The following is a 57671-nucleotide window of genomic DNA, read 5'->3' on the forward strand; positions in this document are numbered from 1 at the left end:
AAGATCCGCGAGCATGATGGCGCCACCATGGGCGCGACGCTCGCCGTGCTGCTCGCCCATGACCGCCATTTCGCCTGCGTCTGGTGTGGCGACAGCCGGGTCTATCTCGTCCGCAGCGGGCAGATCACGCAGGTCACCCGCGACCACACCGAAGCCCAGGACATGATCGAGCGCGGCCTGCTTACAATCGAAGAAGCGCGGACCTGGCCGCGGCGCCATGTCATCACCCGCGCCATCGGCGTGCATGACCGGCCCGAGCTCGATATCGACCATGGCGAACTCGAAGGCGGCGACATCTTCGTGCTCTGCTCGGACGGGCTCACCGACCATGTCCGCGACGAGGAGATCCTGCGCGCGACGGCGGCGACCGGCGCCCAGGCCGCCTGCGACGCCCTGCTCGCGCTGACGCTGGAGCGCGGCGCCACCGACAATGTCACCGTGATCGTGGTGCGCTATCATCACGACGGCGGAAGCGAAAAGACGCGCTGGGTGCCGAACATGCGCCAGCGCAGGAGCGATGCGCCATGAGCGATTCCGACCGCACCGTCTTCCTGCCGCGCACGGGGCTGGCGCCCGGCGTGCGGCTGAACGGCATCTACGAGATCGAGCGCCTGATCGCCACCGGCGGCATGGGCGAGGTCTATCAGGGCCGCGCCATCCAGACCGGCGATGCCGTCGCGATCAAGATCGTGCGCTCCGACATGGCGCAGGACGCCAACGTCATCGCTCTCTTTCGCAACGAGGCGTCGGCGCTGCACAACCTCTACAACGAGGCGATCGTCCGCTATTACGTCTTCACCGTCGACCCGGCGACGCAGGCGACCTATCTCGCCATGGAGTTCGTCGACGGCAAGTCGCTGTCCGACCTGTTGAAGCAGGGACCGCTGCCCTTCGAGCAGGTCGACCTGCTGCGCCGGCGCATCGCGTCTGGCCTGCATGCCGCTCATATGCTGGGCATCACACATCGCGACGTCTCGCCCGACAACATCATCCTGCCCGGCGGCCAGGTCACGCGCGCCAAGATCATCGATTTCGGCATCGCCAAGTCGAAGCTGGCCGAGAAGACGGTGATCGGCTCCGGCTTTGCCGGCAAATACAATTATGTCTCGCCCGAACAGCTCGGCCTCTACGGCGCCGAGGTCACCGGCAAGTCCGACATCTACAGCCTCGGCCTGGTGCTCGCCGAAGCGCTCGGCGGCCGCCCGCTCGACATGGGCGGCACCCAGATGCAGATACTCGAGAAGCGCCGCCGCGTTCCCGATCTCTCCGCCATCGACAAGCGCATCCGCCCGCTGCTGGCGCGCATGCTCGCGCCCGATCCGAAGGACCGCCCCGCCGACATGGCCGAGGTGGCCTCCTGGCAGGCGAAAGGCGGCGCGAGCTCGGCTGGAAGCGGCGGACGCGCCTTTCCCTGGCCGCTGGTCGCGGGCGTTGCGGCAATCGCCCTCCTCGCAGGCGGTGGGTTCTTCGCCTGGAAAATGCTGGGCGGCGGCACTCCGGTCCAGCAGGCGCTGAACAGCCCGCCGCCCGCCTTGAGCGACGATCGCCCAGCGCCCTCGCCTAGCGCGGGATCGAGCGCCCCCGTGCCGGAGCTTACGCCCGTGGCACCGCCTCCGCCGGCCAACCCGGCACCGTCGCCACAGCCGGCGACCCAGACCGAGCCGCCCGCGCTGCAATCTCCGCCGCCTTCCATCCCGGCGGCGCCGACGCAGCCGGCCCCGTCTTCGCAATCCCCTGCGCCCGTGACACCGGAATTGAAGCCGGCGCCGACACCGCCGCCGGCCACCCCAACCTCGACGACCGGCCCGAAATCGACCCCGGTCGCTCCGCCGCCAGCCTCAACGGCACCTGAGCCCGAGCCGCGCACCGCCGCCGAGCGGACGGCACGCTACATCGCCGACTATGACGGCGGCGCCTGCTTCTTCCTGTGGCCGACGGCGATCGCCGACAAACGCACCACGGTCGAGGGCTTCGGCAGCACGGCCGAGCCCTTCGTCGGCTTCGATGCCGCCTTCAAGAAGGCGCAGGGCTACGAGGCGCAGATCAGCCTGCGCACCGTCACCACGGCGCAATGCCCGATGGTCGACTTCCTGCGCCAGCTCGGCCGCGGCATCGACCGCAGCCCGGTCATGCAGATCGGCGCCTTCACCATGCGGAGCGGCGACACGCTGTCCGGCACGGTCGAAAGCGACCCGAGCAAGAATCTCGACATCCTGCTGATCGGCGATGACGGACTGGTCTACAATCTCGCCAACTACACCCGCCGCGAAGGCGGCAAGGCGAGCTTCAATCTCAAGCTTGAATCGACGGCGGCTTCAGGCGCGCCCGTGCGGCCGCAGACCGTGCTGGCCTTGGTGAGCCCGGCACCGCTGCCGAGCCTTTCCGGCCCAAACCCGGCCCCGGCCGGCGATGTCTTCCCCGGGCTGCACCAGGACCTCGCCCGCGCCGGCGGCAAGGTCGGCATCGGCATCAAGTATTTCCGGATCGAGTGATTGTCGGACGCGTCACGCTCGGGCGCATCGAAGCGCAGAGCCGAGAACGACGACAGCCATCAGTCCTCGCGGTAGAGCTCGCCCCAGTCGTCCTGCCAGAGGCCGTCTGTGTCCTCGACGACGATCGGTGCCTTGATCTCGTTGGCGAGGCGCACCGCCGAGCGAAAGCCCTCGACCGGTTCGAGCTCGTCGCTGACGAAATCATTGACGAGATGGCCTCCCGCCAGCTCCGCCGGGCAGGCGATGCGAGCGAAAGTCTTGCCGTCGCGCTGGCCAAGGCTCAGCGTGATGGCGTCGGGTTGCGGCTCATCGACCTGCTCGAACCGGTTCTTCGCCATCGTCGTCTCCTCGCCCTCGGGATCACTGGATCATGGGCCATCGCTGCCATCGCGGCAAATGCGCTGCACCCGTGGTCGCTTTGGCCGGGCCTGGCCGGTATTCGCCTTGAGCACCTACTTCTGCGGCTGCCGCGCCGGAGCCGTAGCCGGCCCGCCGCGCACCACCTTGTAGCGGTCGAGCCTGACCTTGATCATCTCGTCGAACTTCTTGTGCACCTCGGAGACCGAGAGCGTCTTGGTCTCGCCGCCGGCCTGGGCGTAGAAGATCGGCCGGTTGGCTTCGGCCGGCTTCGGCAGCAGGGCTGCGGCGCTCGCGCCGGGCGTCTCCTCCATCGTCTCGATGAAGGTCTGCGCTGCATCCGGCCCGAGGAAATGGATCAGGTAGATCTCGCCGCCGGTGAGATGGCGCCCCATCGCCTTTTCCAGCCTCAGCGTATCGCGCTTCAGCATCTCGCCGGCCAGCAGGGCCGAAAGATAGGGCTCGCGCCGAAGATCGAGGATGCGCTGGCGTTCGTTGGCGTCGGCGATGACGAACTGTCGGCCGCTGCGGGAAATCAGCGCCGCCTCGGCGACGAGTCCATGCTTGCGGCCGAACTCGAAGATCACGCCGAACCAGGTTTGCTCGATGAACTGGTAAAGCCCGGTCGCCGAAGAGGTCTTCGCCTTCACCTCCGTCGCGAACGAGGACTCCTTGTCGGCAACCGCCATCAGCAGGGTCGGGTCGGCGCCGACGACGCGCCCTGCCCTGACGATCATCTCGACCAGATGCCGGCGGATCTTGATCGGCCCGAAGGTCAGGATCTGATTGGGGTCGCCGGTATAGTTGATCGGCGCCTGCGGCAGCTGGCTGCGCGGTGCCGCCGCCGGTGCGCCCGGCTTGCCCGGCAAGGTCGGCGGCACCAGGATGATGTTCGACGGCGGCATCACCGGGATCGGCAGCCCCGGCTGGTTCGGCATCTCCGCCGCGACCTGCTCCTTGATCGCCGCGAGCGAGGGATCGGCGTTCAGCGCGAACTGCGTCGCCTGCCTGGCAGCCTCGAGATCGCCCTCGACCGAGGACAGGATCAGCGATGGCCGGGTCGGCGCCTTCAGCGCTGGCGCCTCGACGCTCTCGATCGGCTCGAAGCCGCCGGTCACCTCGGTGGAACCGGGCTTCAGCGTCGCAACCGCGACACCGCCGGCGATCGCCAATACCAGCGCGCCGCCGCCGATCAGGGAGACGAGCCGCAGCCGCGAACCGTCATCGGCAACCGCGAAGGGCACTCCGGCGGCAACATTGGTCGCGCTGGCGCCACCGGCCACAGCCCTTTGCGCCAGCACCAGCCAGTCCGGCGGCTTGCCGTCCTTGCTGGCGGCCTCCTGCAATTCGGAGACCATCCGGCGCGCCTGCTGGGCCGGGACATCAGCATCGCGCTCCAGCGTCGTGGCCGCACTGCGCGCGCCCTGTTCGGTCAACGCCTTGAGCGCGAAAAACCAGAGCTGCAGCGAGATGCGCCGGCTCTCCAGCGGCGTGCCCTGGCAGGGCGAGACCAGGAAATTGCAATGCGGGCAGGCATACGCGCGCAGCTTCACCCGCGGCGCGAAGGCCGAGGTCTTGCCGCAGGCCGAGCAGGCGAGCGTCGTGCCGCCCCGCCGCGCCCGCATCATGGTTTCGAGGCAGGCATCCTCCTGGAATGCGGCCTGAAACTGCTTGAAGCGCTGCCCCATCCTTCGCTACCGCTGCTGCCGTGCCCCGCCATACGCAGCCGGCGCGGCCTCGACAAGCCTTGCTCTCAACCTGCCAGCAGAGCCAGCCGTGCGACATCCCTCAAATGCATGTCGACTTCCGCCGCCGTCGCCTGCTTCGGCAGAGCCGGGCCGCCGTGCCCCGATGCATGCGCTTCGGCCAGGAAGGCATTGAGCGCGTCGAGCAGCATTGCCGGCGTGCGAGTGCCGTCGAGCAGGCTGACGAATTTGCGAACCACCACGCCATCCAGCGCAACGGCCCGATGGCGCAGATCGGTGACCTCGTGGCTGGCGAGCGCCTGGCGCCGCGCCAGGAGGCTTGCGACCGGCCGCTCGCTGATCCCAGTCGCCAGCCGATGCGGCTCCAGGCTGACCTCGATGAGGCCGGCCCGGTAGATCGCGGTCAGCGCCTCGTTCAGGCGCTCGATCTCATGCTCGTGGTCGGGACCGGCCTCCTGCAGCGCCAGGGTGACCAGCTCGTCATGGTGGATATTGCCAGGCCACGTCCGCCCGAGCGCCCGCAGTGCCGCCTTGGCCGCCGGCAGGTCGACGGCGAGGCGAACGCCGTCGGCGAACAGGAAGCTCGCTGCGCCGGGGCGCTTCTCATCCACCTTGTCCGCCTCTTCCTGGACATTGGCGGCGAGACGATAGGGCGCGAAGCTGAAGCCGGCGAGGCCGCGATGCAGCGCGATATCGGCGCGGCAGAGCAGGGTCTGGCGGAAGCAGCGGCCGATCAGCAGGTCGAGCGCCTGCTCCTGCCGCAGCGGCTCGGAGACCGGGATCGCATTCAACACCTGCTGGGCCGGCCCGCGCGCCCCGCCGAAATTGTTCGGGAAAGAGGTCTCGGACAGGAATTGCAGCCCATGCGGCTCGGCCGCCGCCAGCACCTCGTGCAGGGCGAAGGCGCGCGCCCCGGGGTTGAGGTCGTCATGGTAGAGGACATTGTCGGGGATATCATCGATCTGCTTGGCCCGCTCGCGCAGCGCAACGCCGTAGAAGGTCTCCGCATCGGTCGCCTCGGCGAAGCGCCTGATCGCCGCCCGCGCCACCCTGACCTTCTCGATGGGATCGTCGATCTCGCGCGTCTCGAACAGCATGACGTCGCGGGCGAGGTCGCGCAGGCGGCAGCCCGGCAGCGCGTTGTAGCTGACATAGGCGATGCCCTGCGGAGCCAGCAGCTCGCCGAAGAGCGCCAGGATCCGCTCGCGCACCGGCTGCGGCACCCAGGAATAGACGCCGTGGACGATGATGTAGTCGAACTGGCCGAGCCCCGTGGTCACCGCCATGATGTCGCGCTGCTCGAAGCTGACATTGCCCAGCCCCAGCTCCGCCGCCTCCGCCTTGGCGTGCGCGATCGCCCGGCCGCTCAGGTCGATGCCGACGAGCTGCGCTCCCGGGCATTGCAGCGCCATCGGGATCAGGTTGCCACCGCTGCCGCAGCCGAGCTCCAGCACCCGCATCGTCGCGGTCGGCGCGGGGGTCATGCCGTGGATATGCGCGATCGTCGCCAGATGCGCCGGATGCGTCTGCGAGAAGGCGTGACCAGGATAGGCGACCGCGTCATAGGGGTTCGTCGCCAAGTCTTTCATCGCCAAGTCTTGCATGGCCATGTCGTTCATCGAGGAATTCCGTCTATCCCGTTCGTATCGTTGTAGATTGTGAGGCGCGCTCAGCAGCCGATCACCTTGAACTCGACCCGGCGGTCGAGCGCGTCGCTGGCATCGTCCTTGCCGGTTCCGACCAGGTTCTCGTTGTAGCCGCGCCCGCTCGCGATCATCCGGCCACGGCTGTCGGGCGCCCCCGCCTGGAGCAGGTCCATCACATATTGCGCCCGCAGCACAGAGAGCCGCTCGTTGACCTGCGGCAGGCCGGTGCGGGAGGTGTGGCCGACGATCTCGATGCAGGCGCCCTTCTGCTGGGCGCGGGTCGCGATCTGGCTCAACCACATCGGATAGGGCTCGGTGATCTCAGGGTTGGCGATGAACTGCGTCGAGCCCGGCTGGAACAGCAGCTTGACCATCAGCTGGTTGCCGGCAAGGCCGCTATCGACGAGATCGCCGAAGGCTTCGACAGCATCGTCCTTGCGCCCGAGCTTGCTGCTGGCGAGGTAGGCGCCGATGCGGACTCGGTGCTGGTCGCCGCCCGGCAGCGCCCGCGCCGTCCGGTAGAAGGCGAGCGCCTCGCGATAGTGCCGCGCCTCGTATTCGAGGATGCCGTCATTGATCAGCGCCGCGACGTTGAGGCGCTCGGCATAGAGCGGATCGATCGCGTCGCCGAGCTTCGTGCCCTGGCAGGTCTTGATATAGACTTCGGTCGCCGGGTCCTTCGACCACATCGGCGAATCCCGGTAATAGGTCGTCGGCGTGGCGTCGATGCCATCCGGCTTCGCCCGAGCGACGCCCTTCGACACCACTCGCTTCGATTTCATGTCCAGCAGCGTCAGGCAGATCCGGTAGGCGTCGCGCGCGCCCTTCGCGTCCCCGGCATTGTTGACCGCGGTGAAGGTCCCGACCAGCACCGCCGGATTGCGCGCCAGCGCCTCGGCCGAGAACGGCTGCACCTGGAAGCGCGGATAGGATTTGCCGACCAGCTCGATCAGGCTCTGCTGCATCGAGCGGGTCGAGGTCGATTGCGCGCCGGAGATGCCGTCGATCAACGGGTCGATCACCAGCGTGATGCGTTCTCCCTCGATCTGCGCCTTGGAGAAGAGATCGTTGGCAGCCCGCTCCAGCGCCTGCGGAAACGGGATCGGCGTCGGGGCTGCAGCCGGGGGCGGGCTCGGGGCCGGCTGCGTCTGGGCCAGGGCCGGAAAGGCCAGCAGCCCCAGCAAGGCCATGCAGGCGAGCGGAGAACGACGCATCGAAGCCCCCAATTGCATCATGTCCGAGGCGATGTCTGGCCTTCGCCGACGGCGAAGGCCGCTTCGCACCTGTGTCAGCGGCAGTTCTTCGGGACGCTGCCGCCATCGCCGAGCTGGGCCCGCATCAGCGCGTCGGTGCAGTCCGTCGCTGCGCCACCAGCCGGACGGCGCTTGCTGTTGCGCGGTTCCGGAGCGGCTTCGACGCCGCCGGTCAGGATGCCGGTCGACTTGCGGTCGAGGACAACGCGCGGCTGCTGGACCTCGCGCGGCTCCTGCCGCTGCGGGCGCGTGCTGGGAACCGCCGGCAGCAGCGGCTTCTGCGGGGCCGGCAATTCGGTCACGCCACCGGAATTCATCCGCGTCGCCACCGCCTTCTCGCGCTCCTCGCGCTCCTGCGAGAGCTTGGCCTTCTCGGCTTCGAGCGCAGCGAGCTCCTGCTCCTTCTTGGCCAGTTCCTTGGCGAGCCGCTCGCGCTCGTTCGCATCCGTCTGCTTCGTCGGCGGCACCTCGCCCGGCTTCGGCACGGCGCGCTCGGTGTCGGCGGTCTTGCCGGCATCGCGACCGGCGAGATCCGTCGCCGCCTTGGAACGGTCCTTCTCGGCCTGCTGGACGCGATCCAGCAGCGCCTTCTCCCTCGCCGCGAATTCCTGCTCGAGCTTCTCGCGCTCGCCAGCCCCGAGGCCACGGCGCTCGATCAGGTCTAGCCTCGTCTTGGCGTCGACGGCGAAGAAGCTGGTCGGGAAGCGCTGGATGAAGGCCTTGATCTCGGCGGCGTTGTCGCTGCTGCGCAGGCGCTTCCAGATGTCGGCGTCGGTCTCCTCGCGGTTGAGGTAGAAGTCGCCGAGCAGCGAGAGCGAGAGTTCTGGCGTCTGCTTGCCACCGGTGGAATCGTAGACGGCCTTCTGGACGCGGCGGAACATGGTCGCGATCTCGAGGCCGGGTTGCTGGATCTCCTGCACCAGCGCCGCCGTGAACGGGCTGTTGCGGCCGGCGCCATCGGCGGCGACGTCGTTGGCCTGCGTCGCATAGGCGGTGACCATGCCCTGCGCCTTGGCGATCGGCGCGAGGCCCGTGCCGATCGACATGCTGCGGGTCGCCGACTTCTTCGACAATTGGGCGAGGAAGGGATTGTTGCGGCAGGCGTCGAGCACCATGATCTTGACGCCCTTGGCGAAGCCGAGCGCGGTCGTGACTTCGCTGAGCTTGACCGTCTCGTACTGGACCGAGACCTCGTCGTCGATCTTGGCTTCGACCGGAACCAGGAAGTTCTCGCCGTTGAACTGGAAGCCGTGGCCGGCATAGTAGAACATCACCGCGTCGGCATCCTGCGCCAGCCGCGCAAAGCGCGAGACGGCGGCATCCATGCCGCGCTTGTCGAGATCGATGCCGTCGACCACCTCGAAACCGACCTTGCGCAGCGCTTCGGCGGTGTCGCGGGCATCGTTCGGCGTATTGGGCAAGGGAGGCGCGTTCTTGTAGGCGGAATTGCCGATCACCAGGGCGACGCGGCGATCCTGCGTCTGCGCAAGCGCCGGCATGGCGACAAGCTGCGCAAGAAGAGCGATCAGTGCACAAAATCTGACGGCTACGATCATGGCACCATTCCCTGCGTCACCCTAAAGAAAGTGACCGTGAAAATCCAGATTTATCCGCCTGTCATGACAGGCGGTTTGCTTGCTCCCCACCCAACCCGCTGCTAACTTTACGGCGGTCACGCGCCGCAAGGAAGAGCGTCGATGCGGGGACTTCGACTTAAGCTCATTGTCGGGGTTACGGCCGTTTTCGCCGCGACCATTTCCATGGGCGTCGCGCAGGAGCGCGCCCGGGCGCGCAGCCCTGCCCCCGCCGGCGCGAAACTCTCCTTCATCGATCTGCAGAACAATGCCCGCATTCCCGGCAAGGCGACGATCCGCTTCGCGATATCGGGCATGGAGATCGCGCCCGCCGGAACGGCGCGACGGAACACCGGACATCACCATCTGCTGATCGACACCGAATTGCCGCCGCTCGGGCAGCCGATCCCGAGCGATTTCAACCATCTGCATTTCGGCGGTGGCCAGAGCGAGGCCGAGATCCTGCTTTCGCCCGGCCGCCACACGCTGCAACTTCTCTTCGCCGATCACGATCATGTGCCCCACGATCCACCGGTGATCTCGGAGAAGATCACCGTCGAGGTCATGGCCGCTCCGGAGGAGAAGCCGCGAACGGTCGCCGCTCCAAATGCCCGGGTGTTCTTCGTCGGCCTGCAGGACGGCGCCGTCATCCCGCCACGCTCGGTCGTCCGCTTCGGCCAGGAGAACATCGGGCTCGTCCCCGCCGGCACCAGGCAGGACAATGCCGGCCATCACCATCTCCTCGTCGACACCGACCTGCCGCCGCTCGACCGCGAGATCCCCAGCGATTTCAACCATCTGCATTTCGGCCGCGGCCAGACGGAAACCGAGCTCACCTTGCCGCCCGGCGAGCACACGCTCCAGCTCCTCTTCGCCGACCATGAGCATGTCCCGCACGATCCGCCGGTCATGTCCCAGAAGATCAGGGTGCGCGTGCAGCAGGCCTCGGCCGCGAGCTCGCCGCCGGCTGCGCCACCGCCTGCCCGCACAGCTTCCGGCCGGACGCCGGCGCCCAACGACGCGGCGGTCTATTTCATCTATCCGCGCGACGGCACGCGCATCTTCGCGACCTCGACGATTCGCTTCGGCCTGCGCAATATGGGCGTCGCCCCGGCCGGGGTCGTCAGGCCCAATACCGGCCATCACCATCTCCTGGTCGACGTGCCGACGCCGCCGCTCGATGCTGCGATCCCCGCCGATCTCAACCACATCCATCTCGGCAACGGCCAGACCGAACGCAAGATCACGCTGCCGCCGGGCGAGCATACGCTGCAGCTCATCCTTGGCGACGATCAGCATGTCCCGCACGACCCGCCGATCATGTCCGAGCGCATCACCGTCTATATCGGCGCTCCCGCCAAGCGGAGGGCACGCCGATGACTGCCGGCACGAAGCGACTGGCCGCTGTTCGGCCCGGGCTCGCACTGCTCGCCGCGCTTCTTCTCACGCCTTCGACGCTCTGGGCCCAGACCGCCAGCCCGCGCCAGCCGGCACCGCGCAACGCCCTCGTCTATTTCCACTACCCGCTAGACGGCCTGCGCGTGCCCGAGCGCTTCACCGTGCGGATCGGGCTGAAGGAGATGGGCGTCGCCCCGGCCGGCATCGACAGGCCAGGAACGGGGCACCATCATCTGCTGATCGACACCGATCCTGGCCCGCCGGACCAGCCGATCCCGTCGGACTACAACAATATCCATCTCGGCAACGGCCAGACCGAGGTGGTGGTCACGCTACCGAAGGGGACGCATACGCTGCAATTGCTGCTCGGCGATCACACCCACACGCCGCACCGGCCGCCGGTTATGTCTCAGAAGATCACAGTCTACGTCAGATGAGGGATCGATGCGGCTCGGCCGCATCGCCAAGCGAAAGGCCGCAGCGAAGGATGAACGCCATGTCCTGGTATCGGTGCCTCGCCGCGGCCGTGCTGGCCCTGCTCGCGCCGTTCGCTTCAGCCCTCGCCCAGGGCAGCAGCGGCCAGCCGCCGCGCATCGCGCTGGTCGTCGGCAACGCCGCCTATCGCACGGCGCCTCTGGCCAACGCTGCTGTCGATGCCCGCGCCGTCGCCGATGTGCTGCGCCAGGGCGAGTTCGATCTCGTCAGCATCGAGAACGCCGACCGGCCCGCCCTGGACAGCGCGATCGCGACCTTCCGCGGCAAGCTTACGCGCGGCGCCCAGATCATCGTCTTCTATGCCGGGCATGCGGTGCAGTCGCGTGGCCGCAACTTCCTCGTTCCGGTCGATGCCACGCCGCGCGGCCCGGCCGAGGTTGCACGCGACGCCATCGATCTCGACCAGCTCCTCGATGCTCTGATCGTCAGCCGGCCCGCCAGCGCTGTGGTCGTGCTCGACGCTGCGCGCGACAATCCCTGGCAGGCCGGGCTCGGCGGCGGCAAGGGACTCGCCCATATCGAGCCGATCGAGACGATCGCGATCATGGCTCCGGCGGCGCCTGGAAGGACCGTGGCCGAGACGCAAGGTCGCACCGATCCGGCGATCGACGAATGGCTGAAGGCGATCCGCACGCCAGGGCTCGACATGACAACGGCTCTGACCCGCACGCGCGACGCCGTCAGCCGCGCGACACGGCGCTCGCAGCAGCTCTGGTTGTCCTCAATGCCTCCGGCCGGGCTCGTCGTCACGCCGCCGGGCCGACCAGTCGCGACCGCCCTGAACACCACTCGCGCCATCATCAGCGCGCCGCCCGCCCCGGGTCCGCAATCCGACCAGCTCGGCCCTTACGAGCTTTCCTTCTGGGAGACCATCAAGGACAGCCGGAATCCGGACGAGTACCGCGCCTATCTCGAGGCCTATCCGAACGGCCGCTTCGCCGGGCTCGCCCGCACCCGCGAGCAATCCCTCAGGGCCCAGCGGGCAGCAGCGACGCAGCCGCCCGCGCCGTCTCCAACGCCGGTCCCCGCGAGCGCCACGCAAGCCCGGACCGTGCGCGATTGCGACGATTGCCCTGAGCTCAGCCTGATTCCGGCCGGCAGCTTCGAGATGGGCTCGAACGAGATGTTCGAGTTCGAGAAGCCGGTCCATGCCGTCACCATCGGCCGGCCGTTCTATATCGGCACCGACGAGGTCACCTTTGCGCAATGGGACGCCTGCGTCGCCGAGGGCGGCTGCAGCCACCGGCCGAGTGACCGCAATCTCGGCCGCGGCAAGCGCCCGGTGACTGACATCCACTGGAACGACGCCAACGCCTATCTGGTCTGGCTGTCCTACAAGACCGGGCGCAAATACCGGCTGCCGACCGAGGCGGAATGGGAATATGCCGCCAGGGCCGGCACGACGACCAGCTATCCCTGGGGCAATGCGGCCGACAAGGAGATGGCCAACTGCCTCGGCTGCAATGCTCAGCCGCGCCGGCAGGCCAGCGAGGTCGGGCAGTTCCCGCCGAACCGCTTCGGCCTGCGCGACATGGCCGGGAATGCTGCCGAATGGGTCGCAGATTGCTGGAGCGAGAACTATCGCTCCGCCCCCCGCGACGGCAGCGCCTACGCGCCCGCCGGCTGCCGCGAACGCGTGCTGCGCGGCGGCTCCTTCAACAACGATCCGCGCTATCTGCGCTCGGCGGCGCGTTTCAAATACGAGAGCGATGTGCGCTTCTACACCAACGGCTTCCGCGTCGTGCGCGAGCCCTGACCCGCGCGGCGAAGCGGGCCGAGCGCTGAGCCAGGTGGCAATTTGCACACAGATGCGGAACGAAGGCCGCCAGGCGGCAATTTGTTGTTCTCTTCATGGCTGCGCCGCCGCTAATCTCTGCCTTGCTAAGGGTAAGCGTAAGAGACGAATCAGCAGCGGCCGAGCTTCGGGCCAGGCCGCCGAGGAGGCGCCATGCGGACCGGCCTGCGGCTACCCATCTGCATCCTGCTGGCGCTCACCGCCTTCGCAAGCGCCCTCGCTCTCGCCATAACCCCTGCCATGGCCCAGCAACGGCGCTTCGCCTTCGTCATGGGCAACGGCGCCTACCAGAACATCGCCAGGCTGCCGAACGCCCTCAGCGACGCCAATGCGACACGCGCCATGCTCCGAGAGGCCGGCTTCGACGTCACCGCCGCGACCGATCTCTCGCTAGCCGGCCTGCGCAGCGCGCTCGACGTGTTCGTCGAGAAGGTGAAGCAGAGCGGCACCGGTGCGACCGCCCTCGTCTACTATGCCGGCCACGCGGTGCAGCTCGACGGCGCCAATTACATCCTGCCGACGGATGTCCGCGTCGAAACCTCGGCCAACATCCCGAACCAGTCGCTCTCCCTGACCGAGATCCTGCGCAAGCTCGACGCAGCCGGCGCCAGATCGAAGATCGCGATCCTCGACGCCTGCCGCAACAACCCCTTTGCCGGGCGTGAACTGTCGCGCGGGCTGGCGCTGCAGATGGTCGACGGCGCCAACGAAGGCATTCGCAGCGAAGCGGGCCTCGCCCGCGTCGATTCCAGTAGCGGCACCTTCGTCGCCTTCGCGACCTCGCCCGGCTCGACCGCGGCCGACGGCACCGGCCCCAACAGCCCGTTCACCACCGCCTTCCTGCGCGAGGCGCGCGAGCCGGGGCTGCCGATCGAGCAGGTCTTCCGCCGCATCCGGCTTGCCGTCTACGACGCCACCAGCGGCATCCAGGTCCCCTGGGACACCTCTTCGCTGATCACCGATGTCAGCTTCTTCCCGCGCCCCGCCGGCGCAGCCCCTGCACAGCCCACGGGCACTCCCCCCGCTGCCGGCGCTGTCCCGCTCGCGGCTCGCCCGACCGCAGCGGCGTTGCGCGCCATGTCGCCAGCTGACGCCTATCGCACGGCCATCGCCTGGGATCGCCGCGACATCTACCGCAGCGCCCTCGCCAGCAACCCGGACGACCAGAGCGCCCTGAGGCTGCATCGCATCCTGTCACAGCGGACCGAGGAGACTGCCTGGGCCGAGACCGTTCTCGCCGGCGACGCGGAATCACTCAAGCTCTTCGCCCGCCTTTATCCCGGCTCGCAGCATGAGAACGAGGCGCTGCGCCTGGCGGCAAGCGCCCCGAGCCGCAATCGTGTCCAGGTCGCCCAGACCTGTCCGATCTGCCCGGCCATCGAGCCGCGCGTCCGGCGGGCCTACTACACGCCGCGTTCGCCGGGCCAGCCGGGCGCACCGCGGCAGCCGCGCCCGGTCCAGTCCGCGCCGGCCGTTTATGCCCCACCGCTTCCGGTCATCCTGCCCAGCCAGCCGCGCTGGACCGGCTTCTATGTCGGCGGCTCGCTCGGCGGCGGCCGCCAGAGCAGCAGCACGAGCGTACAGGGGCCCTATGGCACCCCAACGATCACGCCAAGCACCACCACGACCAACAGCACGACCACCACAACGACCGGTGTCGCGAACACCACGACCACTACGACGAACACGTCTACGACGACCGAGGATTCGATCCCGGTGACGACGACCGTGACGTCGACGACCAACACGACGACGACCACCACCAACACCACGACGAACTCGTCGAGCACCACCGTCCCCGGCACGCCCACCGCCGCCTCCTGGGCGATCGACCCATCCGCCGTGCCGCGCAGCCTGACGCCGGAAGGAAACGGCGCGGTCGGCGGCGCCCAGTTCGGCTTCAACTACCAGATGGGCGCGATCGTGATCGGCGCCGAGGCCGACCTCTCCGCGACCCGCCTCGGCGGCAGCAAGAGCACTTCCATCAATCCCGGCACGCAGTTCACGACCCGCTCCAGCAATGAACTCTCGATGCTCGGCACGGTGCGGGTGCGCGCCGGCGTCGTGCTCGGCAATTTCCTGATCTACGGCTCGGGCGGCTATGCCTATGGCCTCGTCGAGCAGAAGGGCTCGATCACGCCCGCCAACATCCAGACCACCTCGGCCGCCAGCGGCTCGCGCTCGGGCCTCATCGGCGGCTGGGCCGTGGGTGGAGGTGTCGAGTATGCGATCGCCCCCGGCATGACGGTACGGCTCGACTACACCCATTACGAGCTCGGCCAGAAGCGCCTGCTCCTGCAAGACTATACCGGGCTGGCGCCGGACCAGTATGCCGCGATGCGGCTCCGCACTGCCGGCGACATCGTCAAGGCCGGCTTCAACTTCGGCTTCTGACGGACATCGCGACAACGAAAAAGGCCGCTGCATCGCAGCGGCCTTTTCTATTCTGCAAGGATGGTGAGGCTCCCGCACTCACCACATGTCGAGCGCGACCCGGGCCTCGTCCGACATGCGCGACTGGTCCCAGGGCGGATCGAATGTCATGTTGACCGTCACACCAGAGACGCCCGGCACGGCGCCGACCGCATTCTCGACCCAGCCCGGCATCTCGCCCGCCACCGGGCACCCTGGCGCGGTCAGCGTCATGTCGATCGCCACCTGCCGGTCGTCGGCGATGTCGACACGGTAGATCAGGCCGAGTTCATAGATGTCGGACGGGATCTCCGGGTCGTAGACGGTCTTCAGCGCCGCGACGATGTCGTCGGTCAGCCTGTCGATCTCCTCCGGCGGCAGGCCGGAGCTTGCGCCCATGGTCGGTGCGTTCGGCTTGAACTCTTCGGCAACGGTCTCGGTCATCGCAAAACTTCCATTCGGCGCAAGGCTGGCTTGGCAGCCCGGCGGAGCATCATGAGAACAGCTCTTCCGCCTTGCGCAGGGCTTCCACCAATATATCGACTTCCTCCAGCGTATTGTAGAGGCCGAAGGACGCACGGCAGGTCGAGGTCACGCCATAGCGCGCGAGCAGCGGCATGGCGCAATGCGTGCCGGCCCGAACCGCGACGCCGGCCCGGTCGATCACCGTGGCCACGTCATGAGCATGGGCGCCGGCGAGCTCGAAGGCGATGATCGCGCCCTTCTCCTTCGCCTTGCCGAAGATGCGGATCGAGTTCATCTGCCCGAGCCGCTCCATCGCATAGGCGTTGAGCCTGGCCTCATGCGCGGCGATGTTCTCGCGTCCCAGCGCCATCATGTAATCGAGCGCCGCGCCCAGGCCGACCGCCTCGACGATCGCCGGCGTGCCCGCCTCGAAACGATGCGGCGGATCGTTATAGGTGATCGCATCCTCGCTCACGGTCGCGATCATCTCGCCGCCGCCTTCATAGGGCGGCAGCTTTTCCAGCCATTCGCGCTTGCCCCAGAGAATGCCCGAGCCGGTCGGCCCATAGGTCTTGTGGCCGGTGAAGGCGTAGAAGTCGCAGCCGAGCGCCTGCACGTCGACCGGCAGGTGAACCGCGCCCTGCGAGCCATCGACGACCAGCGGGATGCGATAGGCTTGGCAGATCTTCGCGACCTCGGCGATCGGGACGATGGTGCCGATCGCGTTCGACATATGCGTCAGCGACACCACCTTGGTGCGCGGCGTGATCAGCTTCTCGAATTCCTCGATGAGGAAATTGCCGTCCTCGTCGACCGGCGCCCACTTGATCACGGCGCCGTGGCGCTCGCGCCAATAGTGCCAGGGCACGATGTTGGAATGGTGCTCCAGGATCGAGAGGATGATCTCGTCGCCATCCTGGATCTTGAGATATTGCCCGAGCGAGGAGGCGACCGTGTTCAGCGCCCCGGTCGAGGAGCGGGTGAACAGCACCTCCTCGATATGGGCGGCGTTGAGGAAGCGCCGAGCGCTCTCGCGCGCCGCCTCATAGGCCTCGGTCGAAGCGTTCGCGAGATAGTGCAGGCCGCGATGGACGTTGGAGTAATCCTCGCGCATCAGCCGCGTCATCTCCTCGATCACCGCTTCGGGCTTCTGCGCCGAGGCGGCATTGTCGAGATAGACCAGCTTCTTGCCATAGACCTCGCGCGAGAGGATCGCGAAGTCCTTGCGGATCGTCTCGACGTCGTAGGGCTTCGCGATCGCGTTCATCTCAGGCCTTTCCGGCGGGCTCTGTGGGCCGATCGGCAACAAGGATCCCGGCATGGCCCCAGTCCTCGCGCTCGATCTCCTGGATCACGATATGGGTGGCCTGCGGGTTCTTGCCGAGCACGCGGACCAGCGTCTGCGTGAACTCCTTGACGATCTCGGCCTTTTGCGCGCGGGTCGCGCCCTTGGTCATCTGCAGGTTGACGTAAGGCATCAGGCGGCTCCGGACTTGGGTGCACCTTCGCGCTGGCCGAGCCAGCAATCGATCTCGCGGCCGACGATCTCGCGAACGCCCTCGTCGCCGACCATGTCGGAGACCTCGCCGACGAAGGCGGCAAGCACCAGCGCCTCGGCCTGCGGCCGCGGCAGGCCGCGCGCCATCAGGTAGAAGAGCTGCTCCGCGTCGACCTGCGCCACGGTCGCGCCATGGCCGCAGACCACGTCATCTGCGAAGATCTCGAGCTCCGGCTTGTTGAACATGGTGGCGCCGTCGTTCAGCAGCAGCGCATGGCTCTTCATGCTGCCGTCGACCTTCTGCGAATGCTGACGGACGATGACCTTGCCCTGGAAGACGCCGGTGCCTTCGCCCTCGGCAATGGTCTTGAACAGCTCGCGGCTCTCGCCATGGGCCGCCGCATGGTCCATCACCAGCGTGACGTCGGAGTGCTCCTGCTTGCGCAGCAGGTTGATGCCGCGCAGCGCCGCGCGGCTGTGCTCGCCGCCATAGCGCAGGAAGCTCTGCTGGCGCAGCACGCCGCAGTTCACGGCGACCGCGACGGAATCGAAAGCGGCATGGCCACCGAGCTCGACCAGCAACGACTGCACCTGCACGGTCTCGGCGCGCTGGCGCGAGACCATGCGCACATGCTCGACCTCTGCGCCCTCGCCGATGACGAAGGAGGTCGCATGGTTGACCTGGACCGGCGCCGGGCCGACGCTTTCCTGCAGCTCGACCACGGTGACCTTGGCGCCGGCGCCGATCCTGACCAGCGAGCGCGAGACGATCGAGGCTTCGCTCGCACCGGTACCGAGCGCCAGGAGAACGATCGGCTGATCGAGCTCGGTGCCATCGGCCACGTCGATCACGACGCCGTCCTGGGCGAAAGCGGCGTTCAGCATCAGGGCGCTGTCGTCGCGTGCCACCTCCGGCGCCGTGAAGGCCGCGGCAATCTCCTCCGGGCTCTCGGTCAGCGCCTCGGCAAGGCTGCGCGCCGTGATGCCGGCAGGCAGGCCCTGCAGATCGGAATCGGCAGCGCTGAACACGCCGTCGATGGTGACGAAGCGCCGGCCGGCGATGGTCTGCAGCGCCAGCCGGTCGGCGATCGCCTGCGGCCGGGTCGGGCGGCGCGCCAGCGGCTTCGCCTCGCGCCAGAGCGCGCGCAGATCGGTATAGCGCCAGGATTCGAGCCGGCGATGCGGCAGGCCCTTGGCCTCGAAGCCGGCGAAGGCATCCTCACGCACCTTGCGCATCGCGCCGGCGCCCGGCAGCTCGGCCTTGACGCTGGCGAACTGCTCGACGAGCTGCTGCTCGGCCGCGGTCTTGAGTGGGGTGATGATCGCCATCACGCCGCCTCGCCATAAGCGGCATAGCCGCTCTTCTCGAGCTCGAGCGCCAGCTCCTTGCCGCCGGTCCTGACGATCCGGCCCTTCGACATCACGTGGACGGTGTCGGGCACGATATGGTCGAGCAGGCGCTGGTAGTGGGTGATGACCAGGAAGCCGCGGTTCTGGGCGCGCAGCGCGTTCACCCCGTCGGCGACGATGCGCAGCGCGTCGATGTCGAGGCCGGAATCGGTCTCGTCGAGGATGCACATCGACGGCGCCAGCAGCGCCATCTGCAGGATCTCCATGCGCTTCTTCTCGCCACCGGAGAAGCCGACATTGAGCGGCCGGCGCAGCATGTCCCGGTTGATGCCGAGCTTGTCGGCGGCAGCGTTCACCTGCTTGATGAAGTCCGGCGTCAGCAGCTCGGCCTCGCCGCGCGCCTTGCGCTGCGCGTTCATCGCAGCCTTGAGGAAAGTCATGGTGGCGACGCCGGGGATCTCCAGCGGGTACTGGAAGGCCAGGAAGATGCCGGCGGCGGCGCGGGCATCGGCCTCCATCTCCAGCAGGTTCTCGCCATTGAGCAGGATTTCGCCGTCGAGGACCTCGTAGTCCTCCTTGCCGGCGATGACATAGCTCAGCGTCGACTTGCCGGAGCCGTTCGGCCCCATGATCGCGGCGACCTCGCCGGCGTTCACGGTCAGGTTGAGACCGTTGAGGATCTGCTTGTCCTCGTCGGCGATCTTGACGGTGAGATTGCGAATTTCGAGCATCGTTCAGTTCCGATTTCCTGCCACGTCAGGCTCGGCCTTGTGCCGAGCGTCCGCGACGCGCGCATTGCAAACAAAAGGCGTGGATGGTCGGGACAAGCCCGACCATGACGGGCTCAGCCGACCGAGCCTTCCAGCGAGATCGTGATCAGCTTCTGCGCCTCGACGGCGAACTCCATCGGGAGCTGCTGCAGCACCTCCTTGACGAAGCCGTTGACGATCAGCGCCACCGCCTCCTCCTCGGAGAGGCCGCGCTGCTGGCAGTAGAACATCTGGTCCTCGCCGATCTTCGACGTGGTCGCCTCATGCTCGAAGATCGCGGTCGCGGTCTTGGCCTCGATGTAGGGGATGGTGTGGGCGCCGCACTGGTCGCCGATCAGCAGCGAGTCGCAATTGGTGAAGTTGCGCGCGCCGGTCGCCTTGCGATGGGCCGAGACCATGCCGCGATAGGTCGAGTCGGACTTGCCCGCCGCAATGCCCTTGGCGATGATCTTCGAGGTGGTGTTCTTGCCGAGATGCAGCATCTTGGTGCCGCTATCAACCTGCTGAGCGCCATTCGACACCGCGATCGAGTAGAACTCGCCGCGCGAGCCGTCGCCGCGCAGGATGCAGGACGGGTACTTCCAGGTGATCGCCGAGCCGGTCTCGACCTGCGTCCATGAGATTTTCGAGTTCCTGCCGCGGCAATCGCCGCGCTTGGTCACGAAGTTGTAGATGCCACCCTTGCCCTCGGCATCGCCGGGGTACCAGTTCTGGACGGTCGAGTACTTGATCTCGGCATCGTCGAGCGCGATCAGCTCGACCACCGCCGCATGCAGCTGGTTCTCGTCGCGCTTGGGCGCCGTGCAGCCTTCGAGATAGCTCACATAGGAGCCCTCGTCGGCGATGATCAACGTGCGCTCGAACTGTCCGGTGTTCTGCTCGTTGATGCGAAAGTAGGTCGACAGCTCCATCGGGCAGCGCACGCCCTTGGGGATGTAGACGAAGGAGCCGTCGGTGAAGACCGCGCAGTTCAGCGTGGCAAAGTAATTATCTGTCACCGGCACGACGGTGGCGAGGTACTTCTTCACCAGCTCGGGATGCTCCTTGATCGCATCCGAGATCGAACAGAAGATCACGCCGGCCTCCGCCAGCTCCTTCTTGAAGGTCGTGACGACCGAAACCGAGTCGAACACGGCATCGACCGCGACGCGGTTCTCCGGCGCGACGCCGGCCAGGATCTCCTGCTCGCGCAGCGGGATACCGAGCTTCTTGTAGGTCTCCAGGATCGCCGGATCGACCTCGTCGAGCGACTTCGGATCGGCACCCTTCTTCGGCGCGGCGTAATAATAGATGTCCTGGTAGTTGATCGGCGGATAGTTGACGCGCGACCAGGTCGGCTCGGTCATGGTCTTCCAGCGACGGAAGGCGTCGAGCCGCCATTCCAGCATCCATTCCGGCTCGCCCTTGCGGGCCGAGATGTAGCGGACGGTGTCCTCGGTCAGGCCTTTGGCCGGCTTGTCGACCTCGATCTCGGTGACGAAGCCGTATTTGTACTCGGTCACGTCGATCGACTTGACCTGATCGATGGTCTCCTGGACCGCTGCCATGTCTACACTCCTGTCGCGGGTTCAAGGCCCGCCGGTTCGGTCTTGGTCTTGCGCAAGGCCTCAGGCGGCTGCCTGAACCTTCCGGTTCGGGTTCGCGGTCAGCGCCTTGGCATAGGCCGCGATGAATTGGTCGATGTCCGCCTCGCAGGTGGTCCATCCGAGCGAGGCGCGCAAGGCCCCTTCGCTCATGACAGGGTCGACGCCCATGGCCGTCAGGACATGCGAGCGCCTGACCTTGCCGGAGGAACAGGCCGAGCCCGAGGACAGGGCGACGCCGGACAGATCGAGCATGATCAGCGCCGTTTCGGCCTTGATGCCGGGCGTGGCGAAGGCGGACGTGTTGGGCAGGCGCGGAGCCTTGGCGCCGAAGATGGCCGTATCGGGCGCGAGCAGTATCAGCCGTGCCTCCAGCTGGTCACGCAGCGCCGTCAGACGTGCCGCTTCCCCGGCGAGCGCCTTGCCCGCCTCTTCCGCCGCGACGCCAAAGCCGACGATGCCCGGCATGTTCTCGGTGCCGGCGCGCCAGCCGCGCTCCTGGCCGCCGCCGCGCAGGGGCTTGTCGACGAGTTCGAGCGCGCCCGTGCGGAACACGATCGCGCCGACGCCCTTGGGGCCACCGATCTTGTGGGCAGACAGCGTCAGGGCATCGACGCCCAAGTCATTGATATCGATCGCGATCTTGCCGGCGGCCTGCACGGCATCGGAATGCACCAGCGCGTCGTAGCGCCTGGCGATGGCGACGATCTCGGTGATCGGCTGCAGCACGCCCGTCTCGTTGTTGGCGAGATGGACGGAGACCAGCGCGCGCTCGTCCGGCCGCTCCGCCGCGAAAAGTGACAGCCGCTCATCCAGCCAGCCGAGATCGACGAGCCCATCGCCACCGACCGGGATCGTCTCGGCCTGGCCGATCGGGAAACGATGGCCGTCCCGCACGCAAGGATGCTCGCTGGCGCTGGAGAGCAGCAGCGTCACCGGCGCCCGCACGCAATCGCGCGCGCCGCTGCAATCGCTGAGACCGGGCGACAGGATCGTCGCGTTGGCCTCGGTGCCGCCGCTGGTGAAGACGACATTGCTCGCCTTGGCGCTGCAAAGCGCCGCAACCTGTTCGCGCGCCTTTTCGATCGCGCCGCGGGCCGCCCGGCCCTCATTGTGGACGGAAGACGGGTTGCCCGGCATCTGCAAGGCCCGCAGCATCGCCTCGGCCACGACGGGGCGAACCGGCGTCGTGGCGTTGTGGTCGAGATAGCTGCGGGTCGTCGCGAACACCTGCGCTCATGCTCCGCTCTGGCGGGTTTGCCCGAACACGCGGCACGAAATGCTTGAAATCGCACCCCTGCGCCGTGCTATAGCCGCCCGTCCGAGCCGCGATGAACCGGAACCGCAAGCAGATCTTGCTCGCACGTTCCGGTTCTGTTCACGGCTGTTAGAACCATTCTAAGCGCTTGATGTAGGGCGCGAGCGGCGGGGTCGTCAAGGGTAGGCAGGCTTTTCGGCGGCAGCAAAGCCGCTTTTCAGCCCGCCGCCTGCGTGCCTCGCCCGACAAAAGGCGAGATGTGATGCCAGAGGTGATTTTCAACGGACCGGCCGGCCGGATCGAGGGGCGGTACCAGCCCGCCAAGAAGCGCGGCGCGCCGCTGGCGATCATCCTGCATCCGCACCCGCAATTCGGCGGGACGATGAACAACCAGATCGTCTACAACCTGTTCTACACTTTCGTGAACCGCGGCTTCTCGGCGCTGCGCTTCAATTTCCGCGGCGTCGGCCGCAGCCAGGGCCAGTTCGACCACGGCGCCGGCGAGCTTTCGGATGCCGCAGCCGCGCTGGACTGGATGCAGGCCCTGAACCCCGAGGCCAAGAGCTGCTGGATCACCGGCGTCTCCTTCGGCGCCTGGATCGGCATGCAGCTCCTGATGCGCCGCCCTGAGATCGAGGGCTTCCTCTCGATCGCCGCGATGGCCAACCGCTACGACTTCTCCTTCCTCGCGCCCTGCCCGTCCTCCGGCCTGTTTGTGCATGGTTCGGAAGATCGCGTCGCCCCTGTGAAGGAGGTGATGGCGGTGATCGAGAAGGTGAAGACCCAGAAGGGCATCCAGATCGAGCATGCCGTGGTCGAGGGCGCCAACCACTTCTTCGACGGCCGCGTCGACCAACTGATGGAGCAGGTCGGCGTCTATCTCGACCGCAAGGTCGGCCCCGAGATCCTCAAGAGCGAGCAAGAAAAGGCCTGAGCGCCAGCGCCGTCATGCTCGCCCTCGCGGCGAGCATCCATGTCTTGAACACTGCCTGCGACCAGAGAAGACGTGGATGGTCGGGACAAGCCCGACCATGACGCGAGAACCGTCAAACCATCGAGTCCCGTCATGACCGCCTTCAAGTCCGATTTCCTGCGCGTGCTCGACGAGCGCGGCCTGATCCACCAGATCTCCAACCCTGAGGAGCTGGACAAGCTCTGCCTGCAGGGGCCGCAGACGGCCTATGTCGGCTATGACGCGACCGCGACCAGCCTGCATATCGGCAACCTGATCTCGGTCACCATGCTCTACTGGTTCCAGGAGACCGGGCATCGGCCGATCACGCTGATGGGCGGCGGCACCTCGATGGTCGGCGACCCCTCCTTCCGCGACGACCAGCGCAAGCTGCTCTCGATCGAGGAGATCAACGCCAATATCGAAAGCATCAAGAAGGTCTACTCGCGCATCCTGCGCTATGGCGACGGCCCGACCGACGCGCTGATGGTCAACAACGCCGACTGGCTGCTCAAGCTCAACTATGTCGAGTTCCTGCGCGATGTCGGCCGGCACTTCTCGGTCAACCGCATGCTCTCCTTCGACTCGGTGAAGCTGCGGCTCGATCGCGAGCAGTCGCTCTCCTTCCTCGAATTCAACTACATGATCATGCAGGGCTACGACTTCGTCGAGCTCAGCCGCCGCTATGATTGCCGCCTGCAGATGGGCGGGTCCGACCAGTGGGGCAACATCATCAACGGCGTCGACCTCTCGCACCGCATGGAGGGCAAGCAGCTCTTCGCGCTGACGACGCCGCTGCTGACGACCTCGTCGGGCGCCAAGATGGGCAAGACCGCCAGCGGCGCCGTCTGGCTCAATGGCGACCTCTTCAGCCCCTATGAGTTCTGGCAGTATTTCCGCAACACCGAGGACGCCGATGTCGGCCGCTTCCTCAAGGTGTTCACACGCCTGCCGCTGTCCGAGATCGCCAGGCTTGCCGCGCTCGGCGGCTCGGAGATCAACGAGGCCAAGAAGGTGCTGGCGACCGAGGCCACCGCGCTGCTGCACGGCCGCGAGGCGGCCGAGGCGGCGGCCGAGACCGCCCGCAAGACCTTCGAGGAAGGCGGCGCCGCCCAGGACCTGCCGAGCGTCCAGGTACCGGCTGCCGAGCTGCAGGCCGGCCTCGGCGTGCTCAGCGCTTTCGTCAGCGCCGGTCTCGTACCCTCGACCGGCGAGGCTCGCCGCCAGATCAAGGCCGGCGGCCTGCGCGTCAACGATGCCCAGGTCTCGGACGAGCGCGCGACGCTGACGCCGGCCGATCTGGTCGACGGCGCGGTCAAGCTCTCCTTCGGCAAGAAAAAGCACGTCCTGCTGCGGCCGGTGTGACGGCTACACTCGGCAAATACGAGCTTGAGCTCTCGGTTCACATCGCGAACCGAGCGCCTGTTCTAGCGCTCCGGAGTTCCTGGCACGGGAGCATTGCCGCCGGGCCGCCCTTGCCCCACCGGTCCGCCGCCGAGCGGGTCGACGAAGCGGCGCAGAATACCGGGCGCAATGGCCGAGAGCGGGTTCACCGTCATGGTCGGCTGGCTGGCAGAGCCCGAGACGCGGAAGTTGACCGCGAATAGCCCGCCATATTGCCCACCACCAAGGATCATGCCGACCACAGGCACCTGAGCGAAGGCGTTGTTGAAAGCATAGCCGGGCACGAAAGTGCCGCCGATGTCGACGCGGTCGCGGCCATAATCGACATTGCCCTGGATCGTGAAGCCGACCTGCTGGCCCCAGAGCACCGCGTCGTTGATGTCGATCCGGCTGGCGCTGCGCACGAACTCGGCGCGCAATTTGGTGAAGGCGACATCGCTCGCATCGATGCGCGGGGCTGGCGCGCCGGTGCTGTCGAGCGCGCCCGGCGCCTGAGAGCCCGGCGGGCCGACGACGCGGCGCAGGGCCGGCTCGTCCCGCACCGTGAAATTGCGCAGGAGCAGCTCGCCCGGCTGGCGCCCCTCGGCGGCCCCGATCTGCAGCACGAGGTCGCCGCCATAGGCACGACGATAGAGGTCGAGGAAGCGCAAGGTGGCGCCGCCGTTCTCCGACTGCACCACGATCGAACCCGGCCCCTCACCCTGCCTGACCTGCTTGATCGAAAGGTCTGCCTTGCCGATCCGGCCCTGATAAGCGATCGAGCGGACGGCACCGTTCCGGCGCGAGAGCTTGAGCTGCGAATTGCCGAGCGCCTCGCTGTTGAAGCCGGTCAGGATCGGCACATCGAGATCGAGGTCGAAATCGGGCCCGGACGCGGCGTTCTGGCCGCCGCGTGCGCCGCTTCTGGAGGGGGCGGCAGGCGCATCGAACAGCTCGCGGATGAAGGGCCGGGCATCGAGCACCGCCCCGCGCACCGAGAGCTTGGTCAGGCCGCCATCGCGGCCGATCTCGACCTTGGTCAGGTTGTCGCCCGGCGACAGGCGCAATTGCGAGAAGCTCGCGCTCTCGAACGCGTTCTGCCTGGTCAGCGAGATTCGCCCCTTGGCCAGGAGCGGCGCGCTCTCGATCGTCAGATCCTCCAGATCCGGACCGTCATCGTCGACGACATAGGTGAAGACTGCCTTGCCTGCGCGGCCGGCAGGCTTGCTGATGCCGGGCACGCCGGTGTCGATCGCCGCCTTGGTCAGGTCGACCTCGATGCGCGGCGGCGCCTCGGGGCTCTTGCCGAGCGGTTTCACGACCTTGACCTGCATCGACCCGCTGAGGCCAGTCTCGGGGCCGAGGCCACGCCGCTTCAGCGCGGCACTGTCGAGATTGAGCGAAACGGTCGCCTCGCCCTGGCCCTTTGCATTCTGCCTCAGCTCGATCGGCGCCTTGTCGCCGCCGACCCTGCCTTCGCCCTTGATCGCGAGCTGGCCGCGGTCGTAGTTCAGCGCCAGATTGGCGCCCTCGAGCTTTTCGCCACCGAGCAGATTGTCGGAGGCGACGTTCGAAAGCGTGCCAGTGCTGCGAATCATCACGTCATTGAACGTCAGATCGTTGACCAGCGGCAGCGAGAGCTGGTTGGTGAGATCGATCGAGCCGCGCAGCGCACCCGGCTCGATCTTGAGCGGCGAGAATTCGCGCAGCGACGGGAAATTGAGGAGCGCGACCAGCGCATCGGCCGGGCCTGTCGACTTGAAGCCGATCCGCGCCTGCGGCCGGGCCGCCCAGGTGTCGGACATGGCGAAGGTGCCTTCGCCGAGCTGGAGCTTGCGGCCCTCGCCGACCTCAGCCGTGGCCTGCAAGATCGTGAGATCGACGGTGCGGCCGGTCGTCGAGCCGACGACACGGGCATCGGTGAGGAGCGGCAAGCCGGGATTCGGCAGGAAACTGACCTGCGAGGCCTTTAGGCTCACGGCGACGGCGTCGTCATCCATGCCTTTGCCGTCCGCCAGCCGGGCGTTCGCCTCCGGTGACATCGCCAGCCTGACGTCGATCTCCTCGACCCGCCCGCTCTTCACCATCTCGACCAGCGCCCCATGCAGCCCGGGCGAAGTCACGGCCGGCCAGACGGCGAGCGCCGCGCGCATGTCGGTATCGACGGCCCTGATCTGGAAGCGATGCGAATTCTTGTCGTCGCGCCGGCGCGCCATGCCCGAGCCTTCGGCGTTGATCAGCGGCCCCTTGAACGAGAGCTGGCCCATTCTGATCTCACCCGCGCCGGGGTCGACCTCCAGCTGCGTATGCAGGGTGGAGATGACGACAGCGGGATCCTTGTCGATGCCGGCGACCTGTCCAGCGCCGTCGAGTGCCAGACGCCAGATGCCGCTCTCGTTGCTCGCCTCGCCGCGGCCGGCGAGCCTGGTCTCGCCAGCCTGGAGCTGGGCGGTCGCGATCTTGACCGTCTTGAGGCCGTCCTCGCTGGTGAAGTCGAGCTTGGCGCCCTGGATCTCGACCGGGGCGAACCCGGCATTGGGGACCTTGACCACCCCCGGCGCGAGGGAGAGCCCTGCGGCGATCCTGCGTTCGCCGCCGCCGGTCTGGGTCATCGAGATCTTGCCACTGAGCGCCAGGCCATCGAGAGCGACCATGGCGTTGCCGAAGGCCAGCGCTACCGCCTCCGCCGGTTCGAAGCGCTGGATCTCGATGGTCGCGCTGCGCGTCCCGTCCGGCGCGCTCGCAAGGTCGATCGCCAGCTCCTTCCAGCGCGGACCGATCCGCCCCTTCATCGACAGCCGGGCCTGGCCGCCGCCGAACCGCTCGAGCTTGATGTCCACATCCTCCAGGCCGGAGCGTTGCCGCCCGGCCGGGTCGATCAGCGTTACCCGCGCCCCGCCGATGCTGGCGACCTCGAGCGAGCCGAGCAGCCCCTCATTAGAGACCAGCGCGCCGATCGCGTTCATCGCCCCGGCAAAAGCGTCCCAATCGACGGGGTCGCCTGCAACCGGCGCCTTCGGAGACTGCTCCGGCTGGGCGTCCTGCTCCAGCAGCAGCGAGCCGTCCTGCCTCACGCCGAGCCGGATGTTGACGCCGCGCAGGTCGAGCGAGACCAGGCGGATATCGCCGCGCAGAAGCGCCATCGGCTCATAGCCCAGCACCGCCTCGGGCGCCCGGAACGATGCGCCGCCGGCATGCCGGAACGAGACTTCGCGGACCCGCAGGCGCGAGCGGCCATCGACGCGGTCGAGCTCGGCATTCCCCGCTTCGACCTTCCAATTCGGGCCGAGCCGCTCCTCTATCGCTGCCGAGATCCGCCCCTCCAGTCCCGGCAGCGGAACGACGCCGGTCACCAGCAAGGCGACGCCGCCGAGCCCTAGGGCCACCATGGCCATGCAGACCGCAGCCGCGACCACGACGATCCCACGCCAGGCGCGCCTGGTCACGGCAGCGACCTCCTGGCACTCCGCCTCGGAGGTCCTGGCGGGTGCTGGGGCCGCGTCGATCTTGCTGTCCTTGCTCAACGAATCGCTTCTTGTCTTGTTGGTCGAATCGTGCGGATCGATGCGATGGCTGGTGCGAGGGCCGCCGAGCCATTCGCATGATGCGCCTGATCCCGGGAGCGGTACAGCAACGACAGGCTAGCTGATTCGTTCCCAGCGGGTCCGGTTTGTGATTTAAGCCGGCTTGCGGCGTACCGCTCGCCCGGCCGTTACATGTGATCGCGACCAAAGGAAGGCGAAGATGGCATTGAGCGAAGGCATCCAGGCTCCCGACTTCACCTTGCCGACGGATGGTGGCGGCTCGCTGACGCTGTCCAGCCTGCGTGGTGGCAAGGTCGTGCTCTATGCTTATCCGGAAGACAACACGACGAGCTGCACCAACGAGGCGCTGTCCTTCAACGCGCTGCTGGACGATTTCGCCGCCGCCGGCACGACCGTCATCGGTATCTCGCCGGATTCGGTGAAGAGCCACGACAAGTTCAAGCAGAAATACGACCTGAAGCTGACCTTGGTTTCCGACGAGGAACGCAAGGCGATCGAAGCCTACGGCCTGTGGGTCGAGAAGCAGATGTATGGCCGCCACTATATGGGCGTGGAGCGCAGCACCTTCCTGATCGACGAGGCCGGCAAGATCGTCCGCGTCTGGGCCAAGGTCCGGGTCAAGGGCCATGCCGAGGCCGTGCTCGCGGCCGTCCGGGAGCTCTGAGGCCAGCTCTCGGAGATCCGCAAAACCCGCTGCGATTTGCGATTGGTTAACCCTAACGAGGTCTAATCATCCTATCGCAGCGTCACTCCCGGTTTTGCGTATGACCTCCTCGGATTCCCCTGCTCAGGCCGCCGGCCACGAGCTTGCAGTGACTGGCATTCTTGCCCGCCGCAGCTTCACCGTTCGCCGCTCGACCGCGCTGCTCGGTCTCAGCCTCCTGGCGCTGACCACTGCCTGGAGCGGCGCGACGAGCTGGTACATCCTGCGCAAGGACGACCTCGCCGCGCGGTTGATCAGCCGCGAGACCTCCCGCCAATACGCCTATGAGGATCGGATCGCCGCCCTGCGCGCCGATGTCGACCGGCTCGCCAGCCGCGCCTTGCTTGACCAGGATGGCGTCGAGGCCCGCGTCGGCGAGATCGCCGCGCGCCAGGCCGAGCTCGAATCGCGACAATCTCTGGTCAGCGCTGTCGCCGAAAGCCTGCAATCGGCAGGGATCGGTGTGTCGCAGGCGGCCAAGAACCCGCTGCGCCAGCGCATGATCAAGCCCGAGGAACCGGTCCGCGCCTCCGGCGTCACCAGCTTCGCGCCCTTTGCCTCGGGCAAGCCGACTCCGGCGCCGGAGACCCTGCCGCTGCGCGGCGCCGACGACCGCCCGGCGCCCTGGCAGTCGGGCGAGACCGAGGCGCCGGTCGCGCCGGCCAAGCGCGTCGCCGAGGCCTTGACCCAGCTCGACCAGTCGATCGAGCGCAGCTCGGTCACGCAACTCGCGGCCTTGCGCGAGCTCGACAGGAATCTCGGCGATACCCAGAAGACGCTGCGCAGCGCCCTTGCCGAAACCCGCCTGGACACCGACAAGCTCGCTGTCGCCGTCCAGGCCCCGAAGGGCGTCGGTGGCCCCTTGGTCCCGGTCAATCTCGATCCGTCAGCGGGGCCGTTCGAGGCAACCCTGAGTTCGCTGCAGCCGCGTATCGCGACCGTCTTCCGCCTGCGCGGCCTCGTCGAGCAGCTGCCCCTGCGCCGGCCGCTCGCGGGAGAACTCGAGCTGAGCTCCAATTACGGCTATCGCGCCGATCCCTTCACGCGTGGCGCGGCCCTGCACACCGGCATGGACCTGCGTGCCGAGCACGGCTCGCCGGTGCGCGCGACCGGCCCTGGCAAGGTCGTGACGGCCGAGTATTCCGGCGGCTACGGCAATATGGTCGAGATCGAGCATGCCGGCGGCCTCAGCACCCGCTATGCTCACATGTCGGCAATCCTGGTCAGCGAGGGGCAGATGGTGACGGCCGGCACGCTGGTCGGCCGTGTCGGCTCCACCGGCCGCTCGACGGGCCCTCATCTGCACTACGAGACACGCATCGACGGCGAGCCTGCCGATCCGAATCGTTTCCTGCGTGCCGGCGACAAGCTGGCCGGGCAGCTCTGACAGTCCGCGACCGACGAGCGCAAATCCTGACAACCGGCTGCAGCATTGAGCTGCAACCGGTTGTTTTGATTCGAGAAGCCAGTCGGAGCGAGCCCGCTCTCAGTCGATGTCTTCGACTTCGACGCTCGTGCCGTAGACACGCTGCGCCAGCGACGCTTCCATGAACGGGTCGAGATCGCCGTCGAGCACATCGGAGGGCGCCGTCGAGGTCACGCCCGTGCGCAGGTCCTTCACCAGCTGATAGGGCTGCAGCACATAGGAGCGGATCTGGTGGCCCCAGCCGATATCGGTCTTGGAGGCCTGCTCGGCGTTGGCCTTCTCCTCGCGCTTCTTCAGCTCGGCCTCGTAGAGGCGAGCGCGCAGCATGTCCCAGGCCTTGGCCCGGTTCTTGTGCTGCGAACGCTCCTGCTGGCAGGCCGCCACGATACCAGTTGGGATATGGGTGATGCGCACCGCCGAATCGGTGGTGTTGATGTGCTGGCCGCCGGCACCCTGGGCCCGGTAGGTGTCGATGCGGCAGTCGGATTCCTTGATGTCGATGACGATGCGGTCATCGACGACCGGGTAGACCCAGACCGACGCAAAGGACGTCTGTCGACGCGCATTGGAGTCGAACGGCGAGATGCGCACCAGCCGATGCACGCCCGACTCCGTCTTCAGCCAGCCATAGGCGTTATGGCCCTTGAACTGCAACGTGGCCGATTTGATGCCGGCCTGGTCGCCATCCTGGTATTCCAGCATGTCGACCTTGAACTTTCGCCGCTCGCCCCAGCGCCGATACATGCGCAGCAGCATCTCGGCCCAGTCCTGGCTCTCTGTACCACCGGCGCCGGGGTGGATCTCGACATAGGTGTCGAGCATGTCGGCTTCGCCGGAAAGCAGCGATTCGACCTGCAGCCGGCCAGCCTCGACCTCGACCGTCCTGATCGCCGCTTCGCCCTCGGCGATGGTGGCCGCGTCGTCTTCCATCTCGCCGAGCTCGATCAGGGTCAGCGCATCCTCGACCTCACGCTCGAGCCGCGTGATGCCCTCGATCTGCGTCTCGAGCTGGGTGCGCTCGCGCATCAGCTTCTGCGCGGCTTCCGCGTCGTTCCAGAAATCGGGGCCTTCGGAGAGCGCGTTCAGCTCCGCCAGGCGTCGTTGTGCGACATCCCAGTCAAAGATGCCTCCTCAGCAGTCCGATCGACTGCTTGGCGTTGTCGAGTTGCGTCTGGATTTCGGGTCGCATGATTGGTTCGCGTTGTCCGCTTTCGGTCGCTGTTGGCAGCTGGAGATAGGGGGGATGATCCCAGCTGTAAATGCTCAATCGTCGACGGTAACCGGCGGAGCAAGCTTCAGGCGAACGAAACTCCGATTGCGCCGAGTCGGCCGAAATCGGCGTGGAAGACATCGCCGGCCACCACGTCGACGGCGCGCGTGAAGGAGCCGCAGAGCACGATCTCGCCCCGTCGGAGCGTGACGCCGTGAGCTGCGAGCTTGTTGGCGAGCCAGGCGATGCCAGCTGCGGGATGTCCCATAATCGCCGCCGACAAGCCCGATTCCTCGATCACGCCATTTCGCGACAGCGTAGCACCGATCCAGCGCAGGTCGGCCTCCTGCGGTCGGACGATCCTCCCGCCGGTTACGAGTGCACCGAATGCGGCATTGTCGGCGATCGTATCAGTCACGACGAGTGGCGGCTCCGTGCGAAAATCTATGATCTCGAGCGCCGGCATGACGAATTCGGTCGCGCGCAGCACATCATGAACCGCGCATCCCGGCCCGGTCAGATCCTCGCCCATGACGAAGGCGAGTTCGACCTCGATCTTGGGCGCCAGAAACATCGCCGCGGAGATCTGGCTGCCATCGCGGAACAGCCGGTCATCGAGGATGCAACCATAGTCCGGCTCGGCGATCCCGGCAGCGATCTGCATGGCCCGTGACGTCAGGCCGATCTTGTGTCCGACGATACGAGCGCCTCCATCGAGGCGTTGGCGCACATATGACGATTGGATACGGTAGGCTTCGTCGAGCGTTATCTCGGGATGGAGCATGCTGAGCTGGGGCATGCGCTGGCGCGTCCTCTCCGCTTCGACAAGCAGCTCGGCGGCCTGATGGGATTGCTCTTCGGTCAACATCGCTTGGCCCTCAGATGGTTTCAATGATGAGCATCGCGCTGGTATCCGGCTCGCGAGCTGCGAACAGATGCGGGACGTCGGCCGGGTAGCTGATGAAATCACCCGCGGACAATTCGACGGCGCTCCCGATCGGGCCGGCCAGGGCACGTCCCTGACAGAGCAGAAGGTGCTCGACCGTGCCAGGCCGATGCGGCTGGGATTCATGCGGCTGACCAGGCTGCACGACGAGCCTGTAGATGTCTCGTCGCGCCGCGGGCGGGCACGTCGCGAGCAACGTCGCAGCATAATCCGATTGCTCTGCGCGTACCGTCGCTCCCTGCCCGGCGCGCACCACGGTCACACCCTGTCGCGGCGGTTCGATCAAGCGGCTGACCGGCACGCCGAGGACGCCAGCCAGTCCCCAGAGAGTCTCGATGCTCGGGTTACCGTTGCCGGCCTCGAGCTGCGACAGCGTTGATTTCGAAAGGCCAGCGCGCTTCGCCAGATCGCTTGCCGTCAGCCCCAGACGCTCGCGCTCGCGACGTACGGCGAGTGCGACAAGCGCGCTCGGTCCGGTTGCGTCCTCTGCCGGGCCGTGATGCGGCCCCTCCTCGGCTCCGATCGACATGAGACACACCCTCTTGACCGGCGGCTCCGCCGATTCTCTTGACCGGCATCCCACCAATAGCATTATATTGTACTGCTGTTCGATATAATGCAACACAAGGCACCACTTTGACGGCGCTAGTCTGGAGATCGGAGAATGACGCTGCATATCGGTATTGTCGGCTGCTCGGCCGAGGGGGCGGCACTGTGCTACCGCACGATCTGCTCAGAAGGAGCAGCGTTGCTTGGCCCGCATGCCCACCCGGAAGTATCGCTGCACACCCCCTCCCTCGCGGAGTATGTCGCGTGCCTCGATCATGGCGACCTGGTCGGCGTTGCCGACCTTATGCTCGCCTCGGCGCATAAGCTTGCGTCCGCCGGCGCGGATTTTCTGATCTGCCCCGACAACACGATCCATCAGGCATTTTCGCTGCTGGCCGGGCGCTCACCGCGTCCATGGCTGCATATTGCCGAAGTCGTGGCCGCCGAAGCGCAGCGGCGCGGCTATCACCGCCTCGGCCTCACCGGGACGGCGTGGCTGGTCGACAGCGAAGTCTACCCTGAGGCCCTCGACCGTATCGGCCTGGAGTGGCGCAGGCCGTCCGCCGCCAATCGCGACCTGACAAGCAGGATCATCATGGACGAGTTGGTCTATGGAAAATTCGGCCGGGATTCAGTCCTGACGTTCCAGCGCGTCATCGACGACTTCAAGATTCAGGGATGCGATGCCGTCATTCTAGGCTGCACCGAAATCCCGCTCATCATCGATGACGATAATTCCGCGCTGCCGACACTCGATTCGACTCGATTGCTCGCTCGGGCGGCGTTGCGACATGCAATAGGAGAGGACCGGTGAGCGCGCGGCGCATCGTCGAAGTACCGGTACTCTCTGCGGCACTCCGGGATATGAACGTGCCGTTGTCGCCGGTGACGGCCGGAGGCGGTCTGGTTTTCGTCTCGGGAATGCCGCCGCTGGATCTCGACAGCGGCAAGCTTCGCGAGGGCGACATCGCCACTCAGACAAAGGCCTGTCTGGAGGCTTTGCTGCATTGCTTGACGGCGGCCGGATCGCGTGCCGAAAACGTCCTGATGATCCGGGTCTACGCCGCGAACGCCGGCCATTACGACACGATCAACCGGGTCTACGCGCAATTCTTCCCGGTCGATCCACCGGCCAGAACCTTCGTCCCGGTCGCGTCCTGGCCAAAGCCCTTCGATCTTGAGATCGACTGTACCGCGCTCGGCCCGGCGGCTCAGTAGAGACCGCCGGTGCCCGAGCCGACCGAGCGCCCGCCCGCCGGCGCGACGCTCATCGCCCCGCCGGTGCCGTCAGAAGCGCCGATCACCGAATAGCTGTCCGGCGGCGCCGTGCCCGGCTTGAAGGCTTCGAGGATGCCGCCTTCGCCGCCGGCGCGCATGCCGGTGCGGGGATCGACGCGGATCAGCTTGATGCCGGGCGGCACGCGGAACGGCGTCGCCGGCTTGTCCTTCAGCGCGACCTGCATGAAGTCGCGGAAGATCGGCGCGGCGTACTGGCCGGCGGTCGCCGAGTTGCCGAGCGACTTCGGCTTGTCGAAGCCCATATAGACGCCGACGGCGAGGTCCGGCGAGAAGCCGACGAACCAGACGTCCTTGGCGTCGTTGGTCGTGCCGGTCTTGCCGGCGAGCGGCTTGCCGACCGACTTGACCACCGTCGCGGTGCCGGCATTGACGACGCCTTCGAGCATCGAGACCATCTGGTAGGCGGTCAGCGGATCGAGGACCTGCTCGCGATTGTCGATCAGGCGCGGCTCACGCTGGTTGCTCCACTTTTCGGCCTCGCAACCTTCGCAGGTGCGCTGGTCGTGCTTGAAGATCGTCGCACCCCAGCGGTCCTGGATGCGGTCGATCAGCGTCGGCCGAATGCGCTTGCCGCCGTTCGCCAGCATCGAATAGGCCGCAGTCATCCGCATGACCGTGGTTTCGCCGGCACCGAGCGACATCGAGAGCACCGGCAGCATGTCGTCATAGATGCCGAAGCGGCGGGCATACTCCGCGATCAGCGGCATGCCGACATCCTTGGCGAGGCGCACCGTCATCAGGTTCTTCGAGAACTGGATGCCGTAGCGCAGCGTGCGTGGGCCGGTGAACTTGCCGTCGTAATTGCTCGGCGTCCACATGCCGAGACCACCGCCCTGGTCGACCTCGATCGGCGCGTCGAGCACGATGCTGGACGGGGTGTAGCCGTTGTCGAGCGCGGTCGCATAGACGAAGGGCTTGAAGGACGAGCCCGGCTGGCGCAGCGCCTGCGTCGCGCGGTTGAACTCGGACTGGTCATGCGAGAAGCCGCCGACCATGGCGAGCACGCGGCCCGAGAACGGGTCCATCACGGTGATCGCGCCATTGACCTCAGGCATCTGGCGCAGGCGAACCTGGCCCGGCTTGCCGTCGATCGGCTCGACATAGACGACGTCACCCGGCGAGACGGCCTGCGACACGCGGGTACGCCGCGTCCAGCGGATGCCGTCCGGCCCGAGCGTCACCGTCTCGCGCTCCGGACGGAGCTGGCCCGAGGCTTCGCGGACAGGCTGCAGGCCGAGGCGAGCGCTGTCGCCGCTGGCGTCGAGCACGACGGCCAGGCGCCAGGGCTTGACGTCGCCGAGCACCGGCAGCTCGGCGATGGCGAGGCCCCATTCGCGGCTCGCAGCGTCGATCTTCTGGATCGCGCCGCGCCAGCCGCGCGCCTCGTCGAAGCGCACGAGACCGTCGACCAGCGCCTTGCGCGCCATCAGCTGCATCTTGGGATCGACCGTGGCACGCACCGAGAGGCCGCCTTCGAGCAGCTTCTTCTCGCCATAGCGGTCCTGCAGCTCGCGCCGGATTTCCTCGGCGAAATAGCCGGCGGCGATCTGGTTCGGCGAGACCGTGCGCGGGTTGACGCCGAGCGGCTGCTTCTTCGCAGCATCGGCATCCGGCCGCTTGAGGAAACCGTTCTCGGCCATGCGGTCGAGCACGTAGTTGCGGCGCTCGATCGCGCGCTCGCGGTTGCGGAACGGGTGCAGGTCGGTCGGCGCCTTCGGCAGCGCGGCGAGATAGGCCGCCTCCTGCGCGTTGAGCTCATGCACCGACTTGCCGAAATAGTTCAGCGCCGCCGCGGCGACGCCGTAACTGCCCTGCCCCGGCGCCGGCGCGCCGAGATAGATCTCGTTGAGGTAGAGCTCGAGGATCTTGTCCTTCGAATAGGTCGACTCGATTCGCAGCGCGATCAGCGCCTCGCGGATCTTGCGCTCGATGCTCTGCTCGGAGCCGACCAGGAAGTTCTTCGCCACCTGCTGGGTGATGGTCGAGGCGCCCTGCGGCCGGCGGCCGGAGCCGCGATTGCGGAAGTTCGAGACCGCGGCGCGGGCCAGGCCCTCGGGGTCGACGCCGAAATGCTTGTAGAAATTCTTGTCCTCGGCCGAGAGGAAGGCGTCGATGATCAGCTTCGGCACCGCCTGGATCGGCAGATAGAGCCGCCGCTCGCGCGCGAACTCGGCGATCAGGCTGCCGTCGCCGGCATGGACGCGGCTCATCACCGGCGGCTCGTAATTCCGCAGCTGCGCCGAATCGGGCAGGTCCTTGGAGTAGTGCCAGATCACGCCGGCCGCGCCCGCGACGCCGATCACGAACAGGATCGTACCGACGGCGAACGCCCATCCGAAAAGGCGCAGTATGAACCGCATCGAGAATTTTGACCCTGGCTAGCGGCAGTGTCGGCGCCCTCCCCCTTTGGCGTCGCGACCTGCCCGGCTGATCTTCAACTCATTCCTATATCACGGCAGAAATGGCGGAACCGTGGCTTTGCGACCACAAATCGCCATCTTCGACCGTCGAACAGTCAAGGCTTGCTTTGCGCGGCCTTGCCGGGGCTTTGCACGCGCTCGAAATACTGGTCGATCGCCTGCTGGACGGCCGCGGAAGCCTGCGTGCGCCAGCCCTCGGAATTCAGGAGCTCGGCATCCTTCGGGCTCGACATGTAGCCGAGCTCGATCAGCACCGACGGCACGTCAGGCGCGGTCAATACGCGAAAACCTGCCGAACGCAACGGCACCTTGTGCATCTTCACCGAGCCACCGAGCCTTTCGACCAGGTTTCGCGCGAAGATCGTCGAGAAGCTGCGGGTCTCGCGCTTGGCGAGATCCATCAGGATGCCCGCGACATCATGCACGTCCTCGCTCGAGTCGAGGCCCGCGACGGCATCGGCCTGGTTTTCCTTGGCTGCCAGCCGCGCCGCCTCGGCATCGCTGGCGCGCTCCGAGCCGGTGTAGACGGTGGCGCCGCGTACATCTTGGGCCTGCGCCAGCGAATCGGCGTGGATCGAGATGAAGAGGCTGGCCTCGACGCCGCGTGCGATACGGACACGGTCGTTCAGCGAGATGAAGGTGTCATCCGAGCGGGTCATGATCACCCGGTAGCGCCCCTGCGCCTCGAGCTGTTCCTTCAGCTTCAGCCCGAAGGCGAGGACGACCGCCTTCTCGGCGATCGCCGCGACCTGGGTGCCGGGGTCGATACCGCCATGTCCGGGATCGATCACCACGATCCGGCGCGAATCGCCCTCGGCCTTGCGCTCGACAGGGATACTCGGCAGCTGCGTCTTCGCCGTCGCTTCGCGGGCGAGCGCGGCAAACTCCTCGCGACTCGTCCGCTTCAACTCGACGACCAGCTCGCCGAAGCCGCCGCGCACCGGCTTGACCGAGACGCTCGCTACCGCGGCTGGCTGGGCGAGATCGAGGATGATGCGGGATCGGTCGGCCATGAACAGGCCGTAGCGGAAGCCGGAGACGAAGCCCGCGGACTTGCGCCCCTGTTTCGGGTCGACCTGGAAGTTGATCGAGGGCAGCTCGACGATGACGCGATCGGGCCCTGCCATGACCGTGGCGCTCGCGCTCACCGGCCGCGACAGCGCCATGCTCAACCGGACATTCTCGCCATTGACCTCGAGCCGCGCGTCGGTGGCGACCGGAAGGTCGGTGGCGGCAAGACGCGCCGGCGAATTCGCAGCTGCGAGAGAGAGTGACGATAGAAGCAGTGCCGCACATGTGAGAAGCCGCAAGGCCGGCATGGCGATGCGGTGCGGGACGCCCTTTGCGGAGAGGCGAAGCCGGTGAAGCAGGAGGAAGCTCCTCGATTCGCTGGTTCGACGCTTAACAAGACTTAACCATAGCGTCGCCAATCGTTGACAACCCGTTACCACGGCCGACCGACAGCGGAAACCGCGCCTGCCCGATCACCCACCGTTAACGCGCTTGCAAAAATGCATCGCCTGTCTGTAATGGAGACGGTTGCATCGCGAAGGCTACCGCAGCGCGCAAACCGGGTCCCTGGCCCGCTGACGCCCTGCGAACTGGCCGAACGACCGGATCATCCCGATCCAGGCCGGCGCGAAGGCAGCCAGCAACGGAATCGTCCGCGGACGGGCTTGCGCCAGGCAGCAATCGGCGCCGGTCTTGTTGTCCGCGAGCGTGTCAACGCGGTGCGCCCCGTTCGAGGCGCGCTGCAGGTCAAAGGTAAGATGTCGGAGCAAACGACGCCGTTCTCCTTTTCGGTGTTTCGTCGAAACCTCTCAGGTGGCGACGGGCTGATTGCCCGCTCCGCCACCCGCTCCCGTCGTCCGTCCCAGACCGAACTGCTCTCCCTGCAACAGGCCGGCTTCAGCCGGCAAACGCGCGGTGCCCCTGCCCGCGGCCGTGGACGCATGTCCGCGGCCCGGCGGATTGCCGAGGCCGCCGCGCCAATGGAATTGTGCCATGGCCAACAAGATGCTCATCGACGCCACCCACCCGGAAGAGACCCGGGTCGTGGTGTCTCGCGGCTCGCGTATCGAAGAGTTTGATTTCGAATCAGCCAGCCGCAAGCCGCTCCGCGGCAATATCTATCTGGCGAAAGTGACGCGGGTGGAGCCTTCGCTCCAGGCCGCCTTCGTCGAGTATGGCGGCAACCGCCACGGCTTCCTCGCCTTCTCCGAGATTCATCCGGACTACTACCAGATCCCGGTCGCCGACCGGCAGGCCCTGCTCGCCGAGGAAGCGCGCGCCGAGCGCGAAGAGGAGCGCGACGAGGAGAAGCGCGAGCGCCGTGGCCGCCGTGGCCGCCGCGACCGCGACAACCGGCCCAAGCGCGCCGCCGAGAGCGGCGAGACCGTCAGCGCCGAGGTCGATGCCGGCGCCGCTCAGCCCGGGGACCTGGTCGAGACCAACGGCAAGGAAGCGGCCATGGTCAACGAAGGCGCCCCCGCCTTCGGCGAGAGCTTCGCGCCCGAGATCGCCGAATCCGCCAATGAGGACGCGGCCGAGAATTCCGCGCCGCTGACCTTCGAGACCACCGCCGAGGCGCCGGTCTCCGAGGATGGCGACGAAGCGGCTGAAGCGCGCCGCCCGTCGCAGGACGACGAAGACGGCGAGGAGAACAGCGGCGACGAAGCCCAGGAAGAGCCGGAGCAGCTCGGCGGCGGCGACGCTCTCGACGACATGCCCGAGCGCCCGCGCAATCTGCGTCGCCAGTACAAGATCCAGGAGGTGATCAAGCGCCGCCAGATCATCCTGGTCCAGGTCGTCAAGGAGGAGCGCGGCAACAAGGGCGCGGCCCTCACCACCTACCTCTCGCTCGCCGGCCGCTATTCGGTGCTGATGCCGAACACCGGCAAGGGCGGCGGCATATCGCGCAAGATCACCAATGCCGAGGACCGCAAGCGCCTCAAGGAGATCGCCCAGGAGCTGGAGGTGCCGGAGGGGATGGGCATCATCCTGCGCACCGCCGGCGCCTCCCGCACCAAGCCGGAGATCAGGCGCGACTACGAATATCTGATGCGGATGTGGGAGAGCGTTCGCGAATTGACGCTCGGCTCGGTCGCTCCGGCGCTGGTCTATGAGGAGGGCAACCTCGTCAAGCGCTCGATCCGCGACCTCTACAACAAGGACATCGACGAGGTTCACGTCGCCGGCGAGAGCGCCTATCGCGAGGCCAAGGACTTCATGCGCATGCTCATGCCGAGCCATGCCAAGAGCGTGAAACCCTATCGCGAGCAGACCCCGCTCTTCGCCGCCTTCGGCGTCGAGAGCCAGCTCGACGCGATGTTCTCGAACACGGTGACGCTGAAGTCGGGCGGCTATATCGTCATCAACCAGACCGAGGCGCTGGTCGCGATCGACATCAACTCCGGGCGCTCGACCCGCGAACACAACATCGAGGACACCGCCCTCAAGACCAATCTCGAAGCTGCCGAGGAAATCTCGCGCCAGCTGCGCCTGCGCGACCTTGCCGGCCTCATCGTGATCGATTTCATCGACATGGAGGAGAATCGCAATAACCGCGCGGTCGAGAAGAAGCTGAAGGAGTGCCTGAAGAACGACCGGGCCCGCATCCAGGTCGGCCGCATCTCCGCCTTCGGCCTGCTGGAGATGTCGCGCCAGCGCATCCGCACCGGCGTGCTCGAGAGCTCCTCGGTGCCCTGCCCGCATTGCGCCGGCGCCGGCCTCGTCCGCTCGACGCCCTCCATCGCGCTGCAGATCCTGCGCGCCCTCGAAGAGGCGCTGATCAAGAGCGCCTCGCATAATCTCGAGGTCCGCACCCGGCCCGAGGTCGCGCTCTATGTGCTCAACCAGAAGCGCGCCCATCTGCGCGACCTGGAGGAGCGCTTCAACATCACGATCACCGTCTCGGCCGACGCGGCCTTGCTCGGCACCCGCTATTTCGAGGTCGAGCGCGGCGAGTTCGTCGGCAACGAGAACCGCGTCGTGCCGGTCTCCAGCATGCGCGCCGAAGCGATCATCGACGAGCCCGAGGACGAGGACATCGTCGAAGTCGAGGTTGAGGCCGAGGCAGAGATTGAAAGCGGGGCCGAACGTGAGACCGCGGCTGAGCCGCGCGCCGCTGCCGAGGGCGAAAGCCAGGAGAGTCGCGACGGGCGCCGCCGGCGTCGGCGCCGGCGTCGCCGGCGTGGTGGCGAGCGTGACGGGCAAGACCAGCAGGGCGCTGCCGAGGGCGACGACCAGGCCGAAAGCGACGAAGACGACTCCGGCGAGGACGAGAACACTGCTTCGGCTCCTGTCGCGGCTACCCCCGAGGATGAAGCTCCGGCCGTGACCGAAGCGCCTGCTGCGGAACCGGAGGCCGACGCCAAGCCGAAGCGGGCGCGCCGCGGCCGTGCCAAGAAGGCGGAGGCAGAGACAGAGGCACAGTCTGAAACCGCCGAAGCCCCCAAGAAGGCTGTGAAGGAAGCTGCCAAGGCAGTGGAGAGCGCAGCGGAGAGCGTCGCCGAGCCGGCGGAAAAGCCCAAGCGGAGCCGCTCGCGCAAGAAGGTCGTGCCGATCAGCGAAGATGGCGTCGCCGCCGCCCCGGCTGAGGTCGCGCCTGCTCCCGAGCCGGCAACGCCTGAAGCCGTTGCCGCTCCGGCCCCCGAACCGGTCGTCGAAGCGGCGCCTGCTCCACGGGTCGTCGAGGAGCCCGTCGCGGTCGTGCTGACGCCGCCGGATCCGGACCGGCCTAAGCGCGGTGGCTGGTGGAACAAGCTGGCCGGACGCAAGTGATATCAGGGCCGTCGCGAGCGATCGCGGCGGCCTTTTCCTTAGGCGGAGAGCATATGCGGCCACCGCGAAACGCCGAGCGAGTCGTGATCGCCGCCCTTGCCTGCGCCGGCTTGATCGGCGTGGCCGTCATCGCCCAGCAGGCGATCGGCTGGCTCGGCGTCGGCCTCATCGGCCTGTTCACCCTTTTCGTTGCGGTGCGCTACGAGCTTGAGGGGAATCTGCCGGTCGGCCCGCAGATGACGCCCGATCTCTATGCCAGCCAGTTCGGCAAGTACGGCCGCGAGCACGACGCCGAGCGCGCCGATCGGCGCCATGCATGGCAGCGCCAGCTCTCGGCCGCCCGCCTCGCCGCCGGCATGGGGACTCTGCTGGCTCTCGTCGGCTTCGGCTTCTTCCTCATCCTGGAATTCGGGCAGCAGACCGGCTGAGCGGGACTTGCTTCACTCCGCCGCCGGTGCGAGCGGCGTCGGCGGCGGGATGGTCGCTATCGCCGCGGCAGCGCTCTTGCCGCTCCCTTCCTTTACGGTGACGGCATTGGAGGCGAAAGGCACTTCCGCCTCGATCAGCCCGCGATAGACCCGCTTCAGCGCCTCGCGCTGCAGCATCGAGGCCTGGTTCGGCTTGGCGGTGAATTTCAGCCTGATCACGATCGCCGCTTCGGTGATGTCGGCGACGCCCTGCATCTTGAGCTGGGCGATGAAATGCGGCCCGTATTCCGGATCCTCCAGCAGCGCCGCCCCGATCTTCTTGATCGTCTTGCGCGCCTTCTCGATGTCGGCGGAATGGTCGAGGCGGACGTTGAACTTCACCGTCGCCCAGTCGCGGCTGGCATTGGTCAGCGACTGGACCTGGCCGAACGGCACGGTGTGGACCTGGCCGCTCTGATGGCGGAGCTGCATCGAACGCAACGAGATCTTCTCGACCGTGCCCTTGAGCCGGCCGGTATCGACATATTCGCCGACGCGGAAAGCGTCCTCCAGCATGAAGAAGAAGCCGGAGACGATGTCGCGCACCAGCGCCTGCGAACCGAACGAAATCGCGAGGCCGAGGATGCTGAAGGCCGCCAGCAGCGGACCGATATCGACACCCAGGCGCGACAGCAGGACGAGCCCGGTCAGGCCGAACACGGCGGTGAGTACCACGCCGCGCAGGATCGGCATCACGGTCGCCAGCCGTGACGGCACATGGTCGTGCGAAACCGCATCCTCATCGGCCGGGCCAGCCACAGCCCGGGGCGGCGCATAGGCGTCGAAGAAGCTGCGCAGGAAAACGATCGCGACCCAGCCCGCGAAGGCGAGCACGGCAACGCCCCCCGCCTGGCGCATCAGCACGGCGAACTGATCGGAACTGACGCCAAAAAGGAAGCCGGCCCAGAGCCGCGCCAGCAAATAGAAGCCGCCGGCCCAGATCGCGCCGCCGGCGGCAGCCCGCAGCGCATGTCCGACCGCGAGCGAAAGCGGCGCCTTCTCGCCCATCGCCGCCGCATGTGCCTGCCGGCAGGCCATCAGGCTGGTAACGCCGACCGCCAGGATCGGTGCCAGCACGATGATGAATTGCGTCAGTGCGGCAGCCTCCGCCCAGCGCGCGCCCCCCTCCATCATCGAGGAGGCATTGCCGACCATCCAGATCAGCACGGCGAGCGCTGCATAGAGCCAACCCGTCGTCCACGCGATCACGCGGCGCGCCGGCCCGGGCTCATGGGCCGAGGCAAGGATGAGCGCCGCAAGATCGTGCCGTGCATCGATGAACCACCAGACCTTGAACAAGGTCGAGACAATGCTGACCAGGGCGAACAGCCCGACGACGGCTCCAGGGCCGGTGGCATGCTGGATCGACACCGTCGCCGTCAGCAGTACGGGTGTGAGAATGCCGAAGAAGATCAGGAATTTGAAAGCCCGCTCGGCCCGCGGCAGCGGCATGATCCGACGTTCCGAGGCCCCGGGAGCGAGCAGGAAGCGTCCGAGGATCAGATATCCGGAGCCAATGGTGAGGCCGTTGGCGATCGTGCGCAGCACCATATGGGCAAGGTCGGGCTCCGGCAGCCAGAATTTGCGGACCGCATGCAGCGCTGCAAGCCAGAGCCCGAGTGTCGCCAGGTCCTGCAGCAAGCCCCAGGACGACGCGATCAGGCGCGGCGTGAACTCCGGCCCTTGCGGCTGCAGCCGGCGCGTGAACCAATCTTTGGTCGCGAGCCGAAACAGCCAGGCTACGGCAAACGCGAGTACAACGGCCACCGAAAGCCACCAGCCGGCCGAACCATTGCGGTTCTGCGCCCAGGCAGCACGCCAGGCGTCCGGTATCTGGGCAACGCGCGGCAAGGCTCCGAGGCCTTGCGTCACGCCATCGACGAAATGGTCCCAGAACGCCTCGGCAGGCGTTTCGCTTTCGGCGGGAGCACTGGCTGGCGGTGCAGCACCAGGGCTCGCTGGCGCGGCGGCCGGCGCGACTGGGGCCTTGACCTCGTCCTTGCCGGCGATCCTGATCTCGACCTTGCGGCCGCCGGTCGACAGGGCATCGACCAGGTTGCGCACCGTCTCGGGCGTCTCGTCGCCGCGCAGCGTCAGGACCGGCGCAGCGTCCGTCTTGGCCTGCTGCGCGGCGCCCGGGCCCGCGGCGACGCCAGCCAGCAGCGCCGCCGCGCACAACGCCATGGCTTTCAGCCAGTTCCGCATCGCGACCATGTCCTGCCCCCAAGCCGGATCAGATTGAGTCTACCGCTTCGCCTTGGCAAGCGCCGCTTCAACGCGTCTTCAGCCAGCGCTCCAGGCGCGCCACCGCCTCCTCGCATTCGGCCAGCGAGCCGGCGAAGGAAAGCCGCACCGTCCTCGCCCCGCGCTCCTCGTCGAAATCGAGCCCTGGCGTGATCGCAACGCCGGCATTCTCCAGAGCGTCCCGGCAGAAGCTCATGGAATCGTTTGAATATCGCCCGATGTCGAGATAGATGTAGAAGGCGCCGTCGACGGGCAGGAAATCGCCCAGCCCGATCTCCGGCAACGCCTTCAGCAGGTAAGCACGGTTTTCCGCGTAGCCGGCCTTGATCGCTTCGCATTCATCGGTTGCGTCGAACGCGGCCTCGCCTGCGACCTGGCTCAGCATCGGCACCGAGATCGAAAAATTCTGCTGCAGCCGCTCGATCACCCGCACCAACCGCTCCGGTACCACCAGCCAGCCGACGCGCCAGCCGGTCATGCAGTAGTACTTGGAGAAGGAGTTGACGATGATCGCGTCGGGGTCGGCGGCAAGCGCCGTCGTCGCCGGCCGCTCATAGGTCAGGCCGTGATAGATCTCGTCGGAGATGTACCAGAGGCCGAGCCGCCGGCATTCGGCCGCCACCGCAGCGATCGCCTCCGGCGTCATCACCACGCCGGTCGGATTGGCCGGGCTCATCGTCAGCACGCCGGCGAGCGGCCTTTCGGCATGGGCCTTGGCGATCAGCTGCGGCGTCAGCGCATAGCGCGTTTCCGGTCCAACGGGGATCGCGACCGGCTCGAGCCCGAGCGCGATCAGGATGTTGCGATAGGCCGGATAGCCCGGCGCGGTGATCGCGATGCGCGCCCCCGGCTCGAAGCAGGCGAGGAAGGAAAGGATGAAGCCACCGGAGGACCCGGTCGTCACCACGACGCGCTCGGCCGGCACCTCGACGCCGTAGGTGTCGCGATAGTGCTGCGCGATCCGGGACCGGAGCGAGCCGATGCCGAGCGCCTGGGTATAGCCGATGCGGCCATGCTCCAGCGCCCGCGCCGCGGCGGCCCGGATGCTGGCCGGCGTCGCCGCTGAAGGCTGACCAACCTCCATGTGCACGACCGAGCCGCCGCGCCGCTCGATCGCCTCGGCCGCGTTCATCACGTCCATGACGATGAAGGGCGAAACGCCCTGCGCGCGTTGCGCGGGCTTCGGCGCCGGCGGCAGGCCGGTAGCGGCGATGGTCATGGCGTCCTCGATAGCAGTCACGTTGCCCGAGCCATGCCCTGCGGGCGCGCCGACCGCAAGCGGCTCAGAGGTCGAGCGAGCCTTGCCGCGAAGACAGGGCTCGTGCGCTCTCGCCGGATTTCAGCTCGCTATGGCGCACGATCGCGGCGCTCATGCTGACCCGATAGCGCTCGCTGAGCGCGGTCGCGTCGAGCCGGCGCACCGCCGGGGTGTCCGGAATCAGGAAGGCGGCCGCATAGCGCCGCGCCTGATATTCCATCGACCGGAGCTTCGCCGAAACCCGCTCGGCCCGTCCGCCGGCCGGCCCTCGGTTCAGACTGCCCTCATGGCCGAGCAGCGCATGGCCGATCTCGTGCGCAACCGTCATCAGCGCCCTGCCCTCGCCGCGTTCGGCTGCCTGGAACACCGCCTCCGGAAGCAGCAGCCGCTCGGCTTGCGAATCCCACTGTGCCTCGGCCTCGCCGAGCGCGCCGTCCAGCACCCGCTCATAGGAGAATTCGGGGTAGCGCGCCTTGAGCCTCGCCAGCAGCACAGCGACCTCTACGGCCTCGTCGTCGCGAAAGCCGAGCCCGCGCCGATGCGCCAGGGCGCGAGCGTCGATCTGCGCATCGGTGAGGAAGGCATGGCGCATCGGCAGGCCTCCTGAGCCCGCCGATCATAGTGCCCTTGCCATGCCATCTCAACGAAGGCGGTCAGCTCGCCAGGATCGCCTCGACGATCTCCTGGACATTCAGCGCTTCTTCCAGCGTCGCCAGCTGGTGCGCCTCGCCGCGCGCCAGCTTGGCGACGCCTTCGAGCTGCCGCTTCAGCGCGACCGGCCGCGCTTCGAGCTGCGTCAGCGCATCCGGAGCCCGCTGCCAGGAGCCGTCCGGCTGGCGCTGCTCGGCCAGCGACCAGTCGCAGAGCCGGATCGCGCCGCCCTCACCTTCCAGCATCCAGATGTTGTGATCGTCCTTTGGCGTCGTGCCGACGCTGCCGATCAGCGTCACCGGGATGTCGCCCGCCATCAGGCGCGCCTCGATCCGGCGTTCAGACTTGCCCTCCTCCGGGAAGGAGACACTGGCCTGCAGGCCGTGGAGCACCCCGCCGAGCCGCCGGCTCAGGAAGAGGAAATGCGAGACGACCTCGCGGGTGAAGCCGCCCTGTTCGCGCCGGTCGAGCCAGCCTGCCGCATCGGCCTGCCAGGAGCGTGGCCAGGTTGCGAAGGCGACCTCGATTGAGATCCGCCGGTTGCCGCCGACGCCGCCGGCCCAGTCCTGCAATTGCGCGACCGCCGGCGAGGAGGCGAACGGGAAATTGACTGCTCCGCGCACACCCGCCTCGGCGACGAAGGCACGGGAATCGGCGACGTCGATCGCGAGCGGCTTCTCGCAGAAGACGGTTCTGCCGGCCGCGAGCGCGGCGCGGGCATGGCCGAGATGCGAGGCCGGCGGCGAGGCGATGTAGACGCAGTCGCTCGCCGCGATCACAGCGGCCGCATCGGGCTTCTGCGCGACATCAGGCAGCTCGCTGCCGATCCGCGCCAGCGCCTCGCCGGACGGGTCCCAGATGCCGGCAGCGCGCACCAGCTCCGGCGATTGCGCCAGGATCGCGCGCAGCATGCGCTCGCCCATGATGCCGGCGCCGATCAGGCCGATGGAAACGGGTGCGGACATGGCAAATCTCTCATCGCGTCAGGACGCAGGCCGCATAGCAGCTCGGCAATGCAGCAGGCTACCCCGCCCGGCGTTCGCCGCCCTTGATCAGCTCGACCCGGTTCCGGCCCGAAGCCTTGCCGGCATAGAGCGCCGCGTCGGCGCGCCGGTAGAGATCGGCCGCCGTCTCCTGCCCGTCGAACCCGACCGCCCCCATGCTGACGGTGATGTATGACGCCGTCGGCGACGCTGCGTGCTCGATCCTGAGCTCGGCGATCGCCTGCGCGACCCGTTCCAGCCGCTCCTGAGCCCTCTGCGGCGTGGTGTCGTAGAGCAGCAGGCCGAATTCCTCGCCGCCGAGTCGCCCGACCATGTCCATCGGCGGACGCAGCTTGCTGTCGATCGCGCGGGCGATCAGGGCCAGCGCGATGTCACCGGCCTGGTGGCCATAGCGGTCGTTGTAGCGCTTGAAATGGTCGACATCGAGCACCGCGAAGACGACCGGCACCCGCTCGCGCCGCGCCTGCAGCAATGCCATCGCGACATGCTCCTCGAAACCGCGCCGGTTGGCGATGCCAGTGAGCGCATCCGACATTGCCCGGCTGTGCAGCATGCGGCGTAGCAGGAACTGGTCGCGCTCGGCTCTCTCGCGCAGCCAGGCACCGACGGCACTGACGAATACTGCGAAGAACAGCAGGATCGACAGCCGCCCATGCTCGGCCAGTTGCGCCGGTTCGAGCATCAGCACGCCGAGCACAGTGGTGAACACCGCGATCAGCAAAGCGATGCCCAGGCTCTGCAGGAAGGTCAGCCCGACCGGCAGGAAGACAGCAGCAATGATCACGAGCTGGGCGATGTCGGCCTGCGGCAGGCCGCGCAGCTTGTACATGTTGGCGATGAAGGCGCAGGTCACCCCGATCAGCGCCAGCGCCAGCATGGTGAGGTGGTGATAGGCATGGGCCTGGCGGTTGCGGCGCACGATCCAGAGCAGGCGCAGGATCACGGCGAGCGTCCCCAGCCTCAGCACGATCGCGAGTTCGACGAAGCTGTCCTGGCTCCCGATCGCGATGAGATTGTCGAGGCGCGTCAGGTCGAGCCCGATGAAGGTCAGCCAGATGCCGAGCGCCGTGATCAGGCAGACCAGCGTGCTGCGGCGCTGGTCGGCGCGCATGTGCTGCCGATACTCGCGTTCCAGCACCGGCTCGAAGCCGAGGCCGTCGAGGCGACGCGCCACCGCCCCAGCGCTCGGCGGTTCGCCCGCCGGCTCGGCATGCCTGAAGATCGGATCGTGGCGTGGGGCGTGCACGCGCAAGACAATGGCGGCAACTGGCTAACGCCGCTTTGACGGCGGGTGCTGGGCACACAGCTTTCGCCCGGCAGGGTTTCGCCCGCCTTGCCGCGATGGCTCGCATTCGATCGATTTCGGTGGCGCTTGACCTTCCATCAGGCGGAGGCGCTACCAGGTTGCCATGTCCATGACCGACCAGCGCAACACCATCGGCGAGGTCTCGGCCTGGTCAGACGAAGCCGATCCAGCGCCCGGCGACCAACACGCAGAGCCAGAGCGAGGCGGAAACCATGGCCAGCACCCGAACGCGCAGGCCGATCACACCGCCCGCCAGTGCCGGCTTCAAGCCATGATGCTGTAGCGCGATGTTGCCGAGCGCCAGCACCAGCAGGCCGAGCTTGCTCAGGAAGGCGGTGTTCCCGAGATATTCGCCCGGCTTCACTGTGAACAGCCAGAGCCCGGTCGTCAGCGCCAGCGCCAGCCCGAATGCGGCCGTGCGGATCAGGATCGGGCCGATCAGCGGCAGCGCCGAGGCGCGCAAGACGCCGGCCAGCCGGAGATCGAGCGGCAGGATCGCGCCGAGCAGCAGGCCGATTCCGAGGATGTGCGCGGCATTGACCAAGAGATATGCGGTGCCGGAGCGTTGCAGCAGCAGCGCTCCCGGCCAGTTACCGAGCCAGTCGATCACTGTCGCCACAGGCGCTCAGTTCGTTTTGATTCGCTCCGGATACATGTCGTAGTTCTTGCCACCGATGGTGATGCGTACCGCCTTCATCTGCCTTTTGCTGGCGTCCTGATGCCGGTTGCCGAGCACGGTGATGGCGTCGCCGACCTTCGCTGTGTCGCCGGTAAAATTGGCCCGTGCGGTCTGGCTGGGATTGCCGAGATCGATCTGCCAGAGGACGCCATCGGTCGCCGCGACCTGCAGCGTCGGATGCGGCGGCGCCATCGAGATCGCGCGGATCGTGCCCTTGAGCTCACTCTGCTCGTCGACCGCCCAGCCCCAGCCATGATGCGCCAGGGCCGGCAGCGCGAGAGCGGAAACCGCCGCTCCGCAGAGAAGCGCCCGCCGGCCGATCGCGAAACTGGTCATGGTCGCACCCTCCTGATTGTCCAGACACGGTGGAAGGCTAACGCGGCATCTGCACCCTGTCGCCGCCGGCGCGGATCAAACCTGCGTCATCCGCGGCACGCCGCGCAGCGGCGGTTTGCGCTATGACTGCCGCGCGAATCCGATCCGGAAGGAGCCTCAGGCCGTGGACATCTTCGACAGGTTGAAAGCCACCGCAGCCGCCGATTGGGCGTCCTATGTCGAACATGATTTCGTCCGGCAAATGGGCGACGGCTCGCTGCCGCAGGCCGCCTTCCGGACCTATCTCGTGCAGGACTATCTCTTCCTGATCCAGTTCGCCCGCGCCTATGCGCTGGCGGCGTATAAGAGCCGAACCCTCGCCGACATGCGCGCCGCCAAGGCCGGCCTGTCGGCGATCCTCGACCTCGAAATGGACCTGCATGTCCGGCTCTGCGGCCGCTGGGGCCTCTCGCCCGAGCAGCTTGAAGCCGCGCCCGAGCATCAGGCGACGGTCGCCTATACCCGCTTCGTGCTCGATTGCGGCGTCTCGGGCGACCTGCTCGACCTGCATGTCGCGCTCAGCCCCTGCATCGTCGGCTATGCCGAGATCGGCGCGAGGCTCGCGGCCGACCTAGGCCCGGCGCTCGAAACCCACCCTTATCGCGACTGGATCGGCGAGTATGCCGGGCAGGCCTATCAGCAGGTCGCCCGCGACGCCCGCCGCCATCTCGACGCGCTCGCGGCGCGGGCGATGACCGAAGCGCGCTTTTCCGAGCTCGCCGCCCTGTTCGGCCAGGCTTCGAAGCTGGAGGCCGATTTCTGGCAGATGGGGCTCGACACGCCGCAGACCTGAACCGAGACGCCTGCAATGCCTATGAGCCCCCCCGGGGGGCTATTTGGCCTGATGCCCACTCGCCCGGATCATCGCGTCATCGATGTCCACCTGAGTGATCCTGCCGATCTCCGCGATGAAGACGATTCTGGTGCCTCGCGCCGGCTCGTCCCGATCGAGAGGCGCCAGCGTGGCTCTCCCACCCGCGAGCTGAAAAAGATATCGGCCATCGGGCTTCTCGATCGTGTCGAGAAATCCCTTCGCGCGGACCAGCCGCGGCGCAAGCCGGCCGACGACCTGCTGAAAGCCGGCGAGCGAGATCGGCGCGCCGGATGTCCAGTTGAAGCTTTCGAAACGATCGATGCTCGGCCTTTTCGGGCGCGTCGTCCGCTCGCGAGCCGTCCCGACTTCAGGAAAGACAAGATCGAGCGGAAAATCGCCGCCGGTCGCCTCGACGAGGGTGGCCCTGCGGTTGATCTGCGACAGGGAGCGGCAACGCTCGTCGAGCGAGGCCTTATCGACGAGATCGCCCTTGCTGACGGCGAGAAGATCGGCGGCTCGCAGCTGGCTCAGGAACAGCGGGTCGTCGAGCAGCGCCTCCGGTGCCGCCGCATCGACGACGCACAGCACCGTCTCCAGGGGCGCTTCGCGCCAGATCACCGGGTCCATCAGGTTACGGATGATGTCTTCGGGATCGGCGACGCCGCTGGTCTCGATCACGATGGCTTCGGGGCGCGGGGTTCGCCGCAGCAGATTGGAGAGCGTCCGCAGCAGGTCGCCTTCCAGCGAGCAGCAGATGCAGCCATTAGCGAGGCTGACGACCCCGTCCTCCGCGCCGGCGATCAGCTCCGCATCGATGTTGATCGCGCCGAAATCATTGACGACGGCAGCGATGCGGCGCCCGTCCGCCTGTTGCAGGATGCGGTTGACCAGCGTCGTCTTGCCGGCTCCGAGAAAGCCCGTCACCAGCAGGATCGGAACCGGCATGGCGTCAGGCCGCCGCACTGAGCGGTCGGCGCACAGGCCGGCCCGGCCGGGCCGCGACGTCCATGACTCCGTCGGCGATGACCGGCTCCCCGCTGACGATGAGATGCCGGACGCCTTCCGCCGGTCGGTTCATCGCCGAAAACTCCGCCCGATCGGTCAGCGTGTCGAGGTCGAACACCACGACATCGGCATCGGCGCCAGCCTTCAGCCGGCCCTTGTCACGCATGGCGGGCGTGCTCGCGGCCAGGATCTCGGCCGGGATCAGGGTGCACTTCGCGATCCCCTCCTGCAGGCTGACCGCCTGCCGCTCGCGCACCCAGTGCCGCAGAAAGCGCGTGAAGGTGCCGGACGAGCGCGGATGCGAGGTCGCTTCATCCGGCAGCGGCCAGGCATCGCCGGTATAGGTCGATCCGTCCGGCATCGACCACGGCATGGCGTCCGAGGCGATCGCGCCACCGGGATACAGCACCGAGAGGTCGAGCATGTCGCGATGGCGGGCGTTGTTCTCGGTGTCGAGCACATGCCAGAGAACGAGCTGCGACGGGTCCTCCGACTGCGCGGACAGCAGGTCCTCGCGGTCCTGGATTCGGCGCCCGCTGGTGACGAGCTGGATCTGCTCGTAGCGGGTGTCATTGCGGCGCTCGAATTCGGGATCGCTGAAGAACGCCGCCGCGATCACCGTCGAGCCGGTGCCATAGGGATAGGCCTCCACCGTGATCGGCAGCCCCTGCGCCTGTGCCTTCCGGATCAATCGCTCGCACCGCTCGACATCGGTCTTGCTGGAGCTGTTGAAGTGGCAGATGTGCATATGCGCGCCGGTGGCGCCGGCATAGCCGATCAGGCGGATATAGGCCTCGGCCGCGCTCTTCGGGTCGGTGTTCGCCATATAGGCGATATGGGTGAAGGTCGGCACGCCGCGCTCGGCGGCGAGCTGGCAGAGCGCCGTCAGCTCCTGCACGCCGGCGCCGGGCGCATAGGCATTCAGGATGCCGATGCCGATGCCGCCCTCGTCGAGCCCCGCCGCGATGCGCTCGAGGATGTTCTGCTGTTCGGAGGGCGAGGAGATCTCATCCATCCAGCGCGGATCGCGCATCGCGCGTCCGAACGCTTCCAGCGACGATTCCTCGTTGATCCCGATCATCGCGCCGATCCGGGCGAAGGCCCAGTTCGTGGCGGCGCCGTAGTTCAGGATGCGGCCCTGCTCCGCCTGGCGGCGATACCAGGAGGCGACCGGCAGCACGCCGGCCTCGAGGTCCAGCGTCGTGGTGACGCCGTCGAAGGCCTGCATGCGGTCGGCCGGAATCGACTGGCCATGGGCATGAAGGTCGATGAAGCCGGGCGCGACGACCAGCCCCCGTGCGTCGATCACGCGCTCGGCGCTGCCGAGGCTGGAGCCGATCGCGACGATCTTTCCGTCCGCGACCGCGACATCGGCGATGCCATCATGGCCGCTTTCCGGATCGACGACACGGCCACCCGAAATCAACAGTCCGCTCATCTGCGCTTGCCCCTCATGCCTCGGTTGGCCCGCGACCAGCGACCGCGAAGCAGCCGATGTTGGCCGATCGGGAATTGCCGAGACAAGCGCGTTGCCGGTGAAGCGCCTTGGCGGATGACGCATGTCGGATTGGGGCTGAGCGCAGCCTTGATCTCGCCTGAGCAAGCGTGTCGCGTGACAGCACCTGCCTGATGTGCATAATCCATGCGCATGAACCGTGCTGCCAAGAGACCGATCAATCTTTCGCTGGATGCCGACCTGATCGAGGCGGCGCGAGCCCACGGGCTCAACCTCTCGGCCATCACCGAGGACGCTCTGCGGAAGCGGATCGCGGAAGAAGATGCTCGGCGCTGGCTCGCGGAGAATGGCGAAGCGATCACGGCCCAGAATGCCTGGACGGCCGAGCGCGGCCTGTTCTCCGACGAATTCCGCGGCTGGTGAGCGCGTGGCGCAATACGACGTCTACGAGCACCCCGGCGAGCGTCTGCGAGCAGAATATCCGTTCGTCATCGACCTTCAGGCCGATCTGCTTTCTTCGCTCGACACTCGCGTGATTGCGCCGCTGCGCCGAGCCGAATTGTTGCCGGCGATCAAGCGCCTGAACCCCGGTTTCACGATCAACGGCGCGAAGGTCGTTCTGGTGCCGACCGAGATCGTCGCAATCCGTCGCAGCCTGCTGGGGCCGCCCGTCGCATCACTGGCAAAGGAGCATTTCGCCATCACGGCGGCGCTCGATCTGATGCTGACCGGAATCTAGGCCCAAGGTTCACGCAAAAACGGCCGGAGCAAGCTCCGGCCGTCATCGCATCCATCTATCGACTTAGATCGAGCCTCACGAACACCCGGTCGTCGAGCCACACGTGTTGCACTTCAAACACGTGCCATTCCGCACCAGCGTAAAGTTGCCGCATTCGCCGCACGAGTCGCCGACATAGCCCTTCATGATCGCCTCGGCCCGGCGCTCGGAAGCGGTCGGCTGGGCGGCCGGCGCGGCGAAGCCGAGCTTGCTCATCTGCTCTTCGCCATAAGTCTCCGGCTCTTCCTTCAGCGCGGTGGCGCCGAGCGTCGAGATGCCGGTCACGCTGGCGCCACCGCGAGCGACCGCGTCGTTGGCCGCAGCGCCGCCCTGGATGGCGAGGAGGTTGATCGGCTTGCCGCGGCGGAAGCCCGAGGAGGCCAGCGGGGTCGAGGTGATCGGCCCGGCCGCATCCGGCGCCTTGCCCTGCTCGACGCCGCTGCCCATCACGTCATGGCCGATCTCGCTGGGATCGACATGGGCGAGGTCGTGCCGGCCGAGATAGGAGATCGCCAGCTCGCGGAAGACGTAGTCGAGGATCGAGGTCGCGTTCTTGATCGACTGGTTGCCCTGCACGAAACCCGAGGGCTCGAAGCGGGTGAAGGTGAAGGCCTCGACATACTCCTCCAGCGGCACGCCGTATTGCAGGCCGAGCGAGACCGCGATGGCGAAGTTGTTCATCATCGCCCGGAAGGCCGCGCCCTCCTTGTGCATGTCGATGAAGATCTCGCCGAGGCGGCCATCGGCATATTCGCCGGTGTGGACATAGACCTTGTGGCCGCCGACCACCGCCTTCTGGATGTAGCCGGTGCGACGCGCCGGCATCTTCTCACGCTCGCGGACACGTTCCACGCGTTCGACGACGCGCTCGACGATCTTTTCCGCGATCTGGGTAGCGCGCGCCGCCAGCGGCTGCTGGTAGAGCGCCTCGGTCGCCTCATCCGCGTCGTCGTCCTCGTCGGCGATCAGGGCTGAGTTCAGCGGCTGCGACAGCTTCGAGCCGTCGCGATAGAGCGCGTTCGCCTTCAGCGCCAGCTTCCAGGAGAGCAGATAGGCGCTCTTGCAATCCTCGACGGTGGCGTCGTTCGGCATGTTGATGGTCTTGGAGATCGCGCCCGAGATGAAGGGCTGCGCCGCCGCCATCATGCGGATATGGCTCTCGACCGAGAGATAGCGCTTGCCGATGCGCCCGCAGGGGTTGGCGCAGTCGAAGACGTTGTAGTGCTCCTTCTTCAGGTGCGGCGCGCCTTCCAGCGTCATCGCCCCGCAGACATGGACGTTGGCGGCCTCGATCTCGGCCTTGCTGAAGCCGAGGAAGGGCAGGAGCTCGAACGACATGTCGTTCAGCTTCTCGGCCGGAACCTTGAGCGTGCCGGTGAGGAAATCCTCGCCCAGGGTCCACTTGTTGAAGACGAACTTGATGTCGAAAGCGCTCTTCAGCCCCTTCTCGACCGCCTCGATCTTCTCGTCGCTGAAACCCTTGGCCCGGAGCGAGCCGGGGTTGATGCCTGGCGCCTGCTTCATCGAGCCATGGCCGACGGCATAGGCCTCGATCTCGGCGATATCCGCCTCGCGATAGCCGAGCGCACGCAGCGCATCGGGAACCGCGCCGTTGATGATCTTGAAGTAGCCGCCGCCGGCGAGCTTCTTGAACTTCACCAGCGCAAAATCGGGCTCGATGCCGGTGGTGTCGCAATCCATGACCAGGCCGATCGTGCCCGTCGGCGCGATCACGGTCGACTGGGCGTTGCGGTAGCCGTGCTTCTCGCCGAGCGCCAGCGCCTCGTCCCAGCTCGCCTTGGCCCGCTCCGACACCGTCGCCGAGGAGCCGCCGAGGCGCTCCAGCGTGGCATGGTCGAGCGGCACCGGCGTGACCTGCAGGCCCTCATAGCCGGAGGCCTGGCCATGCGCCGCGACGCGGTGGTTGCGGATGACGCGCAGCATGTGCTGGGCGTTCTTCTTGTAGCCCGGGAAGGGGCCGAGCTCGCCCGCCATCTCGGCCGAGGTCGCATAGGCGACGCCGGTCATGATCGCGGTCAGGCCGCCGGCGAGCGCCCTGCCCTCGTCGCTGTCGTAGCCGAGGCCCATGGTCATCAGCAGGCCGCCGATATTGGCGTAGCCGAGGCCGAGCGTGCGGTACTCATAGGAGAGCTCGGCGATCTCGCGGCTCGGGAACTGCGCCATCGTCACCGAGATCTCGAGCACGATGGTCCAGAGCCGGCAGAGATGCTCGTAGCCGGCGACGTCGAAGGCCTTGCTCTGCCGGTCGTAGAACTGCAGCAGGTTGGCCGAGGCCAGGTTGCAGGCGGTATCGTCGAGGAACATGTACTCCGAGCACGGGTTCGAGGCGCGGATGCGTCCCGAGGCCGGGCTGGTGTGCCAGTCGTTCATCGTGGTGTTGAAGTGCAGGCCGGGATCGGCCGAGGCCCAGGCGGCGTAGCCGATCTTCTCCCAGAGGTCGCGCGCCTTCAGGGTCTTGGTGACCTTGCCCGTGGTGCGGCCGATCAGGTTCCAGTCGCCGTCATTCTCGACCGCGCGGAGGAAGTCGTCGGTCAGCGAGACGGAGTTGTTCGAGTTCTGGCCGGAAACGGTGAGATAGGCCTCCGAATCCCAGTCGGTGTCGTAGGTGTCGAACTGGATCTCGGTGTAGCCCTGCCTGGCGAACTGGATGACGCGCTTGATGTAGTTGTCAGGCACCATCGCCTTGCGGGCGAGCTTGATCTCTCGCTTCAGCGCCGGGTTCTTCTCGGGATCGAAGCAGGCATCGTCGGCGGCCTCGCAGTTGACGCAGGCCTTCATCACCGCCTTCATCGCCTTCTGGACGATCTTGGAGCCGGCGACGAGCGCCGCGACCTTCTGCTCCTCCTTCACCTTCCAGTCGATATAGGTCTCGATGTCCGGGTGATCGACGTCGACGACGACCATCTTGGCGGCGCGGCGGGTGGTGCCGCCCGACTTGATCGCGCCGGCGGCACGATCGCCGATCTTGAGGAAGGACATCAGGCCGGAGGAACGGCCGCCGCCGGCGAGCTTCTCGCCCTCGCCGCGCAGCATCGAGAAGTTCGAGCCGGTGCCCGAGCCATACTTGAACAGGCGGGCCTCACGGACCCAGAGGTCCATGATGCCGCCCTCGTTGACGAGGTCGTCCTGCACGCCCTGGATGAAGCAGGCATGCGGCTGCGGGTGCTCGTAGCTCGACTTCGACTTCACCAGCTTGCCGGTCTTGAAGTCGACGTAGAAATGGCCCTGGCTCGGCCCGTCGATGCCATAGGCCCAGTGCAGGCCGGTGTTGAACCATTGCGGCGAGTTCGGCGCGACCATCTGCGAGGCCAGCATGAAACGCAGCTCGTCATGGAAAGCGTGGGCATCCTCCTCCGAGGAGAAATAGCCACCCTTCCAGCCCCAATAGGTCCAGCAGCCGGCGAGCCGGTCGAAGACCTGCTTGGACGAGATCTCGGAGCCGAAACGCTTGTCTTCCGGCAGCTTGGCGAGCGCAGCCTCGTCGGGAACCGAACGCCAGAGGAAGGACGGGACGTCGTTCTCCTCGACCTTCTTGGACGCGGCCGGAACGCCGGCCTTGCGGAAGTACTTCTGTGCGAGCACGTCGCTCGCCACCTGCGACCAGGCCTCCGGCACCTCGATGCCTTCGAGCCGGAAGACGATCGAACCATCGGGATTGCGGATCTCGCTTACCGCCGAGCGGAACGGGATCGCCGCATAGGGCGACTGGCCGGCGGTGGTATGGCGGCGCTCGATGCGCATAAGCTTCGTCCCCAATGCTTGCCGCGGACGCATCATGGCGCCCCGCGCGGCCGGTTGCTCACCGGCTCCTGATGTCAGACCAACTCGGTTTGATGCTCCCGGACCCCGCGACGGTGTGCCCCGTCATCGGTTTCCTGATGCGGCCAGCCGGAGCACGCACGTCGCCGTTCGCCGTCGCCATCTCTGGCGCGCCGCGGTGATCGCCTTGACCCGTCTGGGAACTCGTTTCGCGGGTCGAAAAAGGCGTCTCCGCCAACCGTCACGCGACCGTCAAAATTTAGTCCCGATTGGGTCGCGCCGTCAAGGATTAGTGCGAGGCGATAGGTGTGGATACGACATCTTGTAGGGAGATGTGGATCATGGGGATAAGTTTCAAGGCACCTGCTAAGCTCAAGGAATCACATGTGGAATCGCGGCGCCGTTGCGAGCTTGCAACGATCCTTGCCGGTGTGAAATCACTAAAATCCGCCGGACCATGGTTAACAGGGCATCAACAGGACCTCGCGAACCCTACTAGTGGAAGTCCTCTCTGCAGCGGCAGCCACAAGTGCTTGAATCCGCGCGAAGCTTGGGCGGCTGGCGCGTCAACGAGGCTCATCGAAGGC

The 57671-nt window shown here is 67.0% G+C and carries 45 protein-coding genes (1 of these 45 only partly in view); 17 read left to right on the plus strand and 28 right to left on the minus strand.

Translation table 11 applies throughout. From position 1 onward, the window contains the following. Positions 1-528 carry the 3' portion of a PP2C family protein-serine/threonine phosphatase gene (locus CXY91_RS09210; protein WP_100960585.1) on the plus strand. 270 nt of this gene lie to the left of the window's left edge, so 528 of the gene's 798 nt are visible here — the last part of the coding sequence; the start codon falls outside the window, past its left edge; the stop codon is at positions 526-528. Next, positions 525-2492 (plus strand): serine/threonine-protein kinase, encoded by a 1968-nt coding sequence (locus tag CXY91_RS30545; protein ID WP_199777383.1) that lies wholly within the window; start codon positions 525-527, stop codon positions 2490-2492. Before CXY91_RS09210 ends, CXY91_RS30545 begins: the two co-directional genes overlap by 4 nt. Positions 2493-2551: 59 nt before the next feature. Here the strand turns inward: CXY91_RS30545 and CXY91_RS09220 are convergent, their stop codons facing one another. From CXY91_RS09220 to CXY91_RS09240, 5 genes are all read right to left on the minus strand, one after another. Then, a complete protein-coding gene (locus CXY91_RS09220; RefSeq protein ID WP_091828699.1) occupies positions 2552-2830 on the minus strand; it encodes a hypothetical protein in 279 nt (92 codons plus the stop codon). Between the two features lie 114 nt (positions 2831-2944). Then, positions 2945-4537, minus strand: a complete 1593-nt coding sequence (locus CXY91_RS31230) for a transglycosylase SLT domain-containing protein (RefSeq protein WP_100960587.1) — start codon at positions 4535-4537, stop codon at positions 2945-2947. A 65-nt stretch (positions 4538-4602) separates the two neighbouring features. Continuing rightward, positions 4603-6174: a methyltransferase domain-containing protein gene (locus CXY91_RS09230; RefSeq protein WP_100960589.1), complete on the minus strand. Its 1572-nt coding sequence runs from the start codon at positions 6172-6174 to the stop codon at positions 4603-4605. Between the two features lie 50 nt (positions 6175-6224). Beyond that, positions 6225-7415: an OmpA family protein gene (locus tag CXY91_RS09235; RefSeq protein ID WP_100960591.1), complete on the minus strand. Its 1191-nt coding sequence runs from the start codon at positions 7413-7415 to the stop codon at positions 6225-6227. Positions 7416-7489: 74 nt separating this feature from the next. Further along, on the minus strand, positions 7490-9010 hold the full coding sequence (locus CXY91_RS09240) for a caspase family protein (RefSeq protein WP_100960593.1): 1521 nt from the start codon (positions 9008-9010) through the stop codon (positions 7490-7492). A gap of 141 nt (positions 9011-9151) precedes the next feature. On the opposite strand from CXY91_RS09240, the gene CXY91_RS09245 reads away from it, so the two are divergent. From CXY91_RS09245 to CXY91_RS09260, 4 genes are all read left to right on the plus strand, one after another. Then, a complete protein-coding gene (locus CXY91_RS09245; protein WP_100960595.1) occupies positions 9152-10408 on the plus strand; it encodes a DUF4399 domain-containing protein in 1257 nt (418 codons plus the stop codon). Then, positions 10405-10863 carry a DUF4399 domain-containing protein gene (locus CXY91_RS09250; protein WP_100960597.1) on the plus strand — a complete coding sequence of 153 codons (459 nt, stop codon included), beginning with the start codon at positions 10405-10407 and terminating at the stop codon, positions 10861-10863. Before CXY91_RS09245 ends, CXY91_RS09250 begins: the two co-directional genes overlap by 4 nt. Before the next feature lie 59 nt (positions 10864-10922). After that, positions 10923-12677 (plus strand): SUMF1/EgtB/PvdO family nonheme iron enzyme, encoded by a 1755-nt coding sequence (locus CXY91_RS09255; protein WP_158673332.1) that lies wholly within the window; start codon positions 10923-10925, stop codon positions 12675-12677. A gap of 192 nt (positions 12678-12869) precedes the next feature. After that, positions 12870-15110: a caspase family protein gene (locus CXY91_RS09260; protein WP_100960601.1), complete on the plus strand. Its 2241-nt coding sequence runs from the start codon at positions 12870-12872 to the stop codon at positions 15108-15110. Between the two features lie 78 nt (positions 15111-15188). Here CXY91_RS09260 and CXY91_RS09265 read toward each other — a convergent pair whose 3' ends face one another. The 7 genes from CXY91_RS09265 to CXY91_RS09295 all read right to left on the minus strand — a co-directional run bounded on the left by CXY91_RS09265 (position 15189) and on the right by CXY91_RS09295 (position 22024). Further along, positions 15189-15527, minus strand: coding sequence for an SUF system Fe-S cluster assembly protein (locus CXY91_RS09265; protein WP_236846693.1), 339 nt, complete (start codon positions 15525-15527; stop codon positions 15189-15191). A gap of 94 nt (positions 15528-15621) precedes the next feature. Beyond that, positions 15622-16860: a cysteine desulfurase gene (locus CXY91_RS09270; protein WP_100960605.1), complete on the minus strand. Its 1239-nt coding sequence runs from the start codon at positions 16858-16860 to the stop codon at positions 15622-15624. A gap of 1 nt (position 16861) precedes the next feature. Next, positions 16862-17071, minus strand: coding sequence for a tautomerase family protein (locus CXY91_RS09275; RefSeq protein ID WP_091828663.1), 210 nt, complete (start codon positions 17069-17071; stop codon positions 16862-16864). After that, positions 17071-18420, minus strand: a complete 1350-nt coding sequence (gene sufD, locus CXY91_RS09280; RefSeq protein WP_100960607.1) for a Fe-S cluster assembly protein SufD — start codon at positions 18418-18420, stop codon at positions 17071-17073. The genes CXY91_RS09275 and sufD overlap by 1 nt, the downstream gene beginning before the upstream one ends. Continuing rightward, the gene (gene sufC, locus CXY91_RS09285) at positions 18420-19172 is read right to left on the minus strand and encodes a Fe-S cluster assembly ATPase SufC (protein ID WP_091828660.1); all 753 of its coding nucleotides are present in this window, start codon (positions 19170-19172) and stop codon (positions 18420-18422) included. Before sufC ends, sufD begins: the two co-directional genes overlap by 1 nt. A gap of 113 nt (positions 19173-19285) precedes the next feature. Further along, positions 19286-20758 (minus strand): Fe-S cluster assembly protein SufB, encoded by a 1473-nt coding sequence (sufB, locus tag CXY91_RS09290; RefSeq protein WP_100960609.1) that lies wholly within the window; start codon positions 20756-20758, stop codon positions 19286-19288. 60 nt (positions 20759-20818) lie between these two features. Continuing rightward, complete coding sequence (locus CXY91_RS09295; RefSeq protein WP_100960611.1) at positions 20819-22024, minus strand: cysteine desulfurase family protein; 1206 nt, start codon at positions 22022-22024, stop codon at positions 20819-20821. Between the two features lie 290 nt (positions 22025-22314). On the opposite strand from CXY91_RS09295, the gene CXY91_RS09300 reads away from it, so the two are divergent. Beyond that, positions 22315-22986 (plus strand): alpha/beta hydrolase, encoded by a 672-nt coding sequence (locus CXY91_RS09300; RefSeq protein ID WP_091828656.1) that lies wholly within the window; start codon positions 22315-22317, stop codon positions 22984-22986. A gap of 132 nt (positions 22987-23118) precedes the next feature. Beyond that, positions 23119-24369, plus strand: coding sequence for a tyrosine--tRNA ligase (gene tyrS / locus CXY91_RS09305; protein ID WP_100960613.1), 1251 nt, complete (start codon positions 23119-23121; stop codon positions 24367-24369). Positions 24370-24431: 62 nt separating this feature from the next. On the opposite strand, the gene CXY91_RS09310 is transcribed toward tyrS, so the two are convergent. Then, a complete protein-coding gene (locus CXY91_RS09310) occupies positions 24432-27911 on the minus strand; it encodes a hypothetical protein (RefSeq protein WP_100960615.1) in 3480 nt (1159 codons plus the stop codon). Between the two features lie 220 nt (positions 27912-28131). Between CXY91_RS09310 and CXY91_RS09315 the strand changes: the two genes are divergently transcribed. Then, complete coding sequence (locus CXY91_RS09315) at positions 28132-28596, plus strand: peroxiredoxin (RefSeq protein WP_100960617.1); 465 nt, start codon at positions 28132-28134, stop codon at positions 28594-28596. Between the two features lie 148 nt (positions 28597-28744). Continuing rightward, positions 28745-30022: a peptidoglycan DD-metalloendopeptidase family protein gene (locus tag CXY91_RS31110; RefSeq protein ID WP_100960618.1), complete on the plus strand. Its 1278-nt coding sequence runs from the start codon at positions 28745-28747 to the stop codon at positions 30020-30022. A 99-nt stretch (positions 30023-30121) separates the two neighbouring features. On the opposite strand, the gene prfB is transcribed toward CXY91_RS31110, so the two are convergent. The 3 genes from prfB to CXY91_RS09335 form a co-directional block, all read right to left on the minus strand. After that, positions 30122-31250, minus strand: a protein-coding gene (prfB, locus tag CXY91_RS09325) for a peptide chain release factor 2 (RefSeq protein ID WP_100960621.1) whose coding sequence is annotated in 2 segments (ribosomal slippage) — positions 30122-31180 and positions 31182-31250 — 1128 coding nt in all. Because the reading frame shifts where the segments join, the coding sequence is not laid out codon by codon here. 106 nt (positions 31251-31356) lie between these two features. Further along, positions 31357-32139 carry a fumarylacetoacetate hydrolase family protein gene (locus CXY91_RS09330; protein ID WP_100960623.1) on the minus strand — a complete coding sequence of 261 codons (783 nt, stop codon included), beginning with the start codon at positions 32137-32139 and terminating at the stop codon, positions 31357-31359. Between the two features lie 10 nt (positions 32140-32149). Then, on the minus strand, positions 32150-32746 hold the full coding sequence (locus tag CXY91_RS09335) for a helix-turn-helix domain-containing protein (RefSeq protein ID WP_100960627.1): 597 nt from the start codon (positions 32744-32746) through the stop codon (positions 32150-32152). Positions 32747-32881: 135 nt separating this feature from the next. Between CXY91_RS09335 and CXY91_RS09340 the strand changes: the two genes are divergently transcribed. Beyond that, positions 32882-33580: an aspartate/glutamate racemase family protein gene (locus tag CXY91_RS09340; protein WP_100960629.1), complete on the plus strand. Its 699-nt coding sequence runs from the start codon at positions 32882-32884 to the stop codon at positions 33578-33580. Further along, positions 33577-33984, plus strand: a complete 408-nt coding sequence (locus tag CXY91_RS09345) for a RidA family protein (RefSeq protein WP_349236583.1) — start codon at positions 33577-33579, stop codon at positions 33982-33984. The genes CXY91_RS09340 and CXY91_RS09345 overlap by 4 nt, the downstream gene beginning before the upstream one ends. Here the strand turns inward: CXY91_RS09345 and CXY91_RS09350 are convergent. Both CXY91_RS09350 and CXY91_RS09355 read right to left on the minus strand, forming a co-directional pair. Next, positions 33978-36425, minus strand: coding sequence for a penicillin-binding protein 1A (locus tag CXY91_RS09350; protein ID WP_091828631.1), 2448 nt, complete (start codon positions 36423-36425; stop codon positions 33978-33980). The two genes, CXY91_RS09345 and CXY91_RS09350, sit on opposite strands and share 7 nt — an antisense overlap. A gap of 155 nt (positions 36426-36580) precedes the next feature. Then, positions 36581-37612, minus strand: coding sequence for an N-acetylmuramoyl-L-alanine amidase (locus tag CXY91_RS09355; protein ID WP_465246845.1), 1032 nt, complete (start codon positions 37610-37612; stop codon positions 36581-36583). An 877-nt stretch (positions 37613-38489) separates the two neighbouring features. Between CXY91_RS09355 and CXY91_RS09365 the strand changes: the two genes are divergently transcribed. Both CXY91_RS09365 and CXY91_RS09370 read left to right on the plus strand, forming a co-directional pair. After that, positions 38490-41267, plus strand: coding sequence for an Rne/Rng family ribonuclease (locus CXY91_RS09365; protein WP_100960637.1), 2778 nt, complete (start codon positions 38490-38492; stop codon positions 41265-41267). Between the two features lie 83 nt (positions 41268-41350). Continuing rightward, the gene (locus tag CXY91_RS09370; RefSeq protein ID WP_158673334.1) at positions 41351-41695 is read left to right on the plus strand and encodes a hypothetical protein; all 345 of its coding nucleotides are present in this window, start codon (positions 41351-41353) and stop codon (positions 41693-41695) included. A 12-nt stretch (positions 41696-41707) separates the two neighbouring features. Here the strand turns inward: CXY91_RS09370 and CXY91_RS09375 are convergent, their stop codons facing one another. From CXY91_RS09375 to CXY91_RS09405, 7 genes are all read right to left on the minus strand, one after another. Then, complete coding sequence (locus CXY91_RS09375) at positions 41708-43948, minus strand: mechanosensitive ion channel family protein (protein WP_100960641.1); 2241 nt, start codon at positions 43946-43948, stop codon at positions 41708-41710. 58 nt (positions 43949-44006) lie between these two features. Then, a complete protein-coding gene (locus CXY91_RS09380; RefSeq protein WP_100960643.1) occupies positions 44007-45197 on the minus strand; it encodes a pyridoxal phosphate-dependent aminotransferase in 1191 nt (396 codons plus the stop codon). 64 nt (positions 45198-45261) lie between these two features. Continuing rightward, complete coding sequence (locus CXY91_RS09385; RefSeq protein WP_100960646.1) at positions 45262-45828, minus strand: ImmA/IrrE family metallo-endopeptidase; 567 nt, start codon at positions 45826-45828, stop codon at positions 45262-45264. 61 nt (positions 45829-45889) lie between these two features. Continuing rightward, on the minus strand, positions 45890-46852 hold the full coding sequence (locus tag CXY91_RS09390) for a Gfo/Idh/MocA family protein (RefSeq protein ID WP_100960648.1): 963 nt from the start codon (positions 46850-46852) through the stop codon (positions 45890-45892). Between the two features lie 58 nt (positions 46853-46910). Beyond that, on the minus strand, positions 46911-48065 hold the full coding sequence (locus CXY91_RS09395; protein WP_158673335.1) for a GGDEF domain-containing protein: 1155 nt from the start codon (positions 48063-48065) through the stop codon (positions 46911-46913). Between the two features lie 283 nt (positions 48066-48348). After that, a complete protein-coding gene (locus CXY91_RS09400; RefSeq protein ID WP_100960652.1) occupies positions 48349-48816 on the minus strand; it encodes a DUF2214 domain-containing protein in 468 nt (155 codons plus the stop codon). A 6-nt stretch (positions 48817-48822) separates the two neighbouring features. Further along, the gene (locus tag CXY91_RS09405; RefSeq protein ID WP_100960654.1) at positions 48823-49212 is read right to left on the minus strand and encodes a DUF6152 family protein; all 390 of its coding nucleotides are present in this window, start codon (positions 49210-49212) and stop codon (positions 48823-48825) included. A 163-nt stretch (positions 49213-49375) separates the two neighbouring features. On the opposite strand from CXY91_RS09405, the gene tenA reads away from it, so the two are divergent. After that, positions 49376-50044: a thiaminase II gene (tenA, locus tag CXY91_RS09410; RefSeq protein ID WP_100960861.1), complete on the plus strand. Its 669-nt coding sequence runs from the start codon at positions 49376-49378 to the stop codon at positions 50042-50044. A 39-nt stretch (positions 50045-50083) separates the two neighbouring features. Here tenA and CXY91_RS09415 read toward each other — a convergent pair whose 3' ends face one another. Further along, positions 50084-51010 carry a CobW family GTP-binding protein gene (locus tag CXY91_RS09415; RefSeq protein ID WP_100960658.1) on the minus strand — a complete coding sequence of 309 codons (927 nt, stop codon included), beginning with the start codon at positions 51008-51010 and terminating at the stop codon, positions 50084-50086. Between the two features lie 4 nt (positions 51011-51014). Next, on the minus strand, positions 51015-52508 hold the full coding sequence (locus CXY91_RS09420; protein ID WP_100960660.1) for an amidohydrolase family protein: 1494 nt from the start codon (positions 52506-52508) through the stop codon (positions 51015-51017). A 210-nt stretch (positions 52509-52718) separates the two neighbouring features. Here CXY91_RS09420 and CXY91_RS09425 point away from each other — a divergent pair, with 210 nt between their 5' ends. After that, positions 52719-52949 (plus strand): type II toxin-antitoxin system CcdA family antitoxin, encoded by a 231-nt coding sequence (locus CXY91_RS09425; RefSeq protein WP_199777385.1) that lies wholly within the window; start codon positions 52719-52721, stop codon positions 52947-52949. Positions 52950-52953: 4 nt separating this feature from the next. Continuing rightward, a complete protein-coding gene (locus CXY91_RS09430) occupies positions 52954-53265 on the plus strand; it encodes a CcdB family protein (protein ID WP_158673336.1) in 312 nt (103 codons plus the stop codon). Between the two features lie 75 nt (positions 53266-53340). Here CXY91_RS09430 and CXY91_RS09435 read toward each other — a convergent pair whose 3' ends face one another. Next, positions 53341-57066: a vitamin B12-dependent ribonucleotide reductase gene (locus CXY91_RS09435; protein ID WP_100960666.1), complete on the minus strand. Its 3726-nt coding sequence runs from the start codon at positions 57064-57066 to the stop codon at positions 53341-53343. Between the last annotated feature and the right edge of the window lie 605 nt (positions 57067-57671).

The organism is Allobosea sp. FBZP-16 (assembly GCF_002831785.1).
GTDB lineage: Bacteria > Pseudomonadota > Alphaproteobacteria > Rhizobiales > Beijerinckiaceae > Allobosea > Allobosea lupini.

What these genes read in the sequence shown, in the direction of transcription:
- CXY91_RS09235 (WP_100960591.1), bottom strand. Translation starts at nt 7,415, where the DNA reads ATGCGTCGTTCTCCGCTCGCCTGCATGGCCTTGCTGGGGCTGCTGGCC.
- CXY91_RS09340 (WP_100960629.1), top strand. Translation starts at nt 32,882, where the DNA reads ATGACGCTGCATATCGGTATTGTCGGCTGCTCGGCCGAGGGGGCGGCA.
- CXY91_RS09315 (WP_100960617.1), top strand. Translation starts at nt 28,132, where the DNA reads ATGGCATTGAGCGAAGGCATCCAGGCTCCCGACTTCACCTTGCCGACG.
- CXY91_RS09385 (WP_100960646.1), bottom strand. Translation starts at nt 45,828, where the DNA reads ATGCGCCATGCCTTCCTCACCGATGCGCAGATCGACGCTCGCGCCCTG.
- CXY91_RS09335 (WP_100960627.1), bottom strand. Translation starts at nt 32,746, where the DNA reads ATGTCGATCGGAGCCGAGGAGGGGCCGCATCACGGCCCGGCAGAGGAC.
- CXY91_RS09365 (WP_100960637.1), top strand. Translation starts at nt 38,490, where the DNA reads ATGGCCAACAAGATGCTCATCGACGCCACCCACCCGGAAGAGACCCGG.
- CXY91_RS09375 (WP_100960641.1), bottom strand. Translation starts at nt 43,948, where the DNA reads ATGGTCGCGATGCGGAACTGGCTGAAAGCCATGGCGTTGTGCGCGGCG.
- CXY91_RS09260 (WP_100960601.1), top strand. Translation starts at nt 12,870, where the DNA reads ATGCGGACCGGCCTGCGGCTACCCATCTGCATCCTGCTGGCGCTCACC.
- CXY91_RS09330 (WP_100960623.1), bottom strand. Translation starts at nt 32,139, where the DNA reads ATGTTGACCGAAGAGCAATCCCATCAGGCCGCCGAGCTGCTTGTCGAA.
- sufB (WP_100960609.1), bottom strand. Translation starts at nt 20,758, where the DNA reads ATGGCAGCGGTCCAGGAGACCATCGATCAGGTCAAGTCGATCGACGTG.
- CXY91_RS31230 (WP_100960587.1), bottom strand. Translation starts at nt 4,537, where the DNA reads ATGGGGCAGCGCTTCAAGCAGTTTCAGGCCGCATTCCAGGAGGATGCC.
- CXY91_RS09265 (WP_236846693.1), bottom strand. Translation starts at nt 15,527, where the DNA reads ATGGGCGCAAGCTCCGGCCTGCCGCCGGAGGAGATCGACAGGCTGACC.
- CXY91_RS09425 (WP_199777385.1), top strand. Translation starts at nt 52,719, where the DNA reads ATGAACCGTGCTGCCAAGAGACCGATCAATCTTTCGCTGGATGCCGAC.
- CXY91_RS09240 (WP_100960593.1), bottom strand. Translation starts at nt 9,010, where the DNA reads ATGATCGTAGCCGTCAGATTTTGTGCACTGATCGCTCTTCTTGCGCAG.
- CXY91_RS09420 (WP_100960660.1), bottom strand. Translation starts at nt 52,508, where the DNA reads ATGAGCGGACTGTTGATTTCGGGTGGCCGTGTCGTCGATCCGGAAAGC.
- tyrS (WP_100960613.1), top strand. Translation starts at nt 23,119, where the DNA reads ATGACCGCCTTCAAGTCCGATTTCCTGCGCGTGCTCGACGAGCGCGGC.
- CXY91_RS09405 (WP_100960654.1), bottom strand. Translation starts at nt 49,212, where the DNA reads ATGACCAGTTTCGCGATCGGCCGGCGGGCGCTTCTCTGCGGAGCGGCG.
- CXY91_RS09250 (WP_100960597.1), top strand. Translation starts at nt 10,405, where the DNA reads ATGACTGCCGGCACGAAGCGACTGGCCGCTGTTCGGCCCGGGCTCGCA.
- CXY91_RS09270 (WP_100960605.1), bottom strand. Translation starts at nt 16,860, where the DNA reads ATGAACGCGATCGCGAAGCCCTACGACGTCGAGACGATCCGCAAGGAC.
- CXY91_RS30545 (WP_199777383.1), top strand. Translation starts at nt 525, where the DNA reads ATGAGCGATTCCGACCGCACCGTCTTCCTGCCGCGCACGGGGCTGGCG.
- CXY91_RS09380 (WP_100960643.1), bottom strand. Translation starts at nt 45,197, where the DNA reads ATGACCATCGCCGCTACCGGCCTGCCGCCGGCGCCGAAGCCCGCGCAA.
- CXY91_RS09245 (WP_100960595.1), top strand. Translation starts at nt 9,152, where the DNA reads ATGCGGGGACTTCGACTTAAGCTCATTGTCGGGGTTACGGCCGTTTTC.
- CXY91_RS09230 (WP_100960589.1), bottom strand. Translation starts at nt 6,174, where the DNA reads ATGAACGACATGGCCATGCAAGACTTGGCGATGAAAGACTTGGCGACG.
- CXY91_RS09350 (WP_091828631.1), bottom strand. Translation starts at nt 36,425, where the DNA reads ATGCGGTTCATACTGCGCCTTTTCGGATGGGCGTTCGCCGTCGGTACG.
- sufC (WP_091828660.1), bottom strand. Translation starts at nt 19,172, where the DNA reads ATGCTCGAAATTCGCAATCTCACCGTCAAGATCGCCGACGAGGACAAG.
- CXY91_RS09355 (WP_465246845.1), bottom strand. Translation starts at nt 37,612, where the DNA reads ATGGCAGGGCCCGATCGCGTCATCGTCGAGCTGCCCTCGATCAACTTC.
- CXY91_RS09275 (WP_091828663.1), bottom strand. Translation starts at nt 17,071, where the DNA reads ATGCCTTACGTCAACCTGCAGATGACCAAGGGCGCGACCCGCGCGCAA.
- CXY91_RS09390 (WP_100960648.1), bottom strand. Translation starts at nt 46,852, where the DNA reads ATGTCCGCACCCGTTTCCATCGGCCTGATCGGCGCCGGCATCATGGGC.
- CXY91_RS09255 (WP_158673332.1), top strand. Translation starts at nt 10,923, where the DNA reads ATGTCCTGGTATCGGTGCCTCGCCGCGGCCGTGCTGGCCCTGCTCGCG.
- CXY91_RS09220 (WP_091828699.1), bottom strand. Translation starts at nt 2,830, where the DNA reads ATGGCGAAGAACCGGTTCGAGCAGGTCGATGAGCCGCAACCCGACGCC.
- CXY91_RS09415 (WP_100960658.1), bottom strand. Translation starts at nt 51,010, where the DNA reads ATGCCGGTTCCGATCCTGCTGGTGACGGGCTTTCTCGGAGCCGGCAAG.
- CXY91_RS09435 (WP_100960666.1), bottom strand. Translation starts at nt 57,066, where the DNA reads ATGCGCATCGAGCGCCGCCATACCACCGCCGGCCAGTCGCCCTATGCG.
- sufD (WP_100960607.1), bottom strand. Translation starts at nt 18,420, where the DNA reads ATGGCGATCATCACCCCACTCAAGACCGCGGCCGAGCAGCAGCTCGTC.
- CXY91_RS09300 (WP_091828656.1), top strand. Translation starts at nt 22,315, where the DNA reads ATGCCAGAGGTGATTTTCAACGGACCGGCCGGCCGGATCGAGGGGCGG.